This is a genomic window from Streptomyces sp. NPDC093085 (genome assembly GCF_040683935.1).
GTDB lineage: Bacteria > Actinomycetota > Actinomycetes > Streptomycetales > Streptomycetaceae > Streptomyces.
This window is the reverse complement of record NZ_JBFBFB010000001.1, coordinates 631563-689233: the sequence shown is the minus strand read 5'-3', so window position 1 is coordinate 689233 and position 57671 is coordinate 631563. Positions and strand designations below refer to the sequence as shown.

General features: G+C 72.9%; 48 protein-coding genes and 1 pseudogene (2 of these 49 cut by a window edge). 19 read left to right on the top strand and 30 right to left on the bottom strand.

From position 1 onward, the window contains the following. The 12 genes from AB0O07_RS02825 to AB0O07_RS02770 all read left to right on the top strand — a co-directional run. A protein-coding gene (locus AB0O07_RS02825) for a hypothetical protein (protein WP_365625790.1) crosses the window boundary here: on the top strand, positions 1–648 show its 3' portion. 18 nt of this gene lie to the left of the window's left edge; the window shows 648 of its 666 coding nt (coding positions 19–666); the start codon falls outside the window, past its left edge; the stop codon is at positions 646–648. Beyond that, positions 645–1343: a hypothetical protein gene (locus AB0O07_RS02820; protein WP_365625787.1), complete on the top strand. Its 699-nt coding sequence runs from the start codon at positions 645–647 to the stop codon at positions 1341–1343. The genes AB0O07_RS02825 and AB0O07_RS02820 overlap by 4 nt, the downstream gene beginning before the upstream one ends. 6 nt (positions 1344–1349) lie before the next feature. Continuing rightward, complete coding sequence (locus AB0O07_RS02815) at positions 1350–1724, top strand: hypothetical protein (protein WP_365625784.1); 375 nt, start codon at positions 1350–1352, stop codon at positions 1722–1724. Next, positions 1717–2856, top strand: coding sequence for a hypothetical protein (locus AB0O07_RS02810; protein ID WP_365625781.1), 1140 nt, complete (start codon positions 1717–1719; stop codon positions 2854–2856). The genes AB0O07_RS02815 and AB0O07_RS02810 overlap by 8 nt, the downstream gene beginning before the upstream one ends. 62 nt (positions 2857–2918) lie before the next feature. After that, entirely contained in the window at positions 2919–3443 is a 525-nt protein-coding gene (locus tag AB0O07_RS02805) for a phage baseplate assembly protein V (protein WP_365625778.1), read from the top strand. A 134-nt stretch (positions 3444–3577) separates the two neighbouring features. After that, on the top strand, positions 3578–3931 hold the full coding sequence (locus AB0O07_RS02800) for a hypothetical protein (protein WP_365625775.1): 354 nt from the start codon (positions 3578–3580) through the stop codon (positions 3929–3931). After that, a complete protein-coding gene (locus tag AB0O07_RS02795; RefSeq protein ID WP_365625772.1) occupies positions 3928–4311 on the top strand; it encodes a GPW/gp25 family protein in 384 nt (127 codons plus the stop codon). The genes AB0O07_RS02800 and AB0O07_RS02795 overlap by 4 nt, the downstream gene beginning before the upstream one ends. Beyond that, positions 4308–7568 (top strand): putative baseplate assembly protein, encoded by a 3261-nt coding sequence (locus tag AB0O07_RS02790; RefSeq protein WP_365625769.1) that lies wholly within the window; start codon positions 4308–4310, stop codon positions 7566–7568. Before AB0O07_RS02795 ends, AB0O07_RS02790 begins: the two co-directional genes overlap by 4 nt. After that, positions 7565–11578, top strand: coding sequence for a putative baseplate assembly protein (locus tag AB0O07_RS02785; RefSeq protein ID WP_365625766.1), 4014 nt, complete (start codon positions 7565–7567; stop codon positions 11576–11578). The genes AB0O07_RS02790 and AB0O07_RS02785 overlap by 4 nt, the downstream gene beginning before the upstream one ends. Next, a complete protein-coding gene (locus AB0O07_RS02780; protein WP_365625763.1) occupies positions 11575–13881 on the top strand; it encodes a hypothetical protein in 2307 nt (768 codons plus the stop codon). The genes AB0O07_RS02785 and AB0O07_RS02780 overlap by 4 nt, the downstream gene beginning before the upstream one ends. Before the next feature lie 178 nt (positions 13882–14059). After that, a complete protein-coding gene (locus tag AB0O07_RS02775) occupies positions 14060–15754 on the top strand; it encodes a DUF6519 domain-containing protein (protein WP_365625760.1) in 1695 nt (564 codons plus the stop codon). Between the two features lie 70 nt (positions 15755–15824). Next, on the top strand, positions 15825–16703 hold the full coding sequence (locus AB0O07_RS02770) for a peptidoglycan-binding protein (protein ID WP_365625757.1): 879 nt from the start codon (positions 15825–15827) through the stop codon (positions 16701–16703). 69 nt (positions 16704–16772) lie between these two features. On the opposite strand, the gene AB0O07_RS02765 is transcribed toward AB0O07_RS02770, so the two are convergent. Continuing rightward, a complete protein-coding gene (locus AB0O07_RS02765) occupies positions 16773–18194 on the bottom strand; it encodes an NAD(P)/FAD-dependent oxidoreductase (protein WP_365627937.1) in 1422 nt (473 codons plus the stop codon). Positions 18195–18473: 279 nt separating this feature from the next. On the opposite strand from AB0O07_RS02765, the gene AB0O07_RS02760 reads away from it, so the two are divergent. Together AB0O07_RS02760 and AB0O07_RS02755 are read left to right on the top strand one after the other, a co-directional pair. Beyond that, positions 18474–19205 (top strand): TNT domain-containing protein, encoded by a 732-nt coding sequence (locus tag AB0O07_RS02760; RefSeq protein ID WP_365625754.1) that lies wholly within the window; start codon positions 18474–18476, stop codon positions 19203–19205. 10 nt (positions 19206–19215) lie between these two features. Then, on the top strand, positions 19216–19449 hold the full coding sequence (locus AB0O07_RS02755; RefSeq protein WP_365625751.1) for a hypothetical protein: 234 nt from the start codon (positions 19216–19218) through the stop codon (positions 19447–19449). Between the two features lie 52 nt (positions 19450–19501). Here the strand turns inward: AB0O07_RS02755 and AB0O07_RS02750 are convergent, their stop codons facing one another. The 5 genes from AB0O07_RS02750 to AB0O07_RS02730 all read right to left on the bottom strand — a co-directional run bounded on the left by AB0O07_RS02750 (position 19502) and on the right by AB0O07_RS02730 (position 24506). Next, positions 19502–20362: an inositol monophosphatase family protein gene (locus tag AB0O07_RS02750; protein WP_365625748.1), complete on the bottom strand. Its 861-nt coding sequence runs from the start codon at positions 20360–20362 to the stop codon at positions 19502–19504. Between the two features lie 46 nt (positions 20363–20408). Continuing rightward, a complete protein-coding gene (locus AB0O07_RS02745) occupies positions 20409–22220 on the bottom strand; it encodes a gamma-glutamyltransferase (RefSeq protein ID WP_365625745.1) in 1812 nt (603 codons plus the stop codon). Positions 22221–22372: 152 nt separating this feature from the next. Then, positions 22373–23293 carry an SDR family oxidoreductase gene (locus AB0O07_RS02740; RefSeq protein WP_365625742.1) on the bottom strand — a complete coding sequence of 307 codons (921 nt, stop codon included), beginning with the start codon at positions 23291–23293 and terminating at the stop codon, positions 22373–22375. Positions 23294–23356: 63 nt separating this feature from the next. Beyond that, the gene (locus tag AB0O07_RS02735; RefSeq protein ID WP_365625739.1) at positions 23357–23743 is read right to left on the bottom strand and encodes a nuclear transport factor 2 family protein; all 387 of its coding nucleotides are present in this window, start codon (positions 23741–23743) and stop codon (positions 23357–23359) included. A gap of 190 nt (positions 23744–23933) precedes the next feature. Then, entirely contained in the window at positions 23934–24506 is a 573-nt protein-coding gene (locus AB0O07_RS02730) for an NAD(P)H-dependent oxidoreductase (protein WP_365625736.1), read from the bottom strand. 75 nt (positions 24507–24581) lie between these two features. Between AB0O07_RS02730 and AB0O07_RS02725 the strand changes: the two genes are divergently transcribed. Continuing rightward, a complete protein-coding gene (locus tag AB0O07_RS02725) occupies positions 24582–25085 on the top strand; it encodes a MarR family transcriptional regulator (RefSeq protein ID WP_365625733.1) in 504 nt (167 codons plus the stop codon). A 78-nt stretch (positions 25086–25163) separates the two neighbouring features. Here the strand turns inward: AB0O07_RS02725 and AB0O07_RS02720 are convergent, their stop codons facing one another. Further along, the gene (locus AB0O07_RS02720) at positions 25164–25745 is read right to left on the bottom strand and encodes a TetR family transcriptional regulator (RefSeq protein WP_365625730.1); all 582 of its coding nucleotides are present in this window, start codon (positions 25743–25745) and stop codon (positions 25164–25166) included. A 106-nt stretch (positions 25746–25851) separates the two neighbouring features. On the opposite strand from AB0O07_RS02720, the gene AB0O07_RS02715 reads away from it, so the two are divergent. After that, the gene (locus tag AB0O07_RS02715) at positions 25852–27054 is read left to right on the top strand and encodes an MFS transporter (RefSeq protein WP_365625727.1); all 1203 of its coding nucleotides are present in this window, start codon (positions 25852–25854) and stop codon (positions 27052–27054) included. 11 nt (positions 27055–27065) lie between these two features. On the opposite strand, the gene AB0O07_RS02710 is transcribed toward AB0O07_RS02715, so the two are convergent. The 15 genes from AB0O07_RS02710 to AB0O07_RS02640 form a co-directional block, all read right to left on the bottom strand. Further along, positions 27066–28355, bottom strand: coding sequence for an alpha-L-fucosidase (locus AB0O07_RS02710; RefSeq protein WP_365625724.1), 1290 nt, complete (start codon positions 28353–28355; stop codon positions 27066–27068). Between the two features lie 99 nt (positions 28356–28454). Continuing rightward, complete coding sequence (locus AB0O07_RS02705) at positions 28455–29384, bottom strand: carbohydrate ABC transporter permease (RefSeq protein ID WP_365625721.1); 930 nt, start codon at positions 29382–29384, stop codon at positions 28455–28457. Further along, complete coding sequence (locus AB0O07_RS02700) at positions 29377–30360, bottom strand: sugar ABC transporter permease (RefSeq protein WP_365625718.1); 984 nt, start codon at positions 30358–30360, stop codon at positions 29377–29379. Before AB0O07_RS02700 ends, AB0O07_RS02705 begins: the two co-directional genes overlap by 8 nt. A 140-nt stretch (positions 30361–30500) precedes the next feature. After that, a complete protein-coding gene (locus AB0O07_RS02695; RefSeq protein WP_365625715.1) occupies positions 30501–31733 on the bottom strand; it encodes a sugar ABC transporter substrate-binding protein in 1233 nt (410 codons plus the stop codon). An 80-nt stretch (positions 31734–31813) separates the two neighbouring features. Continuing rightward, positions 31814–33208 (bottom strand): enolase C-terminal domain-like protein, encoded by a 1395-nt coding sequence (locus AB0O07_RS02690; protein WP_365625712.1) that lies wholly within the window; start codon positions 33206–33208, stop codon positions 31814–31816. A 377-nt stretch (positions 33209–33585) separates the two neighbouring features. Beyond that, positions 33586–34143, bottom strand: a complete 558-nt coding sequence (locus AB0O07_RS02685; RefSeq protein WP_365625709.1) for an SH3 domain-containing protein — start codon at positions 34141–34143, stop codon at positions 33586–33588. Between the two features lie 126 nt (positions 34144–34269). Beyond that, the gene (locus AB0O07_RS02680; protein WP_365625706.1) at positions 34270–35682 is read right to left on the bottom strand and encodes an FAD-linked oxidase C-terminal domain-containing protein; all 1413 of its coding nucleotides are present in this window, start codon (positions 35680–35682) and stop codon (positions 34270–34272) included. After that, positions 35679–37121 carry an acyl-CoA dehydrogenase family protein gene (locus tag AB0O07_RS02675; RefSeq protein ID WP_365625703.1) on the bottom strand — a complete coding sequence of 481 codons (1443 nt, stop codon included), beginning with the start codon at positions 37119–37121 and terminating at the stop codon, positions 35679–35681. The genes AB0O07_RS02680 and AB0O07_RS02675 overlap by 4 nt, the downstream gene beginning before the upstream one ends. Next, entirely contained in the window at positions 37118–38203 is a 1086-nt protein-coding gene (locus AB0O07_RS02670) for an ABC transporter substrate-binding protein (RefSeq protein ID WP_365625700.1), read from the bottom strand. Before AB0O07_RS02670 ends, AB0O07_RS02675 begins: the two co-directional genes overlap by 4 nt. 239 nt (positions 38204–38442) lie before the next feature. Then, a complete protein-coding gene (locus tag AB0O07_RS02665; RefSeq protein ID WP_365625698.1) occupies positions 38443–39558 on the bottom strand; it encodes an LLM class flavin-dependent oxidoreductase in 1116 nt (371 codons plus the stop codon). Positions 39559–39670: 112 nt separating this feature from the next. Further along, positions 39671–40681 (bottom strand): ABC transporter substrate-binding protein, encoded by a 1011-nt coding sequence (locus tag AB0O07_RS02660; RefSeq protein WP_365625695.1) that lies wholly within the window; start codon positions 40679–40681, stop codon positions 39671–39673. Then, entirely contained in the window at positions 40678–41640 is a 963-nt protein-coding gene (locus AB0O07_RS02655; protein WP_365625692.1) for an ABC transporter ATP-binding protein, read from the bottom strand. The genes AB0O07_RS02660 and AB0O07_RS02655 overlap by 4 nt, the downstream gene beginning before the upstream one ends. 8 nt (positions 41641–41648) lie before the next feature. Beyond that, entirely contained in the window at positions 41649–42617 is a 969-nt protein-coding gene (locus tag AB0O07_RS02650; protein WP_365625689.1) for an ABC transporter permease, read from the bottom strand. 21 nt (positions 42618–42638) lie between these two features. Next, the gene (locus tag AB0O07_RS02645) at positions 42639–43583 is read right to left on the bottom strand and encodes a sulfurtransferase (protein WP_365625686.1); all 945 of its coding nucleotides are present in this window, start codon (positions 43581–43583) and stop codon (positions 42639–42641) included. Between the two features lie 732 nt (positions 43584–44315). Beyond that, on the bottom strand, positions 44316–44450 hold the full coding sequence (locus AB0O07_RS02640; RefSeq protein WP_365625683.1) for a hypothetical protein: 135 nt from the start codon (positions 44448–44450) through the stop codon (positions 44316–44318). 96 nt (positions 44451–44546) lie between these two features. Here AB0O07_RS02640 and AB0O07_RS02635 point away from each other — a divergent pair, with 96 nt between their 5' ends. After that, a complete protein-coding gene (locus AB0O07_RS02635) occupies positions 44547–45416 on the top strand; it encodes a LysR family transcriptional regulator (protein WP_365625680.1) in 870 nt (289 codons plus the stop codon). Between the two features lie 246 nt (positions 45417–45662). On the opposite strand, the pseudogene AB0O07_RS02630 reads toward AB0O07_RS02635, so the two are convergent. From AB0O07_RS02630 to AB0O07_RS02595, 8 genes and pseudogenes are all read right to left on the bottom strand, one after another. Beyond that, positions 45663–46598, bottom strand: a pseudogene (locus tag AB0O07_RS02630) (ABC transporter ATP-binding protein); the annotation flags it as partial. Positions 46599–46603: 5 nt separating this feature from the next. Then, positions 46604–47794 (bottom strand): ABC transporter ATP-binding protein, encoded by a 1191-nt coding sequence (locus AB0O07_RS02625; RefSeq protein WP_365625677.1) that lies wholly within the window; start codon positions 47792–47794, stop codon positions 46604–46606. Then, positions 47791–48651 (bottom strand): ABC transporter permease, encoded by an 861-nt coding sequence (locus AB0O07_RS02620; protein WP_365625674.1) that lies wholly within the window; start codon positions 48649–48651, stop codon positions 47791–47793. Before AB0O07_RS02620 ends, AB0O07_RS02625 begins: the two co-directional genes overlap by 4 nt. Then, positions 48648–49601, bottom strand: a complete 954-nt coding sequence (locus AB0O07_RS02615; RefSeq protein WP_365625671.1) for an ABC transporter permease — start codon at positions 49599–49601, stop codon at positions 48648–48650. Before AB0O07_RS02615 ends, AB0O07_RS02620 begins: the two co-directional genes overlap by 4 nt. Continuing rightward, positions 49598–51217, bottom strand: coding sequence for an ABC transporter substrate-binding protein (locus AB0O07_RS02610; protein ID WP_365625668.1), 1620 nt, complete (start codon positions 51215–51217; stop codon positions 49598–49600). The genes AB0O07_RS02615 and AB0O07_RS02610 overlap by 4 nt, the downstream gene beginning before the upstream one ends. 285 nt (positions 51218–51502) lie before the next feature. Next, on the bottom strand, positions 51503–52843 hold the full coding sequence (locus AB0O07_RS02605; RefSeq protein WP_365625665.1) for a 6-phospho-beta-glucosidase: 1341 nt from the start codon (positions 52841–52843) through the stop codon (positions 51503–51505). 136 nt (positions 52844–52979) lie between these two features. Continuing rightward, positions 52980–54524, bottom strand: coding sequence for an NCS1 family nucleobase:cation symporter-1 (locus AB0O07_RS02600; RefSeq protein ID WP_365625662.1), 1545 nt, complete (start codon positions 54522–54524; stop codon positions 52980–52982). A 144-nt stretch (positions 54525–54668) separates the two neighbouring features. After that, entirely contained in the window at positions 54669–55670 is a 1002-nt protein-coding gene (locus AB0O07_RS02595; RefSeq protein WP_365625659.1) for a TIGR03842 family LLM class F420-dependent oxidoreductase, read from the bottom strand. A gap of 246 nt (positions 55671–55916) precedes the next feature. On the opposite strand from AB0O07_RS02595, the gene AB0O07_RS02590 reads away from it, so the two are divergent. Beyond that, positions 55917–56930, top strand: a complete 1014-nt coding sequence (locus AB0O07_RS02590; protein ID WP_365625656.1) for an alpha/beta fold hydrolase — start codon at positions 55917–55919, stop codon at positions 56928–56930. Between the two features lie 140 nt (positions 56931–57070). After that, a protein-coding gene (locus AB0O07_RS02585; RefSeq protein ID WP_365625653.1) for an alpha/beta hydrolase-fold protein crosses the window boundary here: on the top strand, positions 57071–57671 show its beginning. The gene runs 695 nt beyond the window's last position; the window shows 601 of its 1296 coding nt (coding positions 1–601); it begins with the start codon at positions 57071–57073; its stop codon lies off the right edge, out of view.

Sequence of the window (57671 nt, the reverse complement as noted above, 5' to 3'; positions counted from 1 at the left end):
CGCCTATCCAAGGTCGCCGACGAATTGCGCGAATCACCATACTTCGAAATCATACATGAGGAAGTAGGACCAGGAGGCCCAGACAAAGATCCGACAGGAATCTTTGAACTGATGAAAGAAGAAGGATTTCCGCTCACCGAAAAACTCAAGGAATCATATTTTCCTTACCGATACAGAGCTCTACACTGGCGCGCCACAGACACGAAAATTCCACTCTTCGGCGAATTCAATGTCATGAACATCGACGCCGCCAGCGAAGTCATGATCCCGGTGCAAGATTTCGCCTGGAAAAAGAGCGACGAAGGGCTACTTTCCGGACTCTCCATCCTCGACGACATTTCACGAGGCGGAGGAGGACAACTGGCCACCATGAGGTTCCTCACGGGGGTTCCCAGTCCGGAAATTTGGTTCCTCGACAGATTTCACACCTTCGTCAAACTCGACCTGGACTATCGCAGCTACCTCGACAATCTCATCGTCACGAAAGGCATCACCGGCTGGCAGTACCTCTTCGCCGATGTCTCACTCAGTGCCAGCGAGTACGACTCCACTCTGGAGAGCATAAGGACAATGCTTCAGATCCTTCCAGAGCATTTTCCCAGTTACGACTACGAACCGTTGAAGGGGCGTCTGGAGGCTCGCCTGTGACCCGGTACGCTGATATACCCAAGCCTATTCGCTCCGGGATCGTCATTGTCGATCCCGAGCGCGGCACCCCGCAGCGCATTATCGTGTTGCAGTTCAACCCCGACACCCTGGAGCGTTCCGTCGCGCCTCAGGCTGCCGGGGGGAGTGGGGATTCTGGTGGGGGAGGGAGTGGGAGTGGGGATCGGAATGAAGCTCTGCGGTTGAAGGGGCCGGCCGAGGAGACGTGGAAGTTCACGGCTGAGATCGATGCCACCGATCAATTTGAGGTGGCGGCGCCTGATGGGATTCACCCTCAACTTGCTGTGCTGGAGATGTTGGTGCAGCCCACTACCGCGCAGCTTCGGGCCGCTTCGAAGTTGGCTCAGAACGGGACCATTGAGATCAGTCCGATTGAGACGCCGCTCACTCTTTTTACGTGGGGCAGCAAGCGGGTCATGCCTGTGCGGTTGACCGAGTTGTCGGTCAATGAGTCGGCCTTTGATGTCAATCTCAACCCGATTCGGGCCAGTCTCAGTATCGGGCTCAAGGTGCTGACCGTCAGTGATCTGCCGGCCGGGCATCGGGGGGCCGAGTTGTATCTCGCTCACCTGGCGCAGAAGGAGCGGCTGGCCGCAGCCGCCGCCGGGGGGCAGCTCGGGAGTCTCGGGCTGAGTGGTGGTGTCGGCTTCGGGGCCGGTGCCGGGATGGGGAGGTAGGGCGTCGTGATCGAGCCGTTCGAGAGTGCTCTGGACGCGATACCGGGAGGACATCCTTATCCCCGGGACAGCCGGTATCACGATGCCGCGATGTCGGTGCATGTGCGGGAGGACGGGACCGAGGTCCGGTATGTCGGGCGGCGGTTGTTGCCGGCGATTGATCCGGGGCAGCCGGTGAACTCGGTTCACACGGTGAGCAGCGGTGAGCGGGTCGATCAGCTCGGGCAGCGGTATTTCGGGGATCCGGGCCAGTGGTGGCAGATCGCCGATGCCAATCCGGTGCTCGATCCCCGGGAGCTGACCGCCGAGCCGGGCAGCTCCCTTGAGGTGCCCTTGGCCGGCGGGTTCTCCGCGAGCCCTCCCGGGGGTGGCCGTGGCTGATGAGCCTGTGGGGAATGGGCCAGTGCATCTCACCTTGTACATGGGGCCCCAGCTCACCCGGCCCGTGCCGGCCGAGGTGAGTGAGGCCCTGCTGTCCGCGCAGATCACCACCACCGCGGGGGAACGGAGCGGGTTCCAGATCGCGTTCGATCTGACCAAGACCGGGGTGATCAATCGGCGGTTGCTGCCTGAGGGGTTTTTCGATCCTCGGACCCGGGTCATTCTCAGCGCCGCCGTCAAAGGCGTGGTCACTGTTCTGCTCGACGGGCTGATCGTGCGGCAGGAGGTCGGGGCGAGCAATCAGCCGGGGCAGACCACCCTCACCATCACCGGCGAGGACCTCACCCTGCTGATGGATCTGGAGGAGCGGACCGACCGGTATCCCAATCTCGCGCCTTCCCAGCGGGTCGAGAGAATTCTGGGGAAGTATGCCGATTACGGGATCGACACCCGTATTGTTCGCGAGCAGATTCAGCAGCCGCCTCGCGAGCAGTGGCGCGTCGACTATCAGACCGGGACCGATCTCCAGTATGTGAATGAGCTGGCGAAGGCGAACGGGTTCACGTTCTATCTCGAACCCGGGCCCCGCCCGGGGCGGTCCGTCGCGTTCTGGGGGCCCGAGCAGCGCCTCGGGCAGCGGCAGCACGCGCTCAACGTCAATATGGACAACAACTCCACCGTCGACCAGCTCACCTTCGCGTACGACGGGACCGCTCGCGAGGAGCCGCAGGCGCGCGTCCAGAATCCGCGCACCCGCGACATCACCCTGCTCGGCCAGCCCGACATCAGTCCGCTCCGGCCACCGCTGGGCCGGCGCGCCACGCCCGCGCTCAAACGCAAGACCCTGTCCGGGACCGCCAAGAAGGACCCGGGGCAGGCCGAGGCGGAGGCCCTGGCGCGCGCCGCCACCTCCGCCGACGCCATCTCCGGCTCCGGCTCGCTGGACGTGAACCGGCACGGGTACATCCTGCGCCCGCGCGAGCTGGTCGGGGTGCGGGGCGCCGGGGTGACGTACGACGGCGACTACTACGTCAAGTCCGTCACCCACAACCTCAGGCCCGGCTCGTACCAGCAGAACTTCACGCTCTCCCGCGAGGGGCTCATCGCCCGGTCCACCACTGTCCGTCCCTAGTGCCCTTCCCCGCCACGGGCGAGGAAGAAGAGTTCAGCCGATCAGACCAGGAGCTACTTCGTATGGCGGCACCGAACAACCGCTTCCTCGGCAAGTTCCGGGGCCGGGTCATCGACAACAGGGATCCGCTGCGAATCGGCAGGATCACGGCCCAGGTGCCGGATGTGCTCGGTGACGAGGCGTCCACCTGGGCGCTGCCCTGTCTGCCGTTCACCGGGCGCCAGTCGGGCCAGTACGTCGTGCCGGAGATCGGCGCCGGGGTGTGGATGGAGTTCGAGCAGGGGGACCCCAGTTTCCCCATCTGGTCGGGGAGTTGGTACGGGGATGTCGCGGAGCTGCCGCCGCGTGCCGCCGCCGAACTGCCGGGCTCGCAGCCGGTGGTGATCCAGACACCCGGCAATCACAAGCTGGTGATGTCGGACGTGCCCGGCGGTACCGGGATTCTGCTGGAGGCCCGGGGCGGCGCGTACATCCGGATCGACGAGAAGGGCGTGACCATCGGCAACGGCGCGGGCGCGGTCATCGAGCTGATCGGGGACGAGGTCAGCATCAACGGGGGGCGGCTGATCGTGCCCAAGGGCCCGTGAACTCGGCGGTGGGAGACGGGGTTTGCGAAGCGGGTCACGGAACGGGGCACCGAGCGGTTCATCCAGCAGGTCACCAAAGTGGTTCACGACGTGCCACCACAGCGACTACGAGCACAGTTACGGGGAGAGGGAACGTGTCCGGGAATCTCATCACCACCGGTTCCACGATCAGTTGTCCGCACGGCGGGCGTGTCGCAGCCGTCTCCGGTACGGCCTCGGGGGCGACGGGGGTACGGGTCGACGGGGCCCTCCTGCCCGCACCGGGCGACGCGTTCAGGGTCACGGGCTGCCCGCACACCGTCGGCGGGGTGCCGGATCCCTGTCTCAGTGTGCGGTGGATGCCCGTACGCAGTAAGGGGGTTGTGCTGGTGGACGGGGAGCCGCTGTTGTCGGACGCCACCGCCGCGCTCTGTCTCAACGCCGCGCTCGTGCCGCAGGGGGCGCCCGCCGTGGCCGCGCCGTCGGGGCGGGGGGTGCGGGTCCGATGAGGAACACCACCGTGCGGACCGATATCGCCTTCCCGTTCCGGGTCGACCGCCGGGGGCGTACCGCGCACTCCGGGTACGAAGCGCATGTCCGCGACCTGATCGAGCAGTTGCTCTTCACGAGCCCGGGTGAGCGCGTGATGCGCCCCGACTTCGGCTGCGGCCTGCTCGATCTGGTCTTCACGCCCAACAGCCCCGAACTCGCCTCCGCGCTGGAGCTCTCGGTGCAGGCGTCGTTGCAGCGCTGGCTGGGCGAACTGATCGAGGTGGAGACGCTCGATGTGATCAGCGAGGAGAACGTGGTCCGGGTGTATCTGCGGTACGTGGTGCGCTCCACCGGGAGCCGGCGCGACGAGGTGTTCGAGGGGAGTGGTCCGGCATGAGCGGGCCCGGAGGACCGGTGGAGTGCCGAACGGACGGGCGGCGCGGGCGTGTTCGGGCGGCGCGGCTCGGCGGGGTGGACGCGGTGGAGGTGGGCGACGACGGGGTGACCCTGACCGTCACCTTCCTCGGGAAGGCCCCGCACGGGCTGCGCGCGGGGAATGTACGGATCGACGGCGGCCGGCGGATCACCGGGCTCCGCGCCGTCGGTGTGGCGGTGGAGCGGGAGGACGACCTCGAGCTGGACGACCGGCTGCTCGTCACTCTCGACCGGAGCGGGGACACCTCCCGGTACCGGCTCTCTCTGGTCGAGAGGGACCCGTACGGGCGACCCGGCACCGAGCCGTTCCGCGGTTTCGACCAGCGTTATTTCTGGGGGGATTTCGACTTCCGGGGCGGTCTGCCGACTCCCTTCGACTGTGTGGACGAGGCGTCCGCTGGTCCGCTGGACCACGGGGCCCCGCCTGTCATCGACTACACGGCCCGCGACTACGACACCATCCGCCGGGTGATCCTGGACCGGCTGGCGCTCACCAACCCCGGGTGGGTGGAGCGGAACGCCGCCGACCTCGGTACGACCCTGGTCGAACTCCTCGCCCACAGCGCGGATTTGATCAGTTACCAGCAGGACGCGGTGGCCACCGAGGCATATCTGGACACGGCCCGGCGCCGGGTCTCGGTACGGCGGCATGTGCGGCTCATCGACTATCCGATGCATGACGGGGTCAACGCCCGTGCCTATGTGACGATCGAGGCCCGCCGACAGCTCACCCTGCACCCGGGGACGTTCCGGTTCGCGGCGGTGGATGTACGGCGGCTGGGGCCGCGCGACCGGCCCGAGCTTCCTGCCGTCCTGGACGACGGCGAGTTGGACGCGCTGGACGAGCGGGGGTCGGTGGAGGTCTTCGAGCCCGTGGTCGCCGAGACCGTCCCGGAGGACCCCCACAAGCCCAGCGGTAAAAGGGCGTTGGTGGTACGGCCCGAGCACAACACCATCCGGTTCTGGACGTGGGGCGAGAGCGAGTGTGTGCTGCCCAAGGGCGCCGTCTCCGCGACCCTGCGCGATTCCTGGACCGACGAGAAGCACACGGAGCGCGCGCTGCGGCTGGCCCCCGGCGATCTGCTGCTGTTCGAGGAGGTACGGGGCCCCCGCACCGGCACGCCCGGTGACGCCGACCCGGCGCACCGGCAGGCCGTACGGCTGCTCACCGTGGCGCCCGGCGTGGACCGGCTGGCCGGTCAGCCGGTGCTGGAGGTGACCTGGGCGGCGCGGGACGCGCTCGCCTTCGCCTTCTGCCTCTCCACCCGGGGCGGGCCGCGCTGCGAGCCGGTCGGGGAGGTGAGTGTGGCGCGCGGCAATGTGGTGCTGGTCGACCATGGGCGGACGCTGCCGCACGGCCATGGCGAGGGTGCGAGCGAGACGCTGGTCGTACCGCCGGAGCCCGCGGTCCTCGGCTCCTGCGCCCCCTCCGGCTTCGGCTGCTGGGACGCGGACGCCGGAAACCCGCCCGCCAGGCTCCTCAACTCGCTGCTCGACCAGACCCGTTCGGGGCGTCCGCTCACCCCCCGCCAGGAGCGTGAGGTGTTCGCCGTCGTCGGCGACGAGGCCACCGCGCGGGCCGGTATCGGGGTGGAGCAGGCGGGCCGCAGTCGCGAGAAGGTCGTGCCCGGCACGGCGTACGCGCAGGCCGAGGCGGTGGCCGCGCTGCTGGCCCAGGTCTCCTACCCGGGGATCGCGCCCCGCTTCCGGCCGGTGCTGCGCCACTCCCCCGTCGTCCACTCCGTACCGTTCCCCGACCCCCGCCATGTCTCGGCGGGCCAGGCCGACCGGCTGGCCGCGATCCCGGGCCGGGTACGGGAGCGGCTGGTGGAGCTGTGGCGCGGCGCCCAGGACCGGGGCGGGCTCTCCGACGCCGAAGTCCGCGAACTGACCGTGCTGTTCGGGCTGCGGGTGCTGGAGCGCTTCGAGTTGCGCCGCCATCCGGTGCGCGCGCTGCGGGAGTTGCTGCACCGAAGCCCCCGGCTGCTGGCGGCGAAGGAGCGCCGGATCGGGGTGCTGAGCGCGCGGGCCCGGGCGGGCGCGGTGCTCGCCTCCGCCATCGCCTGGGAGATCGAGCAGAGTTGGGGCCGGGGGTACGCGGCGGGGCTGCGCCCCGACGACCCGGTGCTGTACGGCCCCGCCGCCGCCCTCGTACCGGATCCGCGGGCCGCGCTCCCGGCGGTACGGCTCAGCGACGGCGACACGTTCTGGACGCCCCGGCGGGATCTGCTCGCCAGTGGGCCACGGGACCGGCACTTCGTGGGCGAGCTGGAGGACGACGGGCGGACCGCGCTGCGCTTCGGCGACGGGCGGTACGGCGCGCGGCCCCGGCCGGGGGCCCGGCTGGCGACCCGGTACCGGATCGGCGGCGGCCGGGCGGGCAATGTGGGCGCCGAGGCCATCGGCCATCTGGTGATCTGCCGCGACCCGGATCCGGCTGAGGCGGAGGTCGCGGGGCGGCCGGACGGGGAGAAGGGGAGGCGTCCGGACCGGCCGTGGGACCCGACGGCGGTACGCGCGGTACGTAACCCGCTTCCCGCCGTCGGCGGCACCGACCCCGAACCGGTCGACCAGGTAAGGCAGTTGGCTCCGCTCGATCTGAAGCGGGCCCGGCTGCGCGCGGTCACCGCCGAGGATTACGCGGCGCTGGCGACGGCCCTGCCGGGGGTGCAGCGGGCGGCGGCGGAGATCCGCTGGACCGGGAGTGTGCGCGAGGCGCATGTCGCGGTCGACGCGCTGGGCACCGGTGAGCCCTCCGCCGAACTGCTCGACTCCGTGGCGTACGCCCTGGAGGGGTACCGCAGGATCGGGCACGACCTGGTGGTGGGGCCCGCGCGGAGTGTGCCGCTCGACATCCACCTCGCGGTGTGTGCCGCGCCCGGCTTCCATCACGGGCAGATTCTCGCGGAGTTGTACCGGCTGCTGGGCAACGGACGGCTGCCCGGCGGCGGGCTCGGCTTCTTCCACCCCGACGCGCTCTCCTTCGGCACCCCGGTGCGGCTGAGCCGGCTGGTGGCCGTGGCGGCGGGGGTGCGGGGCGTGGAGAGCGTCCGGGTGAAGCGGCTGCGCCGGCTGTTCCAGGGGGATCTCGTCGACGACAACGCACTGGAGGACGGCGTGCTGCGGCTCGGACCGCTGGAGATCGCACGGTGCGATCACGACCCGGACCGGCCGGAGAACGGCCGGCTGACGATCGACCTCGGCGGAGGTGCCCGATGACCGGCTACCCGGGCACAACACCCGGCCACGGAAACCGGGGAGCCAAGATCGGCGGCTCCCCCGGCACTCCCGGCACTCCCGGCACTCCCGGCACTCCCGACTGCGGCTGCGGCTGCGGCGGCCACGACGAGCGGTACGCGCCGCCCGCGCTCTACAACCCGCCAGGCCGCACCGCGCTCGACTACCGTGTCGGGACGTACGGTTCGTTCCTCGCCGCCATGCTCGACCGGCTCGCCTCGCCCGCCTATCCGGCGCTGCGCGGGCTGACCGTCCGTACCCCGGACGACCCGGCGATCGGGTTGGTGGACGCCTCGGCGGTCGTCGGCGACCTGCTGACGTTCCACTCCGAGCGCGCGGCCGACGAGGGGTATCTGCGGACGGCGAACGAGCACCGTTCGCTGGCGCTGCTGGGGCGGCTGGTCGGGCACCGGCCCCGGCCAGGGATCGCCGCCGACACCCACCTCGCGTACACCCTGGACCGCGATCCGCGGGCCGAGGATCTGCCGGTGCTGATCCCCCGGGGCTCGCGCGCCAACAGTGTGCCGGCCGGTGCGGACGAGGAGTCGCAGGCCTTCGAGACCAGCGCGGATCTCACCGCCCGCGCAACCTGGAACGAACTCGCGGTGCGCCGCCGCCGGCCGGCCCTGCTCACCCCCGACGACCTGGCCCGGCGCTCCGAGATCCAGTTCGCGGGGACGGACCTCTCGCTCCGGACCGGTGACCCACTGCTGTTCGTCTTCGGTACGGACGGCACGGGCCAGGAGGCGGGCGGCGAGCGGCTGTTGCTGCCGGTGGCACGGGTACGGGTCGACCGCGAGGACGGGGTGACGGCCATCGGGCTGCCGCAGTCGCCGCCCCCGTCGCTCACCGAACTGGTGACGGTCCTCCGCACCTGGATCACCGAGGACGACCGGGAGACGGAGGAGGGCGACCCAACCCCGGAGAACCCCAATCCGCGCCCCGTATCCCTGTTCATCTCGGTCTTCGACGAGCAGGTGCTGGCGCCGCTGCGGGCGGACCTGGGCGGGATCACCACCCCGGGACAGTTGGTACTGCGCCTCGCCGAGCCTCGTGAACGGCTGGTCGAGGCGGTCGCGTTGGCCGCCGCGTACGAGGATGTCGCCGCCTGGTTCGAGCAGTTGGCTGCGGTTATCGGAGAACTCCGTGCCCGCGCCGCCGATTTGGAGACCTCCCAGCCCGACCCCGAGCCGGATCCGGGGGACGGCTCCGGTACGCCGGCGCGCATCGCCCCGTACCGTACCGGCAGCGGCACCGGCCGTACCGGCCGCACCGGAGCGCACCGCGCCCCGGGCGCCACCGCCCACTCCGCGCTCAGCGCGCTCGGTGCCGTACTCCCCGCGCTCCGCGTCAGGGCCGCCGCGCCGCCGCCGTCCGTACGGCCCTTCGCGCCCGGCTCCGACCTGGGCGCCCGGCTGCTGGCCGCGCTCGATCCCCGCGTACGGGACGGTCTGTACGCGGCCTGGCGGAACGCGACGGCCACCGGTGCGACCGCCGCCGGTGCGACGAAGGCCACCGGTCCGGGTGCCGCCGGGGCCGCTTCCCTGGCCGCGCCCGCGTCTCCCCTCCTGCGGGAGGTGCGGGCGCTGCGGGTGACGGCGGCGCCCTTCGGGGCCACCGCGCCGCTCCAGCCCGTACAGGACGAGCGGGGCCGAGTTGTCCGGCTGACGGACTGGCCGCTCTCCGGCTCCGAACTCACCACCGTGCGGGTCGTGTTCGACACGGCGGGCAAGGTGCCGGTACGGGCCGAGTTCCTGCACGCGGCGCACGGCTCCTCGGTGCAGACCTCCAAGGACCTGCCCGCCGACACCTCGTTCGGCCTCGGCCCCGGCCAGGTCGTGCTGACCACCGCCCCTGCCCCGCGCACGGCGGACGGCGAAGAACCGGGTTCCCCCCGCGCCGTACCCGAAGACCCGGGTGTGCGCGTGCAGTTGCTGTCCGGTCTCCCCGAACGGACCATCTCGGTCGGGCTCCCCGGGGACGACGGGCGGGTGACGGTCACGGTGGACAACGGCGGTCCGATGCGGTGGGACCTGGCGCCCGGCGAGCGGCACCAGACCGGCCACGGAGAGTACGAGGTGACCGTGCGGTACACGGTCGCCGGGGAGCCGCCGACTGTCGAGATCGGCCTCGCGAGCGTCCCCGAGCAGCCCCGCCGCCATGTCCTGGCGCTCGACTCGGTGCAGGACTCCGTCACCGTGGGGAGTTGGGTCGCCGTGGAGCGGCCCCGCAAGGGCGCCCCGACGCCGGACGGGATCCCCGGCGACCGGACGCTCGCCTCGGTACGGACCCGGGTGACCGCCGTCCGTACCGCCGTCCACACCGACTTCGGAATCACCGGGCGCGGCACCGAACTGACCCTCGCCGACCCGTGGCTCGACGCGCACGACGTGCTGCTCTCCACGATCCGGGACACCGTCGTGCACGCGGGCGGCGAGGCACTGCGCCTCGCCGACGAGCCGCTCGCCGACGACGTGGCCGGCAACGAACTCGAACTGGACGCCCTCTACGACGGGTTGAGTCCGGGTCGCCATCTCGTCGTCTCCGGGGAGCGCACCGACATTCCGGGCACGACCGGGGTGCCGGGCACCGAACCGGCGGTGATCGCCGCCGTGGAGCAGCGCCTCGACCCGCTGCTCCCCGGCGACCAGGTCCGTACGACGCTCACCCTCACCGCCGAACTGGCCTGCCGCTACCGGCGGTCCACGGTGCGTGTCCAGGGCAATGTGGTCCCGGCGACGCGCGGCGAGAGCCGGGACGAACCCCTCGGGAACGGCGACGCGGACCAGGTCAACCAGACGTTCGCCCTCTGGCAGTCGCCGCTGACCTGGCTCGCCGCCGACAACGCGCTGGGGGCCGCCCCGACCCTGGAGATCCGGGTCGACGGATTGCGCTGGCACGCCGTGGAGAGCCTGGCCGGGCACGGGCCCACGGACCGGGTCTATGTGCTGGGCACGGACACGGCCGGGCATCCGACGGTGACCTTCGGCGACGGGGTGTACGGGGCGCGGCTGCCCAGCGGCCACGAGAACGTACGGGCCCGCTACCGCTTCGGCACCGGCCGGGCCGCCAACCTGCCGGCGCACCGGATCACCCAGGCGATCACCCGGCCGCTGGGCGTCACCGCGGTGACGAATCCGCTACCCGCGACGGGCGGCGCGGACGGCGACGGGCCCGGTCTGACCCGGCGTACCGTGCCGCTCGCGGTCTCGGCGCTCGACCGGCTCGTCTCCCTCAAGGACTACGAGGACTTCGCACGCTCCCGGGCGGGGATCGGCCGGGCATCGGCCCGCGAACTCTTCGACGGGCGGCGGCGGGTGGTGCATCTGACCGTCGCCGGGACCGATGACATCGCGATCGCCGAGGGCTCCGATGTGCTGCGCGCGCTGCGCTCCTCGCTCGCCCGGTACGGCGACGCGCGGCTGCCGGTCCGGGTCGATGTGCGCGAGCTGGTGCTGCTGCTGATCGCTGCCCGGGTGAAGGTGGCCCACGACCACACCTGGAGTGTGGTCGAGCCCCGGCTGCGCCAGGCGCTGCTGTACGGATTCGGCAGCGGGCGAAGGGAGTTGGGCGCGCCCGTCCATCTCTCCGACGTGCTGGCCACCGCCCACCGGGTGCCCGGGGTGGAGTACGTGGACGTGGACGTCCTCACCGGTGTCCCGGCCTCGCTCACCGCCGACGGCTGGGCGGAGCTGGCGGCGGAGGCGGCGGAGGCGGCCCGGCCGCGCGACACGGTGCCGGCCCGGGTGGCCACGTACGAGGTGGACACCTACCGGGTGACCGCGCCGGAGGGCGAGACGCTCACCTCGGTCGCGGCGCGCCACGGGCTCGCGCTGGCGGAGCTGCTGCGGCTGAACCCGGACATCACCGACACCCGGCGGCTGGCGGAGGGGCGGGTGGTGACCGTCTTCCGCGGCATCAGGCCGGCTCAACTCGCCGTGCTCACACCGGAGGTCACGGACACACTGATTCTGACGGAGGTCACCGGATGAGTTTCCCGAGCAGGCAGCCGGACGGGCTCGCGGAGCTGCTCCCGCAGTGGCACCGGCTGCGCGACGCCGAGGAGGGCGAGCCGCTGCGGGCGCTCCTCGCGGTGATCGCCGAACAACTCGACCTGGTACGCGACGGGGTGGCGCAGGGGTACGACGACTGGTTCGTGGAGACCGCGGCGCCATGGGTGCTGCCGTACCTCGGCGACCTGGTCGGCTACACCCCGCTGCCCGGGTACGAGCGGGTCCGGGCGCGCGGGCTCGGCGCCCCGGGCCACGGCGGGGCCGGGGAGGACGACGCCCTGGCGCGCGGACGGCTCGCGGAGGCGCTGGCGCCACGGCGGGATGTCGCCGCCACGGTCGCCAACCGGCGCCGCAAGGGCACCCTCGCCCTGCTGGAAGAGTTGGCCCAGGGCGTGGCGGGGTGGCCGTCGCGGGCCGTGGAACTCTCCCGGCTGGTCGCCCACCACCAGCCGGTGAGGCTGTACGGCGCGGGCACCGAGGCGGCCAACGCCCGTCGCCTGGAACGCGGTCGGCTCGCCGACCTCCGCCAGGGGGCCGAACTCGATCTGGCGGGCGGCCCGTTCGGGACGGTGGCGCGCTCCGTCGACGTGCGGCGGGCCGGTTCGGCGCGCCGGGCGGGCGGCAACTCACCGGCCGGGGTCGGCCTGTTCGTCTGGCGGCTGAAGCCGCAGCGGGTGACCGGGTCGCCCGCGTACTGCATCGACCGGGCCCGCAACCTCTACACGTTCTCGATTCTCGGCAATGACACCCCGCTGGTGACCGAGCCGGTGCCGGAGCCCTCCCCCACGCATATCGCGACGGCGGACAACGTACCCGCGTACATCACGCGGCGGCAGCTCGCCGACCGGCTCGTGGACTACTACGGGCCGGGGAAGAGCTTCACGATCCTGCGCGACGGCCGGCCGGACCCGGTGCCGCTCTCCGATCTGGTCGTGGCGGACCTGTCGCAGTGGCGGTACCGTCCGGCGCGCGGGCAGGTGGCCGTCGACCCGGAGCTGGGCCGGATCGCGTTCGGGGCGCGCTCGGCGCCGCGTCAGGGCGTCTGGGTCGGCTATCACACCGCGTTCTCCGACGACATGGGCGGCGGGGAGTATCCGCGCGACCGCGAGACGCCGGTCGGGGCGACGGTCTACCAGGTGGGCCCCGGGCGGCCGTTCGAGCGGATCATGGACGCGTACGGGGCGTGGCGGGCGGACCGGCGGGCGGGGCGCTGCGGCCCCGACGGTGTCATCGAGATCACCCACAGTGGCGCGTACCAGGAGCAGTTGGACTTCGAGCTGGAGCCGGGCGACCGGCTGGAGGTACGGGCGGCGGAGGGCACGCGGCCGGTGATCCGGCTGCTGGACTGGTACAGCAACCGGCCGGACGCGCTCAACATCCGGGCCACGGAGGGGCGCGAGGACGACGGCGGCACGAAGGGCGCGGACGAGCCCCGGGGCGAGGGCGAGGACCAGGGCGGGGACGCCGCGAAGATCGAAGGCGAGGCGGAGACCGGCGGCGAGCGGCCGGGCCCATGCCGGCCCGCGCCCCGTATCGTGCTGGACGGGCTGCTGATCACCGGGCGCGGGCTCCATGTCTCCGGGCCGCTCGGCGCGCTCGTGCTCCGCCACTGCACGCTCGTGCCCGGCTGGTCGCTGGAGTCGCACTGCGCGCCGCACTCCCCCGAGGAGCCGAGCCTGGTCCTGGACCGCACCACCGCGTGTGTGGCGATCGAGCGGAGCGTCCTGGGCACGATCGAGGTGGTCGGCGACGAGGTACGGCACGATCCGCTGCCGCTGCACATCCGCGACAGCGTGCTCGACGCCACCGGGCGCGACCGGGCGGCCGTCTCCGCGCCGGAGTGCCGCCATGCCCATGCCGTCCTGCACATCCAGCGCACCACGGTGATCGGCGAGATCCACGCGCACGCGGTGGAGCGGGCCGAGAACAGCATCTTCACCGGGGTGGTACGGGTGGCCCGGCGCGGCGTGGGCTGTGTGCGGTTCTCGTATCTGCCGCCCGGCTCGCGCACCCCCCGGCGCCACCGCTGCCAGCCGGATCTGGTGGGCCGGGAGAACGCCGGGCGGGTCCGCCCGCTGTTCACCGGTGAGCGGTACGGGACACCCGCGTACGCGCAGCTCGCGGCCGGGTGCCCGGAGGAGATCGCGCGGGGCGCCGAGGACGGCTCCGAGATGGGCGCCTTCCACGGTCTGTACCAGCCGCAGCGCCTGGACAGCCTGCGGGCCAGGCTCGCCGAGTACACCCCGGCGGGCACGGACGCGGGGATCGTTCTCGTGACCTGACGCCTCCATGACCTGGCACCACCGTGACCTGGCACCTCCCTGACCTGACGCCTTCGTGGCCGCGCTTCGCGGTGGCCCGGCAAGGCACCCGCGCCCTGACGCACCGTGTCGGCCACCCATCGACCCGCCGCCCATCGCCCCATATGCCCGACCGAACTTCCGAGGGGGACCCCTTCCCATGCACGCAGACATCTCCCGCGACACCTTCCGGCCCGAGGCGCGCTACTCGGCCGTCGTCGCCCAGCAGGGCCGTGTCCAGCTCGACGCGGACGCCAATGAGCAGGCCGCGATCGAGCGCCACCGGGCCCGTACGGTCGCCGCCGATCTGATCGGGGCCCATGGCGGGCCGCGCGACGCCGCCGGCTTCCGGGTGGACTTCAAGGCGGGCAGCCGGGAGCTGGACGACCTGACGATCGGGGGCGGCCGTTACTACGTGGACGGCATCCTGCTGGACGCCACCCGGCCGGCGCCGGGTGACGCGGTCCCGGACGACGACACGGCCTCGTCCGCCGCCGAGGCCGGGGGCGACGGCGGCCAGGCCGGCTCCGGGGCCGGATCCGGAGCCGGGGCGTCCGCCGCCGCGGAGCCGCCGGCCCCGGCCGGCTGGACGTACTGGGAGCAGCCGGACGCCTTCCGCGATCCGGAGCGCCCCGGCGACCGGCTGCCCACCCAGTTCCCCTATCTGGCCTATCTGACGGTGGGCGAGCGCTCGGTCACGGCGGCCGAGGACCCGCTGCTGCGCGAGGTGGCGCTCGGTGCGGCGATGCCCGACACGGCGGCCCGGCTGAAGGTGGTCTGGCAGGTGCTGCCGCTGCCCGGCGGCTCGCTGGAACTGGACGACGCCGACGGGGCGCCGGAGGCCCAGGTCCGCGCCGCGTTCGCCCGCTGGGTCACGGCGCAGACGCCGACGGCGCGGATGGCGGCGCGCAGCCGGCGCCCGGACCAGGCCGGCGAGGAGCCCTGCCTGGTGAAGCCGGACGCCCGCTACCGGGGCCCGGAGAACCAGCTCTACCGGGTGGAGGTCCACGAGGGCGGCACGGCGAAGGAGGCCACGTTCAAGTGGTCCAGGGAGAACGGCTCCGTGACCTTCGCGGTGGACGGACTCGACGGTACGTGGGTGGAGCTGGCCTCCCTGGGCAGCGACGACAAGCTCGACCTGAACGTGGGCGACCTGGTCGAGTTCACCGACACCGGGGCGATCGGCCGGGGCGAGCCGCTGCCGCTGCTGCGGGTGGAGGAGGTCGACCTGCCGGAGCGGCGCGTACGGCTCTCCGGCGAGCCCGAGCGCCATGTGGGGCGCCGCCCCGAACTCCACCCGTTCCTGCGCCGCTGGGACCACCGGCCCGCCCAGCACCGTCCGGGGAGCGCCGGTACGGGCGGGGCGCTGCGGATCGAGGAGGGCGGCTGGCTGCCTCTGGAGGACGGCGTCCACGTCTACTTCGAGCCGGGCCGCACCTACCGTTCGGGGGATTACTGGACCGTGCCCGCGCGGACCGCCACGGGCGACGTCGAGTGGCCCACGGACGCGGCGCGCCGTCCGCTGCTGCGCTCCCCGCACGGGATCGCGACGCACTACGCACCGCTGGCGTGGGTGGCGGGCGAGGGTTCGGTGACCGATCTGCGGATGGTCTTCGGCCCGCTGTCGGGGCCCGTCCCGGCGGCGAGCGCGGCCGAACTGGCCGCGGAACGCGCCGCGGAGGAGGAGAGCCTCGCCGCCGAGCGGGCGGCGGCGGCCGAAGCGGAGTCGGCGGCAGCGGAAGCGGAAGGGGCGGGAGAGGCCGAGGCGGAGCACTCCGCCGTCGGGGAGCCCGGGGCGGCGGAGTCCGAGCCGCCCGCCCCGACCCGCAGGGGCCGCCGGACGGCCGGGAACTGAACCCGGGCGCGCTCCGCCCCGTACCCCACTCACCAGAGCGAACAGCACCCCCTGAAGGAGACGCACCACCATGGCCACCCCACTGACCGCAGCGAAACTCCTCTCGGCCCTCCGTGCCGAAGGGCTGACCGTCGTCGAACACCGGAGCTGGCGTACGCACAACCGGAATCACAAGGGCGCCTGGGGGCCGTTGCACGGGGTGATGATCCACCACACCGTCACCTCCGGCACCGACAGCTCCGTCGAACTCTGCTACAACGGCCACTCCACCCTGCCGGGTCCGCTCTGCCACGGGGTGATCGCCAAGGACGGCACGGTCTATCTGGTCGGCAACGGGCGGGCCAACCACGCGGGGCTCGGCGACGCCGATGTGCTGCGCGCGGTGATCAACGAGACGGCGCTGCCCCCGGACAACCAGGCCAACACCGATGGCAACCGCCACTTCTACGGCTTCGAGTGCGTCAACCTGGGGGACGGCAAGGACCCGTGGCCGGCCGCCCAGCTCGACGCGATCGAGCGGGCCGCGGCGGCGATCTGCCGGGCGCACGGCTGGAACCAGCGGTCGGTGATCGGCCACAAGGAGTGGCAGCCGGGGAAGATCGACCCGCGCGGCTTCACGATGGACGCGATGCGGAGCCGGATCGCCAAGCGGCTCGGCTCGGCGCCGACGACGCCGCCCCCGCCGGCGAAGCCCCCGGTGACGTACGAGCCGTTCCCCGGCTCGGCGTTCTTCGCCGTCGGGCGGCGGAGCGCGGTCGTCACGGCGATGGGCAAGCGGCTGGTCGCGGAGGGATGCGGCACGTACAAGGTGGGGCCAGGGCCGGAGTGGTCGGGGGCCGACCAGGCCTCGTACGCCGCCTGGCAGCGGAAGCTGGGGTACACGGGCAAGGACGCCGACGGCATCCCCGGCCGGACGAGCTGGGACCGGCTCAAGGTCCCCCGCTCCTGACCCCCGGGACCGGGTGACCCCGTATCCGTACCCGTACCCCTGCCTCTCCCGCTGCCCGTACCCGCGCGCTCAGCCGCCCTGGGCGCGCAGCCGCCGCCACACCGCCTTCGCCGCGTTGTGCCCGGACATGCCGTGCACACCGGGGCCCGGCGGGGTGGCGGAGGAGCAGAGGAAGACCGCCGGGTGCGGGGTGGTGTACGGGGAGAGGGTGATCCGGGGGCGGAGCACGAGCTGGAGCCCGGCGGCGGCGCCGCACGCGATGTCGCCGCCCACGTAGTTGGCGTTACGGGCGGCCAGCTCGGGCGGGCCCGCCGTGGCGCGGGCCAGGACGCGGTCCCGGAAGCCGGGCGCGAACCGTTCGATCTGGCGCTCGACGGCCTCCGTGAGGTCGCCTTCCCAGCCGTTGGGGACATGTCCGTACGCCCAGAAGGTGTGTCTGCCCTCGGGCGCGCGCGAGGGGTCGATCAGGGAGGGCTGGGCGGTGATCAGGAACGGGGTCTCCGGGGCCTCCCCGCCGGAGGCCTGGCGCAGCGCGCGCCCGATCTCCCCGCTGGTGGGGCCGATCTGGACGGTGCCGGCGCGGCGCGGCGCCTCGGCGGTCCAGGGGACGGGCCCGTCCAGCGCGTAGTCGATCTTGAAGGTGCTGGCGCCGTACCGGTATCCGTCGTAGAACCGGCCGAGTCCGGCGATTCTGGCGAGGGCGGTCGGGGAGGTGTCGAAGACATACGCGCGGGCGGGCGGGAGGTCGTCGAGCCGCTTCACCTCGTACCCCGTGTGGACCGTGCCGCCCAGGTCGGTGAGGTACGCGGCGAGCGCGTCGGAGATCGACTGGGAGCCGCCGCGCGGTATGGGCCAGCCGCCCGCGTGCGCGGCGAGGGCGAAGATCAGGCCGACGGCGCCGGTCGCGACCCCGTTGAGCGGGGCGATCACATGGGCGACGAGCCCGGCGAAGAGGGCCTTGGCGCGCTCGTCGCGGAAGCGGCGGGCCAGCCAGGTCGAGGGCGGGAGTCCGGCGAGGCCGAAGCGGGCGAGGGTGACGGGGTCGCGGGGCAGCGCGGTGAGCGGCAGCGCCATGAAATCCCGGGCCAGGGAGTCCCATTTGCCGATGTACGGCGCCACGAGCCGCCGGTACGCCCCGGCGTCGCGGGGGCCGAAGGAGGCGGCCGTCTCGGCGACGGAGTGCGCGAGCACCGCGGCCGTGCCGTCGTCGAAGGGGTGGGCCATGGGCAACTCGGGGTGCAGCCACTCCAGTCCGTACCGGGCCAGCGGCATGGTCTTGAAGACGGGCGAGCCGATCCCGAGCGGGTGGACGGCGGAGCAGGGGTCGTGGCGGAATCCGGGGAGCGTCAGCTCCTCCGTCCTGGCCCCGCCGCCCACGGTGTCCCTGGCCTCGAACACGGCGACCGAGAAACCGCGCCTGGCCAGCTCGACGGCGGCGGTCAGCCCGTTGGGTCCCGCTCCCACGACGACGGTATCGAGCATGGACGTCACCTCGGACTCCTTCATCAGCCGATGGCAAGGGGATCCAGGATATTCCCGGGCTCTGACAGCCCGTCGGCGGGTGGTCCTGGCGCGGCGGGTTCTTCCGGAGCCGGAGCCTCAACTTCCGTACAGCGTCACCCGAAAGAGGAAATTACTTATCGCGCGCGTCCGACTACTCTTGGTGACGAAGCCGGGGGCGGGCGGATGCCGGTCCGGGCTTCCGGGCCTTCAGGGGCCTTAGAGGCTCCAGAGGCTTCGAAGATTTTCGGATATGAAGGGATTCTCTCCATGAACCGTATGCGTACCGCGCTCGCGGGGGTCGGTGTCGCCGCCGCGCTGATCATGGCGCCGGCCGCCGCGAGCGCGGCTCCCCAGCAGGATATGAAGGGGTCGGTGAAGGCCGCCGTCCCGCTCCCGGTGACGGACGCCGTCGCCAACACGCTTCCGGGCGCGCTCGCTCCGGCGCCGTGCACCGGGGCGTTCCTCGATGACGCGCGGCTGGGGCCGCGGTATCTGCCGGGCGCCTCGCAGAAGCCGGTGGGCCCGCTGCTGGTGGGGTGGGAGCGGACGGGGAAGCTGTCGCCACCGGACTTCCTGAAGAAGTACTGGGAGGGGCCCGCCGATTCGGGGAGCTGGAAGTACCCGCCCCATGACGGGTTCGCCGTGGTCAACGGGAAGGTCGACAAGAAGGCCACCGTGCTGAAGAAGGACCAGAAGCTGGACCGGTTCGGCGGTGAGGGCGGCCGTTATCTCGCCCCGGTGGGCGACCCGTACGCCAAGCGCGCGCTGCCGCCGCAGAATCTCAACACCCGGGACGCCGCCGTGCCCTGTGACTACCGGGTCTACCGGGTCCTCAAGCCGTTCACCGTCTGGCAGGGCGGCATCGCCCCCTGGTTCGAGCAGCCGGGCGGCGGGCAGCAGATCCAGCTCGACGCGGCCCTCCTCGACCCGGGCCCGGGCGAATATCTCAATGTGACCTGGCTGCTCAAGCACGAGTACCTGGACCACGCGAGCGCGTAACGTCGTTTCCATGGACCGCCACGCATTGCGGGCCGCGCTCGGCGCGGCAGGGGTACCCGACGACTACTACCGTATCGAGGGGGTCCATGAACCGGCCCCCACGCCCGTCGACTTTCTCTTCGTCCGGAGGACCGGCGACGGCGCGTGGGAGACCGGCGCGTACGAACGCGGGAAGAGGGAGACCATCGCCCGCCACCCGAGCGAGGCGGCGGCGTGCGAGCATCTGCTGCGGCTGCTCACCTGAGCCGTGACACCGGCTGAGACGCCACCGCTGGGGACACGGCGGAGGGGCGGGCTCATCCCCCGGCGAGGAGGCGTTCCCGGATCCGCTGTGCCGTGGCGCCGTCCCTGGCGGCGGTGAAGGGGAGCGCGTTGTCGCCCGTGATGCGGTACGGGTCGCCGGTCAGGGTCATGTGGGCGCCGCCCGCCTCGGTCACCAGGAGGAGGCCGGCCGCGTGGTCCCAGGCCAGCTCCCAGGTGAAGGCGACCGCGTCGAGGGTGCCGCGCGCCACGGCCAGGTACTCCAGGCCGGCCGCGCCGCAGGGGCGGGGGTCGATGGAGTCCGTGCGGAGGCCGAGCAGGGCGCGCTTCTGGTCGGGGGTGGTGTAGTCGGGGTGGGAGGTGGCGACGTGGAGGGTCGCGTCGGGGGTGGGGGATCCGGCGTGGAGGGGGGTTCCGTCGAGGACGGCGCCCCGGCCGCGTACCGCGATGGCCATCTCGTCCAGGGCGGGGGCGAAGGTCCAGGAGGCCAGCAGCTCGCCGCCCTGGGCGAGGGCGACCAGGGTGCCGAAGCCGTCCTCGCCCCGGATGAACTGGCGGGTGCCGTCGACGGGGTCCACGATCCAGACGGGGGCCTCGCCGTGGAGTGCCTCGTACCGCGCGGGGTCCGCGTGGACGGCCTCCTCGCCGACCACGGCGGAGCCGGGCAGCAGCGCGGTGAGCGCGGCGGTGAGATGCTCCTCGGCGCGGCGGTCCGCGATGGTCACGAGGTCGTGCGGGGCGCTCTTCTCGGATATCTCGTGGTCCGCGAGGCGGCGGTGGCGGGGCATGATCTCGGCCGCCGCGGCCTTCCGCACCGCCTCCTCCACGGCGGAGACATGGACGGTCCTGGCCGTCCCGCGGAGAGAAACCGTTCCGTACACCGACTCGTCGCTCATGGGCCCAGCCAATCACGGACCGCGGACGGCCGGCGCCCGGGGCCGGTCAGCGGCCCACCGCGTACCCCTGCATGCCCCGAGGATTGGCGGCGGCGGAGAGGATTCCGGTCGCCGGGTCGCGGGCGACGGCGCAGAGCCGCCCCTCCGACCAGGCGTCCCCGACGGTGACGTCATGGCCTCGGCGGCGCAGCTCGGCGACGGTCCCGGGGTCCATACGGGCCTCGACGGTGACACTGCCGGGGCGCATGGCGCGGGGGTGGAAGGAGCCGGGGAAGCTGTCGTTGTGCCAGTTCGGGGCGTCGATGGCGCCCTGGAGGTCGAGGCCGCCCCGGACCGGGGCGCGGAGGGCGAGGGCGAGGAAGAAATGGAGCTGCCACTGGTCCTGCTGGTCCCCGCCGGGGGTGCCGAAGGCCACGACGGGGGTGGAGTCGCGGAGGGCGAGGGAGGGGGTGAGGGTGGTGCGGGGGCGGCGTCCCGGGGTGAGGGTGTTCGGCAGGCCGGGATCGAGCCAGGCCATCTGGAGGCGGGTGCCGAGGGGGAAGCCGAGTTCGGGGACGACCGGGTTGGACTGGAGCCAGCCGCCGCTGGGGGTGGCGGCGATCATATTGCCCCAGCGGTCGACGATGTCGAGGTGGCAGGTGTCGCCCCGGGTGGCGCCGTCGGTGGCGACGGTGGGTTCGCCGCTGCCGGGTGCGGGGCGGCCGGTCCCGGTCGGCGGGGTGCCGGAGGCGACGGCGCGGGCGTGGGCGCTGAGCCGGGGGGTGCGGCCGTCCGGGGAGCCGGGGCGCAGCTCGTACGAGGCGCGCTCGCCGATCAGGGCGCGGCGTTCGGTGTTGTACGGCTCGGAGAGCAGCGTGTCCAGGGGGACGGGGGCGGCGTCGCCGTACCAGGCCTCCCGGTCGGCCATGGCGAGCTTGCACCCCTCGATCAGGAGGTGGACATAGTCGGCGGAGCCGTAGCGGGGCAGGTCGGCGCCGTGGGCGGGCAGCAGGGCGAGCTGCTGGAGGAAGGCGGGGCCCTGGCTCCAGCCGCCCGCCTTGCAGAGGGTCCAGCCGTTCCACTCGTAGGTGACGGGGGCCTCGTAGGTGGCGGAGTATTCGGCGAGGTCGGCGGCGGTCAGGGTGGCGCTGTGGTGGGCACCGCTGGTGTCCAGGGTGGGCCGGGCGGCCTGGGCGAGAAGTGCCTCGGCGATGAATCCGGTGCGCCAGACGGCGCGGGCGGCCTCGATCTCGGCGGTACGGTCGCCGCCCCCGGCCGCCTGGGCCTCGGCTATGAGGCGGCGCCAGGTGGCGGCGAGGGCGGGGTTGCGGAAGAGCTCGCCGGGGGCGGGGGACTTTCCGCCGGGGAGGTAGAGATCGGCGGAGCTGGTCCACTCGGTGGTGAAGAGTTCGCGGACGCTCTCGACGGTCTCGCCGACGCGTTCGACGGGGGCGTGGCCGTCCTCGGCGTACCCGATGGCGTATCGCAGCACCTGGGCGAGGGACTTGGTGCCGTGGTCGCGCAGGAGCACCATCCAGGCGTCGAAGGCGCCGGGCACGGCGGCGGCGAGCGGTCCGGTGCCGGGGACGAGGTCGAGCCCGAGGGAGCGGTAGTGGTCGGGGGTGGCGCCCCGGGGCGCGGGCCCCTGGCCGCAGAGGACCCGTACCTCGCCGCCGGCCGGGGCGAGGATGATCGGCACCTCTCCGGCGGGGCCGTTGAGATGCGGTTCGACGACATGGAGGACGAACCCGGCGGCGACGGCCGCGTCGTAGGCGTTGCCGCCGTCCTCCAGGACCGCCATCGCCGACTGGGAGGCGAGCCAGTGGGTGGAGGACACCATGCCGAAGGTGCCCTGGAGGGTGGGACGGGTGGTGAACATTCGGCCTCGCACCTCGCTGTCGACAGGGAGCGGCCCGAGCGGTGGGCGCTCGGGCCGGGTCCGGGGGAGAATCCGGGAAGCTTGTGCCAAGATCTGCTTCTCCCACTCCCCCGGAAGGCCGCCGGGAAACACGCGGGGCGGGCCGGGGCTGCTCACGGACGGCGGGGAGCGCTCAGTTCGGCGGTGAGCCGGGCGATGGCGTCCTCGGCGGTGGGGGCGGGTCCGAAGAGCTGTGTCTGCCGTGTGGTGTCGGCGACGTAACCGCCGCCGTCGAACCAGCGGAACATCGCGGCCATGTCCTTGACCATGGGTACGAAGGGCCCGACCACGGCGCCCGCGACCCGGGTGAGCGCGGACGGGACCCCCCGCACCTTGATCGCCTTCCCGGCCCGGGTCCCCATGATGTCGCCCACCTCGCCGATGCCGAGCGGCCGGTCCCAGCCGATGTCGACGCGCTCCGCGTCCTTGACGTCGGCGTCGACGGCGGCCGCCAGATAGACCGCGAGGTCGGAGGTGAGGACGAACGTCAGGGGAACGGTCTTCTTGCCCATCCACAGGAGGCGTCCCTTGTCGAGGGGGTTGCCGGTCATGGAGGCGATCTGGTCGAGGAAGGCTCCGGGGCGCAGGGCGACGAACGGGACGCCGAGTTGTTCGAGTCTGTCCTCGGCCAGTTTCTTGTGCCAGAAGTGCGGTACATCGGGGGTCTGGTCGCTGGTGAGGATGCTGGTGAGGACGAACCGCCGTATGCCGGAGCGGTGGGCCGCATCGGCGAGGTTGGTGTTACCGGTGGTGTCGATGTCGCGGGCCTTCTTGTCGCCGCGGGTGTAGCCGGCGGCGGTGGTCACGACGGCGTCGGCCCCGTCCATGGCGGTGGTGAGCGAGTCGGGGTCGAGCATGTCGCCGCGAGCGATCTCGACGCCCTTCCGCTGGAGTCCGCTCGCATCGCTCGAAGGGCGGACGAGCGCACGGACGTTCTTGCCGCGTCGGAGCAGTTCGTCGACGACCTGGCCGCCGAGCGCGCCGGTCGCGCCGACGACGAGAACCGGTCGTGTTGTGGAGTGGGGGGTATTCATGGATGGCTCATTTCTCGTCGGGTCGCTGGTGGTGGGTCCGGGGTGGCATCGGGCCGGCCGTCGTCAGGAAGTGCTGCGGGGGTCACCCGCGCGCAGGAGCTTGGCGAGGTCGAAGGTGACGCGGACGGCGGTGATCCGGCCGTCTTCGACGTGGAGCCAACTGGCCACGGGGAAGGGCTCCGTGCCCGCACGGGGGTGCAGGTCGAACCAGGTCATCACGTCCGCGCCGTCGACCCAGCGCTTGTGGAAGACGAGCGTGCCGGTGAGGGCGAAGATCCGGCCCAGGGATTCCTGGTACCGCTCGGCGCCTTCGATCAGGCCCAGGGGTCCGTGGACCCGGATGTCGGGCGCGAACACGTCGGCCAGGTCGGCCGGGCGGTCGGCCTGCCAGGCACCGAAATAGGCGTCGGCCGCCGCTGTGGGATCGCTGCTGTCCGGGGTGGCGTTCATGGGGTGCCCGTCTGTGATCTGAAGGAAGGACCGGAAAGGGGAAGGGAAGGGGGAAAGGAGGGAAGGGGAAGGGGAAGGGGCGGGGGCCGTCTCCGGGGTGCCGGGGGTGCCGACGGCGGCACCCCCTTTCCCCTTGGGAAGCGGCGGGGGCGGAACGGCTGGTCCGGTACCGGACCGGTACGAAGGGCGTTCAGGCCGTGACGCGTTCGGCGCGCAGCGGCGCCAGTGCCTCGCTCCACGCGATGACCTGGTCGAGCAGGTCGGTGAGGACGGGGAGGTTGTAGTCGCCCGGCTTGAAGGTCCGGTAGTTCTCGAACTCGGTGGCGAAGGGCAGGACGACCTGCGCGCGTACGTCGGCCATCTTCAGCTCGCCGGCCATCACCCGCAGGTGTTCCACGGCGCGGACCCCACCGTGGGGACCGTAGGAGATGAAGCCGATGGCCTTGTTGTTCCACTCGGCGAACAGGTAGTCGATCGCGTTCTTCAGGACCCCGGTGGTGCTGTGGTTGTACTCGGGGGTCACCACGACGAAACCGTCGAACGAGGCGATCTTCTCCGCCCAGCGCCGGGTGTGTTCGTGCTGGTACTGGCCGAACGACGGCGGCATCGCCTCGTCCAGGTGCGGCAGCGGGAAGTCCCGCAGGTCCACCAGTTCGAACTCGGCGTCCGTTCGCTTCGAGGCCAGCTCCAGCGCCCAGTGCGCCACGGGCTCACCGTTCCGGTTCGGACGGGTGCTGCCCAGGATGATGCCGATGCGCGTCATGATCACTCCTTGCGAATGGTTCGGTGAGTAGATAGTACACACCATGCACTGTCCCCGCGCTGTACCATGACTCCCATGCCTGCCTCTCCGTCCACGGCCCCCGAAAGCAGCGCGGCCGCCGTCGGCCCCGCCGCGACAGCGGAGGCGGACGCCATAGCTCTGGTCCGGCTCTCCCATGTGATCCGGGACACCTTCACGCGGGTCGCCGAGCGTCACGACCTGACGCCGGTCCAGGCGCGCATGCTCTGCGTCCTGGCCGAGCGGCCGTACGGCATGGCGGAACTGGCCCGCCTCTTCGGCGTGGGAAAGGCGAATCTGACCGGGCTCGTCGACCGGGCGGCCCAACGCCGCCTCGTCGAGCGTTCACTCGTCCCCGGCGACCGTCGCGCCGTCCAGGTGGTCCTCACCGAGGACGGACGTCAGTCGGCCCTCGCCTTCCACACGGCCGTGACCGAGGAACTCGCCGGGCTGCTCTCCCCGTTGACCCCCCAGGCCCGGGCCGACCTCCGCAGGAGCGCCGCCGCCGTCGCCGAGGCGGCGGGCCCGCCCGGCACCCGGCCGGGCCACCCGGCCTGCTGAGCCCGACCGGCCGCTGCCCTTCTTCGACCGGCCATCACCCTTCCCCGACGGGCCGGCGGGCGGAGCGGCGCCGTCAGCTCAGGGGGTGTCGCCGGAGAGGTTCGGGGCGGCGCTGACGATCGCGTGCACGGTCTCGGCGACGAGGCGCCGGTCCAGCGGCGCGCCGTCGAAGGCGCGGTGCATGGGCCACCCCTCGATCAGGGCGTCGAGCGCGCGGGCCACCCCCGGCGTGAAGCAGAGGGCGAGGCTGTCCCGGCTGCGTTCGAGCCAGGTGCGGGCCGTGACGGACACCGCCTCGTTGTGGTTGGCGTAGGCGTACATCTCGAAGATGAGCGTCATGTCACGCTCCGTGGCGTAGGCCGGCCCGCAGATCAGCTCGACGACGGCCGCCTCCGCCTCGGCGGCCGATCCGGCGCCGCGCACGGTCTGCCGGTAGAGCGCGGACATGGTGTCGGCGAGGCGCGCGAACGCCTGCGCGAGCAGGTCGTCGATGCCGTCGAAGTAGTACGTCAGCGAGCCGAGCGGAACCTCCGCCTGCGCCGCGATCCTGCGGTGGGAGGTTCGGTGCACCCCGCTCTCGGCGATGACGTCGAGGGCGGCATCGAGGATGCGCTCCTTGCGCCCGGGGTCGTTGGGGATCTCGCGCCGTGTGCCGCTCACGCCCCCAATGTGCCATGAGACACCCAGCGGGAAGTGTGTACATACGTACACGCTAGTGCGTACGCTAGTACACACTCTGCTCGCATGTGTTGGGGAGCCACCGTCGATGACCACCGAACTCGCTCTGCGCCGTACCGCCGTGTTCACCTTGTTCCTCCTGCCCGGCCTGACCATCTCCTCCTGGGTGTCGCGCACCCCGGACGTACGCGATCTGGTCGGCGCCTCCACGGCGCAGATGGGCCTCATCCTGTTCGGGCTCGCCGCCGGGTCGATGGCCGGCATCCTCTGCTCGGGCCCGCTGGTGGCCCGCTGGGGTGCCCGGCCCGTCATCGTGGCCGGGACGGCGGCGGTGGCGGCCGCCGCCGCGGTCATCGGCATCGGAGCCGGTACGGGCTCGGGCCTCGGGGTGGCCCTGGGCCTGGGTCTCTTCGGTCTCGGGATGGGCGGCGGCGAGGTGGCCCTCAATGTCGAGGGCGCGGAGGTGGAACGGCTGCTCGGCCGCTCCACGATGCCGGCCATGCACGGCTTCTTCAGCCTCGGTACGGTCATCGGCGCCGTCGCCGGCATGGGCCTGACGGCGGTGCGGTTCCCGGTTCTCGTCCATCTCGCCACCGTCGCCGCCGTGGTCCTGGCCGGGCTGTTGCTCGTGATCCGCCATGTCCCCCCGGGCGTGGGGCGACGGCCGGCCGCCGAGGACCACGGGCCGAGCGCGGACCGTACGCCGGTGTGGAAGGACTCGAAGCTGCTGCTCATCGGCTGCGTCATCCTCGCCCTCGCCATGGCGGAGGGGACGGCCAACGACTGGCTCCCGCTGGTCATGGTGGACGGCCACGGCTTCGACCCCGCCCTGGGCTCGGCCGTGTACGCCGCGTTCGCCGCCGCGATGACGGTCGGCCGCTTCGTCGGCGGGCGGGCCGTCGACCGCTTCGGGCGGGCCGCCGCGCTCTGCGGAAGCGCCCTTGTCGGGGCGGCGGGACTGGCCCTGGTGATCTTCGTCGACCATCAGGCCGTCGCCGCCGGCGCGGCGGTCCTCTGGGGCCTGGGTGCGTCGCTCGGGTTCCCCGTCGCGCTCTCCGCCGCGGGCGATTCCGGTGACGACTCCGCCGCGCGCGTTTCCCTCGCCGCCACCGTCGGCTATGTCGCGTTCCTCGTGGGCCCGCCCTCCCTCGGTTACCTCGGCGAGCACTTCGGGCTGCGCCAGGCGCTGCTCCTCGTCCTCGTCCTGGTGGTGGCCGCCGCCTTCGCGACACCTGCCGCGCGGCACCCCGGACCGGCCGTCCTGCCCAGGCCCGGGGTGCCGCGTACCTGACGGGTATCCGGTCAGGCGTCTTCCGTCAGGAAGAGTTCGACGACGGGGACGGCGACATCGGGGCGGATGATGGGAAGGGTGATGGTCAGGGTGCCGGCGGGCTGGCCGCCGAGCCCGGTGGTGAGGGCCTTCACCTTGGGGTCGATCTCGCGGAAGGGGATCTCCGAGGCGTCGTTGAGGAGTTGCGCGTAGGCGACCTTGCCACCGAGCCCGGGCAGGTGGAGGTGTTCGAAGGGCCAGGCGAAGAGGTGCAGGTAGAGCCGGTTGCCGCGCTGGGTGTAGCGGGTGTCGGCGGGGGCCCGGAAGGCGGAGGGGCCGGCGCCGCGTACCGAGCGCTCGTGGCGGCGCATCCACTCGCCGATGCCCTCCAGGGCGCCGACGGCGGCGGCGTCGAGTTCGCCGCGCCCGGTGGGGCCGACGTTGAGCAGCATGTTGCCGTTGTTGGAGACGCCGTCCACGAGCATCCGGACGAGCAGGTCGGTGCTCTTGATGTTGATGTTGTCGCGGTCGTATCCCCAGCTCCCGTTGAGGGTCTGGCACGCCTCCCACACCACGGGGACGCCGTCGACCTCCATCGGGCGGTCGGGTTGGTACTGCTCGGGCGTGACGAGGTCGCCGGGGATGTCGAGCCGGTCGTTGACGACGATCTCCGGCTGGAGGCGGCGGGTGAGGGCGAGGAGTTCCTCGGAGCCCCAGTCCTCGGCGCCCTTGCCGTTCCACACATCGGTGTGGTGGTCGTCGTGCTTGTAGGAGAAGTCGTAGAAGAGGTAGTCGATCTGGCCGTACTCGGTGAGCAACTCCTCGACCTGGCCATGGAGATAGGCCCGGTACCGCGCCATGTCCCGGCCCTCGTTGAGCCGTTCGATCTCCTCGGGGCCGTCGTCGCGGCGCGGGTGGTAGCCGTCGATGACGAAGTCGGGGTGGTGCCAGTCGATGAGCGAGTGGTAGAAGCCGACGCGCAGCCCCTCGGCGCGTACGGCGTCCACGAACTCCCGGACGAGGTCCTTGCGGATGGGGGTGTTCATGGACGTGTAGTCGGTGAGCTTGGAGTCCCAGAGGCAGAAGCCGTCGTGGTGCTTGGTGGTGAGGACCATGTACCGCATACCGGCCTTCTTGGCGGCCCGCGCCCACTCGGCGGGGTCGAAGAGGTCCGGCTCGAAGTGGTCGAAGTACGTGTCGTACTTGGCCTCGGTGATCCGTTCGCGGTTCTTCACCCACTCATGGCGTGCGGGCAGGGCGTAGAGGCCCCAGTGGATGAACATGCCGAAGCGGTCCTCGGTGAACCAGGCGGGGACGGTCATGGCGGGGTTCCTTCCGTACGTACGGATGTGGGCGTGCCGGGGTGAGCAGGAGAAGGGGGACGGGAGAAGGCGGGGCAGGGCAGGAGGGGGCGGGCGCGGTCAGCGGCCGCCCAGGCCGCTGGTGACGATGCCCCGGATCAGGTGTTTCTGGAGGAGGACGAGGATGATCACGGTGGGCAGCATGGAGACCACCGAGGCGGCCATGACGAGGTTCCACTGGCTGCCCTGCTGGCCGAAGAAGGCCTGGAGGCCGAGCGGAATGGTGGCGTGGGCGTCGATGTCGTTGACGACGACGAGCGGCCAGAGAAAGGAGTTCCAGTAGCTGATGAAGGTGAAGACGGCCAGCACCGCGAGGGTCGGCCGGGCGAGCGGCAGCATCACACTGAGGAAGGTGCGGACGGTGCCGGCCCCGTCGACACGGGCGGCGTCGTCGAGTTCCTGCGGGACGGTCAGGAAGAACTGCCGGACGAGGAAGGCGCCGAGCGCGGTAAATGCCCACGGCAGGATCAGCGCCTGGAAGGTGTCGACCCAGCCGACGCCCTGCATCATCACGTACATGGGGATGACGAGGACGTCCTGCGGGATCATCAGCGTCACCAGGAAGAGCAGGAACGCGAGGTTCCGGCCGCGCCAGCGGAGCCGTGAGAAGGCGTAGCCGCTGAGCGCGGCGACGACGAGGTTGACGGCGGTGCCGAGCGTGGCGACCAGGACGCCGTTGACGATGAAGCGGCCGAACGGCAGATAGGTGAAGACGTCCACGTAGTTCTGCCACTGGAGGGCGGAGCCCCAGAGGGTGGGCGGGGTGGTGAAGGTCTGGTCGTCGGGCTTGAGGCTGGTCGCCACCATGTAGATGAGCGGCGCCATGAAGACCAGGGCGATCAGGCAGAGGATCACATACCCGGTGGCCCGCCGGGCCCGTCCGGCCGCCCCCACTCCGCCCGCCGCGATTCCGCCCGCCGCGATTCCGCCGGCCGCGTTCCCGCCGGCCGCGTTCCCGCCGGCCGCGATCGTCCGCGTACCGCTACCCATAGTGCACCCACCGCTTCTGGCCGAGGAACTGGACCGCCGTGATGCCGAGGATGATGACGAAGAGCACCCACGCGCCCGCCGACGCCAGTCCGAGCTGCTGGTTCTGGAAACCGGTGGTGTAGATGTACTGGACGAGGGTCTCGGTGGAGGTGCCGGGGCCGCCCTTCGTGAGCAGGAAGGGCTGGGCGAACACCTGGAAGGAGGTGATGAGCGTCATCATCGTCGCGAAGAACACCGACGGCGAGATGGCCGGGAACTTGATGCGCCAGAACGTCTGCCACGGGCCCGCGCCGTCGAGTTGCGCGGCCTCGATCAGGTTCTCCGGCACCGCGTCGAGCGCCGCCGAGAAGATCAGCATGTTGTAGCCGAAGCCCTGCCAGACGCTCATCGCGACGATGGCGAGCATCGCCCAGTTCTCGTCCACCAGGAAGTTGGGCGCGTGGGTCCCGACCGTCGACTGGAGGGTGGCGTCGATCAGCCCGTCGGGCTGGTAGAGCATCCGCCAGACGACGACGTTGGCGACGATCGGGGTCACCGTCGGGATGAAGAACAGCACCCGGAAGATCTGCCGGTGCCGGATCCTCGGGGTCAGCCAGGCCGCCAGGCCGAGCGAGACCACCAGATTGAGCGGCACGTACAGCACCACGAAGCCGACCGTGTTGAGGATGACCGTCCGGAAGACCGGATCCCCGAACAACCGGCTGTAGTTGTCGAGCCCAATCCAGGAACGGTCCCCGAGCAGGGGCCAGTTCATGAAGCTCACCACGAGGGAGGCGAGGATCGGGACGACCGTGAAGACCGCGAGGCCGATGGAGTGGGGCGCCGCGAACGCCGCGCCCCACCACGAGCGCCGCCCCGCGGGCTCCGGTTCGCCGCGCCCGGCACGCCCGTCGCGTCCACCGCGCCGGCCGGACTTCTTCGGCGAACCGGTGCCGGGCGCCCTGCCGGCCACGACCGCGCCTGGGCCGCCGGCCACGCCAACGGCCCCTGCCGCGCCCTCGGTCCGGAGCGTGCCGCCCGCACCCGAAGTGCCCCGGGCGTCCGCCATCTCCCTCACCACCCGACTCTCTCCGTCCTCGTCACCGGGAGGGACCGGTGACGGGCTCACCACGCTCGTCACCGGGCGAGCTGGCCCGCGATGGACTTCATCGTCCGCGCGCCCGACGACTGGCCGTTGACCGCCTGGATTCCGTACTGGACCAGCAGTTGCTGGAGCTGGTCGCTCTGCTTGTTGCCCGGCAGCGGGGTCGAGTCCTTCTGCGCCACGGCGAAGACGGACTCGGCGTCGTCGATGCCCGCGTTGTCGAACCAGGCCTTCTGGGCCGCCGTACGCCCCGGGAAGGCACGGCCCTGCTGGGCGAGCGAGGTCAGGACCTTCTCGCTGGTCATCGTCTCGATGGCGTGGTACGCCTGCTCGGGGTACGCGCACTGCTTCGAGATGCCGAAGCCGGAGCCGGCGGAGAAGGTGGAGGGCCCGGAGCCGCTCTTCGGCATGGTGGTCACACCGACCGGGAACTTCGCCTTCGCCTTCTGGTCGAGCAGCGACCAGGGGCCGTCGATGTACATGCCGACGTCCTGGCTGACGAACGCGTTGTTGTCGGCCGTGGGTTCCGAACTCGCCTGGGTCGCCTCGCCCTTCTTCACCAGTGAGGAGACCCAGTCGATCCCTTCCGCGAACTTCGCGTTCCCGGGGTCGAGCCGGCCGTCGGCGGTGACGATCCGGCCGCCGTTGTAGCCGAGGATCATCGACTCCAGGTTGAGGTCCTCGACGGTCGTCCCGAACATCGTCTTGCCGGCTGCCTTGAACTTGGCGGCGGCGGCCTCGAATTCGGCGACCGTCCACCCCGGCTTCGGCGTCTGCGCGCCGACCTTCTCGAAGAGGTCCTTGTTGTAGAACATCAGCATCGGGCCGGTGTCGTACGGCAGGGCGTAGAGCTTCCCGTCGACCTTCATGCCGTCGAGCGCGGTGGTGTCGAACTCGTCCAGCTTGGTGCCGGCCTTCTTGGCGTACTCGTCGATCGGCCGCAGCACATCGGTGTAGTTGGCCGCCCGGAGGCTCTGTACGGTGACGATGCAGGGCGCGCTGCCCGTGCCGAGCTGGGTACGGAGCTTGGTCCAGTAGTCGTTGAACGGCGAGCCCTGGACGGTGACTTCGGCGCCGCCGTTCTCGCCGACCGAGTCGGCGACCTTCTGCCAGGCCGCCTTGTCGGCGGAACCGGAGATCCACATCGACCAGACGAGCTTGTCCTTCGACTGACTCGACGCGCCCGTGCTGGACGAACATCCCGTCATCGCGAGCACCAGCGCGGCGCCCACCGCCGTGGCGCTCACACAGAGCCGTTGTTTCATCGCGACATCCACTTCGTTGTGTATGGGTGCTGGGTGGTGGGGGTGGTGGGTTCGCTGAGGGGGGTGTTGCCGAGGGGGTGTTACGGCGTGGGTACGGCGCCGACGCGGCCGGGGGTCTCCTCGGCGCGGCCGTCGGGGGTGCCCTCCGGTTGGGCGTCGGTCTCCGCATCGGCCTCGGCCTCGGCCCATACCGGGCCGCCGGGGTAGGCGTACGCGGTCAGGGAGGTGGCGAGCATCTCGGCGCCCGCGCCCGGGGCCGACGGCGGCCAGTACCGCCCGTCGTGGACGTCGACCGGGGTGACGAAGTGTTCGTGCAGGTGGTCGACGTATTCGAGGTACCGGCCCTGGTCCGTGCCCGACACGGCGATCCGGTCGAACATCGAGAGGTGCTGGACGGCCTCGCAGAGCCCGACGCCGCCCGCGTGCGGGCAGACCCGTACCCCGTGTTTCGCGGCGAGGAGGAGGATGGCGATGTTCTCGTTCACGCCCGCGACCCGGGTCGCGTCGATCTGGAGGACCGAGACCGCGCCCGCCTGGATGAGTTGTTTGGCGACGACCCGGTTGGGCATGTGTTCGCCGGTCGCGACCGGGACCGGGGCGATCCTGCGGGCGATCTCGGCGTGCCCGAGGACATCGTCCGGGCTGGTGGGCTCCTCGACCCAGGCGAGGCCGAAGGGGGTGAGCCGCTCGATCCACGCCACGGCCTCGTCCACGTCCCACCGCTGGTTGGCGTCGACCGCGATCGCGATGCCGGCGCCGACGGTCTCCCGGGCGAGGCGCAGCCGTCGGACGTCCTCCTCCAGGTCCCCGCCGACCTTCAGCTTGATCTGGGTGAAGCCGTCCGCGACCGCCTCGCGGCAGCGGGCGATCAGCCGCTCGTCGTCGTAGCCGAGCCAGCCGGGTGTCGTCGTGTACGCCGGGAATCCGTGGTCCAGCAGAGCCTGGCGGCGCTCGGCGCGCCCCGGTTCGGCCGCGCGGAGCAGTTCGAGCGCCTCGTCGCGGGTGAGCGCGTCGGAGAGGTAGCGGAAGTCGACCAGGTCGGCGATCTCCTCGGGGGTGAGCCCGGCGAGCAGCTCCCAGAGCGGCAGCCCGGCGCGCTTGGCGCGGAGGTCCCAGAGGGCGTTGACGACGGCGCCGATCGCCATGTGCATCACGCCCTTCTCGGGCCCGAGCCAGCGGAACTGCGAGTCGTGGACGAGGGAGCGCCACGTACCGCCCAGGTCGGCGCAGAGCGCCTCGGCGTCCTGGCCGACCAGTCCGGCGCTGAGCGCGTCGACGGCGGCGGCCTGGACCTCGTTGCCCCGGCCGATGGTGAAGACGAAACCCGCGCCGACATGGCCGTCGTCCGCGTCGGTGGTGATCTCGACATAGGCGGCCGAGTAGTCGGGGGACGGGTTCATGGCGTCCGAGCCGTGCCGCTCCCGTGAGGTGGGAAACCGGACATCCCGGGTGGACACACTCGTAATCCGGCTCACGGCTGCTCCTTCGTACTGTTCCGTGCTGCCTCGGCGTGGTGCGCTGGGGTGAACATGGTGCGTGTGGGGCGCCCGAGGCGTTCCGCGCATCAAAACATCGGAGGTATCGGGTGTCAAGAGATCCGTACGCACCCCAGAAAGGCTTTATTGAGGCGTGAATCGGGGCAGAGTTAGGATGAATCACCGAGCGTGTCCGGCCCTTCAGACAAGCCCGGCACACGCCCCGTACGGCCTCGCCCGGGCTCCGTACCGGCCCCGGACAGACTTCAGGCCGCCGTCCGGGATCCGGGGATCCTGGGACGGCGGCCTGAGGGCGACCGGTGCGCCGAGAGCCGGCGACGGGGGCCGGCGGGTCAGCGGGTCAGCGGGTCAGCGGGTCAGCGGCAGTACGGGACCGGCGCGAGGTTGTGGACGTAGCGGGCCGCGACATAGCCGGGGCGCCCGTCGCCGAGGCGGTACCAGAGGCTGTTGCCGTCGACGTCCTCGCCGACGACCTTGCAGGAGAGCGGGATGATCGCGCCCGGCTGGACGGACCCCAGATAGGTGGAGTGCGCGGTGGGCCGCTGCCGTACGGCGAGCGGGAGCCGGGAGACGACCCGCCCGGTGGGCTCGGCGGCCGGAGCGGCCTGGGGAGCCGCGGGTGCCTGTCCGGGCGCCCCGGGGGCCACCGGGGCGGCGGGAGTCGCGGGCGCCTGCCCTGAAGCCGCCTCGGGGGCTGCCCCGGGAGCCGTCTCGGGGGCGGTGGCCGTGGGCTTCCCCAGGGCGCCCGGCTGCCCCTGCTCGTGCTCCTGCGCGCCCTCGGCCGCGGCCGGCGGGACCGGCGGCGGGGCGGCGGCGCTCGCGACGGCGGCCGTGGCCGTCAGAGCGGCGGTACCGGTGAGCGCGAGGACCGCGAGCGCGACGGCGGCCCGGGTCCTGATACGAAGTGCGGACATCGTCATCCTCTTTCCCTTTTGGGCGTTACCTCCTTATGGCATGCCGGGCGGCGCGCAGGCCAGCGCGAAACGGATTCCTCACCCGGATAGGTAGTCGGGCGATGGAGTCGACTATCGGTCTCATCTTCATATCGCCTTACCGGGGTTGAGGATTCCGTGCGGGTCGAACGCCTCCTTCAGCCGGTGGTGCAGCGCCACGCTCTCCGGCCCCAGCTCCGCCGCGAGCCACCGGCGCTTGAGCGTGCCGACACCGTGTTCCCCGGTGAGGGTGCCGCCCAGGCGGAGCGCGGTGGCGAAGATGTCGGAGGCGGCGGCCCAGGCCGCTTCGGGGACCTCGGGCAGCGCCGGGTCGATGACCAGGATCGGGTGGAGGTTGCCGTCGGCGGCATGGGCGAGGGTGTGGACGGGTACGGCGTGGCGGGCCGCGATCGTCTCGATCTCCCGGACCGCCTCGGCGAGCCGGGAACGCGGCACCGCGATGTCCTCGATGAGGGGGCGGCCGAGGCGTTCCAGGGAAGGCAGCGCGAGCCGGCGCGCGGCGAACAGCTCGCGCGCCTCCTCCGGGTCGGCGGTCACCTCGACGGACGTCGCGCGCCCGCGCAGCACCTCGGCGGCGCGCGCCGCCTCGGCCGCCGCGCCCGCCCCGTCGCACTGTACGAGGAGCAGGGCGGCGCCCCTGCCGCGCAGGCCGGTTCCGTGCGCGTCGTCGATGGCGGCGAGGACGGGCCCGTCGAGCAGTTCGGCCAGGGCGGGTTCGATCCGGGCGGCGGTGAGCGCGGTCGCCCCGGCGGCGGCCTCGGCGAAGGTGGCGAAGTACGCGGCGAGCGTGGCGGTGGCGACCGGGATCGGCCGGAGCCGCACGGTCGCCGCTGTGATCACGCCGAGGGTGCCCTCGGAGCCGGTGAGCAGGGCGGTCAGGTCGTATCCGGTGACGCCCTTGACCGTACGGCGGCCGGTACGGAGCGGGGTGCCGTCGGCGAGGACGGCGTCGAGGCCGAGGACGCTGTCGCGGGTGACCCCGTACTTGGCGCAGCGGAGTCCGCCCGCGTTGGTGGCGATGTTGCCGCCGATGGTGGAGAGCGCGGCGCTGGCCGGGTCGGGCGCGTACCGCAGCCCGTGCTCGGCGGCGGCCCGGTCGAGCTCGGCGGTGATCACCCCGGGCTCCACCACGGCGAGCTGGTCGTCCGGGGAGAGTTCGGTGATCCGGTTCATCCGCCCCAGGTCGAGCACGAGCGACCCCTCGGCCGCCGCTGCCCCGCCGGAGAGCCCGGTGCCCGCGCCCCGGGGCACGACCGGGACGCGCAGGGCGTGGGCGTGCCGGAGGGTGGTCCGTACGTCGTCGGCGTGTACGGCGTGCACCACGGCCATGGGCTGCCCGTCGGGCCGCGCGCCGGACCGGTCGGTGGCGTACGCGGCGGTGGCGGCCGGGTCGGTGGTGAGCCGGTCGGGCGCCAGGTCCCGGGCGAGCAGCCCGAGCAGCGTGGCGCCGGCGGTGGCCCGCGCGGTGGGCTGGTGGGTCGGCTGGTGGGTGAGGGTCACGTGGGCTCCTCGGTGGGCTGCGGGGATGTCCTGTCGGGCGGCGGGACGACGGACGAGGCGGACGGCGACGCGACGGGCGGCGGGGCGGCAGGGGACAGCGGGGCGACGGGCGGCGGGGCGGGCGGCCGGCCGGGGGCGTCCTCCGCCCACTCCTCCAGTGCGGCGGCCCCGATGGCCAGCAGCGCGGTGTCCTCCTGGGGCGCGTGGACCGGGGCGCACTGGATGTCCCGGAAGTGGCGTTCCAGGGGGTTGTCCCGGCTGAGGCCCGGGTTGCCCAGGAGGCGGAGTGCGCTCCGTACGGCGGTGGTGGCGTGCCGGGTGGCGAGGATCCGGGCGCCCAGCGCCTGTTCGGGGGTGTACGTGGGGTCGGCGCGGTCGACGCGCCGGGCGCCGCCGAGGACGAGCTGTTCCGCGCTGTCCAACAGGAGCTGGATCTCCCCGGCGGCCTGCCGGAACCGCTCCGTACGGGCGACGGGGTGGCCGAGGTTGGCCGGGATCCGTTCGTGGGCGAACCGGGTGAAGTACCGCTGGGCGGCCCGCCCGACGCCGAGGTAGAGGGCGGCGAGCGGGAGGTGGAGCGGGGCGCCCGCCCGGTTGTCCTGGGCCGCGGCGGGGCCGTGCGGCGCGGCGCCGACCAGGTGGTCCGCCGGGATCTCCACATCGTGGAAGGCGATGTCGTGGCTGCCGCTGGCGCGCAGGCCCAGATGGTCCCAGCGCCGGGTGATCTCGATGCCGGGGGCGTCGCCGGGGACGGCGAACGTACCGACGCGCGGCTCGGGTTCGTCGGTGGCCGCCCACACCAGATACCAGGTGAGCCCTTCCGCCCCGGTGACGAAACGCTTGGCGCCGCTGAGCGCCCAGCCCCGCGCGGTACGGCGCGCGGTGGTCGCCGGGAGCCCGCCCCTGGCCGGGGAGCCGAGTTCGGGCTCGACCCGGGCGTTGTTGAGGAGTACGGGTTCCACCGCGGCCCTGGCCAGCACCTCCCCGTACAGCCGCTCGGGCCAGTGCGGGCGGCGGGCCTGCAGGGTGTGGACGTTGAGGGTCATGAGGGTGATCAGGGCGGTGGCCGGGTCGCCTTCGCCGAGCGCGGCGAGGATCCGGGCCGTGTCCGCGACGCCGAGCCCGGGCCCGCCGTGCCGCCCCGCGACGGTTGCGGTGAGCAGGCCCGCCTCGTACACGGCCCGGATCCCGGACGCGGGGAACGCGCCGGTACGGTCGTACTCCCCCGCGGTGGCGGCGAGCCGGCGGGTGACCTGCGGGAGGCCGTCGAGGTCGGGGGCCGGGAGGGCCGCGAGAGCCGGGAGGGCCGGAAGCGCCGGGAGGGCCTCAACGGCCTGGCGCGGGGCCGGGGACGGGGCCGGGGCAGGAGTCGGGGGCGGGGCAGGAGTCGGGGGCGGGGCAGGAGCCGGGGGCAGGGCAGGAGCCGGGGGCAGGGTCATGACGTGGGGGTCTCCGTGGCGGGGGCGGTGGCGGCGGGGGCGGAGGAGGGGGCGGACGCCCCGGACGACCCGAGGGCCCGGGTGAGGTCCGCGTCGAGCGCGTCGGACCAGAAGGTGCCGACATCGAGCCGGGCGGGGAGCGCGCCGAGCTGGTGGAAGGCGTCGGCGACCCGCTGCCCGGAGGCGAGCGCGGCCTCGCCGGTCGTCTCGATCCTGGTCGGCCGCTGGCGCTCGCCGTCCTCGAACTGGCTCAGCGCGAGACGCACGGGCTGGTGGGTGTGGGCCGCGAACACCTTGGCGTACTCCCGCTGGTGGCCGTCGCGCAGATAGGCCCAGGCCCGGTCGATCCGGGCGAGCAGGTCGGCGGTGGCGGCGCGGGCCGCCGGGTCGGCGAGCGTACGGTCCGACGCCTCCCAGTTGAAGTTTCCGGAGAGGATGTCCGCGCCGGAGCCGATGGTGGTGGCGCCCTGGGTGTGCGCGGTGATGATCGCATTGCCGTACGAGGCGAGGGCGTCCACGGAGCCGCCGGACAGCGCGGCGATCCCGGCGTCGGGGAGGAGCGGCACCGCCGTGATGTCGCTCCAGCGCAGCCCGGCCCGCTTCAGCAGCTCGTACAGGAAGTACTGGGCGGTGGTGTTCTTGACGTAGCCGACCTTCTTGCCCTTGAGCTGGCCGATGGTCGTGACCGCCGAGCCCTTGGGCGCGACGACCTCCTGGAGCAGGGTGTTGCCCTTCTGCACGGCGACGACCTTGAAGTTGGCCTTGCCGTCGGCCGCGGCGAAGACGGGCGGGATCTCGCTCGACTGGGCGACATCGAGCGCGCCCGCCCGCATGGCCTGGAGTTGCAGGTCACCGCCTTGGAACACGCTCCACTTCACCGTGTACGGGGTGTCGTCGAGCCCCGCGAGCTCCAGTACGGCCCGATGGCGCGCCCAGCCGGTGTCGCCCACGGCGAGGGTGACGGAGGAGAGCCCGCCCGCGCCTCCGGACTCCCCCGCGCTCTTGTCCTCCGCGCCCGCACCGCCCCCGCACGCGGTGAGCAGCAGCGCGGAGGCGAGCAGCCACCCGAGCACGGCGGACACCCTCCGGTCCTTCCCCGGGAAGGACCACCCCCGCGCGGGCGCCGGGGCGGGCACCGGGGCCGAGTCCCACGAGAGGCGGCGGCTACGGAAGCGGGCACGGAGGCCGGGACGGGAACGGGGATAGGGACGGGTACGGGTACGGGTACGGAAACGGGGACGGGGACGGGGCATGGCGGGCAGTCCTTGTCGGGCGTGCGGCGGGGCGCGGGAGGGGGAGGGGGAGGGGGAGATGGCCGGGGTCAGGCCGCCGTGGCGGCGCGGGCGTCGCGGGCGGCGAGTTCCTGGCGTACCAGCGGAAGGACGTACCGCGCGTAGTCGATCGCGTCGTTGAGCGGGTCCCAGCCCCGGATGGAGAGCAGCTCGCACCCGATGTCGACATAGTCGAGCAGCGCGGCGGCGACCGTCTCGGGCGAGCCGACGAGCGCGGTCGAGCTGCCCGCCGCGTTGGTCGCGGTGGCCAGCGGAGTCCACAGCGCGCGGTCGTGGAGATCGCCCCGGGCCGCGATGTCCAGCAGCCGCTGCGAACCGACGTTGGCGGGGCGGCCGGCGCCGGGCGCCGGGTAGTGGTTGGCGTGCTGGTTGCGGGCCCGCTCGGCCGCGCCCTCCTTCGCCTGCCCCAGGATCCGGTGCGCCTTCTCCCAGGCCAGTTCGTCGGTGGGCGCGATGATCGGCCGGAACGACACCCAGATCCGGGGCCGGGCCCGCCCCGCCGCGTCCGCCACCGCGTTGACGGCGGCGATCTGCTCGGCGGTCTCCTTCAACGGCTCGCCCCAGAGGCCGAAGATGTCCCCCTGCTGGCCGCCGACCCGGTAGGCGTCGGCCGAGGAGCCGCCGACCGAGATCGGGATGGTGCCGTGGTACGGCGCCACGTCGGAGACGAAGTCATCGAACCGGTAGTACGCGCCCTCGTGCGAGACGGGCCCCTCGGCGAACCACACCTTGCGCAGGATCTGGATGTACTCGTCCGACCGCTCGTACCGCTCGCTCTTGCTCAAGTAGTCACCTTCGCGGCGCTGTTCCTGATCGCTGCCGCCGGAAATGATGTGGACGGAGAGCCGTCCCCCGCTGATCCGGTCGAGCGTGGCGAAGGCGCGGGCCGCGTGGGTCGGGAAGATGACACCGGGGCGGTGGGCGAGCATCGGCTTGAGCCGCTCGGTGTGGTTGGCCACGAACTGCGCGAGCTGGAGCGCGTCGGCGGACGAGGAGTGGTAGGCGACGAGCGTGTAGTCGAAGCCCCCGTCGTCCAGGGCGCGGGCGTACCGGCGGGTGAAGTCGGGGTCGATGCCCCGGCCGAAGGTGGAGGTGCCGTCGAAGGTGGGGTTGGGGTGGACGGCGCTGATGAACTCGACCGGCATGGCGGGGCCTCCTGGTTACGGGATGGCGGGGAAGGGAGTTACGGAGAGCGGGAGTTGGGAGGGGGAGTCAGGGAGGGGGAGTTGGGGAGTTGGTGGGGTACGGAGGCGCCCGTTATTTGACGGACAGAGTGGTGTCGACGGAGTCGGCGACCTTGACGTTCGGGTCCAGGACCTTGATGCCGTGCATGGTGTCCGCGACCATCTGCACCGCCCGGGTCACCTCGGGGGTGATCGGGACGACTTCGCCGTAGCTCTGGCTCACGATGGTCTTCGCGACCTCCGCGGAAGCGCCGTTGTTCTCGCGGATCGCCGCGGCGTACGCGTCCGGATGGGTCCTGGCCCACTCCAGCGCGGTGCCGAGCCGCTGGACCGCGTCCGCGAGGGCGGGCCGCTTGGTCCGGTCGGCGAGCGCCTTGTCGGTGGCCCCGATGAACCCGTACCCGCTGACCCGCCCGTCCGCGCCGTTGACGATCTCCCGGCCGCCCTGCTGGGTGGCGACCGCCTTGTACACCCCGAAGATCGCCCAGACGTCGATCTTCCCGGCGCCGAACGCGGCCTGCGCGTCGGTCGGCAGCAGGTACTTGACCTTCACGTCGGAGTACGAGAGCCCCGCCTCCCGCAGGGCGTTGGCGAGCAGGTACTCGGAGATGCTGCCCTTGGCCGAGGAGACCACGACGGTGCGCCCCTTGAGGTCCGCCACCGTCTTCACCGGCGAGTTCTTCCCGGCGACGAGCCCGACGGCCGTACCGTCGTTGCGCAGCGCGGCCACCGCCTTGATCGGCACTCCCCCGCTGAGCGCCTGGAGGGTGGGGAGATCGGCGGCGTACGTGGTGTCCGCAGCGCCCGCCTGCGCCGCCTGGAAGAGCGGCGCGGCGCCCTCGAACTCCGCCCATTTCACCTGGTACGGGGCGCCCTTGAAGGCCCCCGAGGCGTTCGCGATCGTCTGGAGGTTCTTGGCCTGGTCGCCGAGGGTGAGGGTGACGTCGGAGGCGTTGGCCGCGGTCCCGGCGGCGCCGCCGCCGTCCGAGGCGCCACAGCCGGTCGCGAGGAGCGCGAGGGCGGAGAGCGCCAGCGCGGCGGCGAGGGCGGTACGGCCCGGGGCGCGGAGAAGGCGTGGGGTCATGGCGGGGTTCCTTCGAAGGTCTTCGGGCCCTGGCCCGGGGACGAGGACGGGGACGTGGACGTGGACGGGGACGCGGGCGGGGATGTGGACGGGGGCGGGGACGGGGTGGGGGCGGATTCCGGATCCGGGGTGGCGGAGGCGTCCCTTACGCCCAGCCAGGCCAGCAACTGGCCGCGCAGCGCGACGAATTCGGGGGAACCGAGGCTCCGGGGGCGCGGCAGGCCGACGGTCACCTCATGGGCGATGCCGCCGTCGGCCATCACCAGGACCCGGTCGGCCAGCAGCAGCGACTCCTCCACGTCATGGGTGACGAGGAGGATCGCGCAGCCATGGCGCTGCCACAACTCCCCCACCAGCCGCTGCGCCGTGGCCCGGGTCAGCGCGTCCAGCGCCCCGAACGGCTCGTCCAGCAGCAGGAGTTCGGGGTCGCGGACGAGCGCCCTGGCGAGCGAGACGCGCTGGGCCTCGCCGCCCGACAGGGTCTTGGGCCAGACCCCGGCGCGCCGCTCGATGCCGACCTCCGCGAGATGGCGGGCGGCGAGCGCCCGGTCCGGCTTGCCGGGCAGGCCGAGTACGACATTCCGCCACACCTTCAGCCAGGGCATCAGCCGGGGCGACTGGAAGGCGGCGGCCCGGCGGCTCGGTACGGTGACCTCGCCGCTGATCTCGTCGTCCAGCCCGGCCAGGATGCGCAGCAGGGTGGACTTGCCGCAGCCGCTCGCCCCGAGCAGCGCCACGAACTCGCCCTGCCGGATGGTGAGATCGAGCCCGTCGATCACCGTCCTGCCGTCGAAGACCCGGGTCAGCCCCCGGATCTCCGCGCCGGCTCCCCGGTCGGCACCGTCGCCGATATCGGTACGAGTGCCCGCACCGGCACCCGTACCGGCGTCCGTGCCCGTGCCCGTGTCCGTGCTCGTGCCCGTGTCCGTGCTCGTACTCGTGCTCGTGTCCGTGGTCATCGTGTGTCTCACACCCCGTCGCCGTCGAAGGAAGCCCGCCAGGTCAGCAGCCGCCGGGAGAGCAGCCGGACGATGAAGTCGCAGATCAGGCCCAGGACCGCGTAGACGGCGAGGCAGAGCACGATCACATCGGTGCGGAAGTACTGCTGGGCGTTGCTCATCAGATAGCCGATGCCGTTGCCCGCGTTGACCTGCTCGGCGAAGACCAGCGCCAGCCATGCCGTGGAGAGCGCGTACCGCAGTCCGATCAGAGCGCCGGGGAGCGCGGACGGCAGGATCACGTACCGGATCAGGCCGAGCCTGCCGAGGCCCAGCATCCGTGCGGCCTCGATGAGTTGGGAGTCGGCGGAGCGGATACCGCCGTAGATGTTGAAGTAGAGGGGGTACGTGACGCCGAGCGCCACCAGGGCGATCTTCGGGGTCTCCTCGATGCCGAACCAGACGATGAACAACGGGATCAGCCCCACCCACGGGATGGCCCGGAACATCCCCATCGAGGAGTCGATGACGTCCTCGCCGAGCCGGAAGAGTCCGGCGGCGAGGGCGAGGGAGAGCGCGATCACGGCGCCGATCACGAAGCCGGTGGCGGCGCGTCTGCCGGACGCGGCGATGGCGCTGGGGAGTTCACCGTTGGCGGTGAGTTCCCAGGCCTGGCGTACGACGTCGACCGGGGAGGCGAGGACGTTGACCGGCAGGACACCGGTCGCGCTCGCCACGTACCAGAGCAGCAGCACCCCGACGGGGCCGCTGGCGCGCCGGGCCCACCGGGGGGCGCGTACCGTGCGCCGGGCCTGTTGGGCGGGGCGGACGGTGAGGCGGGACGACCGTGCAGGGCCTGCCGCCGCCGTACGGGCCCGCGCCTCCGGCTCCGTACCGTCCGGTGCCGTGCCGTCGGGGGCCGTACGTTCCGCTGCCGGGTCGGCGGGGGAGGGCGGGTACGGGGACGAGGAGGAGGCGGGCAACTCCTGTACGGACATGGGGTTCCTCTCGGTCATCGGTCAGCCCGGCTGCCGGCCGGTGGCGGCGGGGCGGGCGGGGTCGGCGGACCAGGCGGACCAGGAGCCGGGGAAGAGCGCGGCCTCGGTGCCGGCGAGGGCGAGTGCGGCGATCTGGTGGGCGGCCGTGACACCGGAGCCGCAGTAGACCGCGACGGGTCCGCCCCCGCCCGTACGCGCCAGGCCACCGGACTCGTCCGTACCCCCGTCCCCGTCTCCGCCCCCGTCCGTCGTGCCGATGCCGAGGGCGGCGAAGCGGGCGCGGAGGGCGGCCGGGGGCAGGAAGGTGCCGTCGGCGGCCAGGTTCTCGCCGGTGGGGGCCGAGCGGGCGCCCGGGATATGGCCGGCGCGCGGGTCGACCGGCTCGCTCTCGCCCCGGTAGCGCTCGGCGGCGCGGGCGTCGAGCAGGGTGCCGGTACGGGCCAGTTCGGCGGCCTCGCCGGCGTCGACGGTGGGCAGGTGGCCGGCGCCGAGGGTGATGTCGCCGGGGGCCGGCACCACTTCCCCGTCCTCCAGCGGGAGCCCGGCGGCGCGCCAGGCTCCGAGGGCGCCGTCGAGCAGGGTGACATCGGCCACCCCGGCCCAGCGCAGCAGCCACCAGGCGCGGGCGGCGGCGGTGTTGCCGTTGTCGTCGTGGACGACGACCGGGCGCCCCGCGGTGAGCCCCCAGCGGCGGGCCGCCGCCTGGAGGACGGCGAGGCCGGGCAGTGGATGCCGGCCGCCGTGCGGGGTGGCGGGGGCGGCGAGTTCGGTCTCCAGGTCGGCGTAGACGGCGCCGGGGATATGGGCGGCTCGGTAGTGCGTACGGCCGTGCGGGTCGCCGAGGGCCCACCGCACGTCGAGCACGACCGGCGGGGCGGCCGAGCCGAGCAGCGCCGCGAGTTCGGTGACCGTGGTCAGCACGCGGGGGCCGGTGAGCGGGGGCGGGGTGGTGGCATGGACGGGCATAGGGGCGCCTCCGACGGGGGTGATGGGGGCGGTGGGACCGGCAGGGCGGTCTCGGACGGGTGCGAGGGGGTGTGCGGGTGCCCGGCGGGCGTACGACGGCGGACGCGCGGGGCGGGGAGACGGTCGGGGCGGGGAGACGGTCGGGGTGGTGGACTGAGCAGGGGTACGGGACAGGGCTGCGGTACGGCGCGATACGGCGCCCCGGGCGGGGCGCGTTCCGGGGCTCCGGGCCCGCACCCCCGGTCCGCGCCCCGGATCGCCGGTCCCGGCCCCGCGTTCGGAGCGGCGGAACGGGATCGGCGAGGAAGAGACGAGGGGAAGGGGCGAGGGGGAAGGGGCGAGGGGGAAAGGGGCCGGAAGGGCCGGGAAGGATCGGCGGGCGCTCAGGAACCGGGCCCGGGATCCGGCCGGAGGACGGTCCGCCGGGGCGGCCGGTCCGCCGGCGGACCCGCGACCTGACCGGCCTCGGCCGGACTGCTCCCGACCGGACTGCTCCCGCCCGGACTGCTCCCCTGCCGGACCGGCCCCGGCCGGCCGCCGCCCGACCGTCGGGCGGGACGCCAGTGGCCGACGACGACCGGCGATCAGTCGACAACCACCAGCGGACAACCACCAGCGGACAACCGTCAGGAGACAACCGTCAGGGGACAGCGGTCAGGGGGCAGCGGTCGGCGGGCAGCGGTCCGCCGGTGACCGCCGCCGGTCCCGCGCGATCAGGAGTGTCCTAGGTGTTCAGCGACAGCGAGCGCTGTTGACGAGGCCGAAATCGACCACGCGGCGTTGCGTCAGCGACGTGCCCTGGGCGGTGGGCCGCCCGGCTTCGGTGGGGTCCGGCTCGACGGCCGCCCCGTGCACGGTTCGCAACATGGACCCAGCATGGCGGACGCGCACCGCGCCCGTCCAACAACAATTCGCACTCATCATCGATCACGTTCTCTGATCGATCGGTGTTAGCGTGCGGACATGGCACCCGTTCTGGACATCACGGCGCTGCGCAGCCTGGTCGCGGTCGCGGACCGCGGCGGATTCCACCGTGCCGCCGAGGCGCTCGCCCTGAGCCAGTCGGCGGTGAGCCAGCATGTCCGGCGGCTGGAGAAGACGCTGGGCCGCCCGGTGGTCGAACGCGCGGGCCGGGGCGCCCGGTTCACCGCCGAGGGGACGCGTCTGCTGGAGCAGGCCCGCCGTATCCTCGCCGTACACGACGAGGCGGTCCGTGCCCTGCTCGGGGATGCCGGGGACTCGGTCGTCATCGGCTCCACCGAGCACGCCGCCGACCAGATCCTGCCGCTGCTGACCGCCGCCGTACGCGAGGCGCGGCCCGAGTGCCGGGTGCGGTTCCGGATCGACCGCTCGGCGCGGCTGGTGGAGGCCGTGGAGCGGGGCACGGTGGACCTCGCTGTGTATGTCACAGAGGCCGGCGGCACCGAGGGCACCCCGGTCGGCGGACTCCCGCTGAGCTGGTACGCGGCGCCCGGCTGGGCCCCGCCGGAGGCGCCGGCCCCGCTGCCGCTGGTGGCCGTGGAGGACCCGTGCGCGCTCCGCCGCCGGGCGCTCGGCGTGCTCGCGGAGCGCGCCATTCCGACCACCGTCGTCTGCGACGCGGGGTATCTCGCCGGGGTGCTGGACGCCGCCCGCGCCGGGCTCGGCGCCGCGCTGCTGGCCTCGGTGGGCCCGGGGCCCGAGGGGCTGACCGAGCGCCATGACCTGCCGCCGGTCCCGGCGATCCGGATGAGCGCGCACGCCCGGCGGGGCGCCGACCCCGCGATGGTGGCGGGCGCGGTCGCGGCGGTCAGCGCGCTGCTGGCGAAGGGCTCAGCCGCCGCCGCGCGGTGAGGCGACCCCGGTGCGCGGGGCCCCGGTGCGCGGGGTCCGCCCCCCGGTCCCGGGCCCCGCCCCTGCCCGTGCGCCGGCCGCGGCGTCCGGTGCGGTGCCGTCGTCCGCGACCAGATGGCAGGAGACCTGCCGGGTCACCGGAGCCCCCGCCCTCCCCGGTCCCTCCGGCCTCTCACCTGGCCCTGCCTCCGGCCCGGCTCCCCCCGGCCCGGCTCCCTCCGCCCCGTACCGCGCCGTCGGGTACGGCACCGTGCGCGGCTCCGGGCGTTCGGTGCGGCAGCGGTCCACCGCGACCGGGCAGCGGGGGTGGAACCGGCAGCCCGGCGGCGGGGCGAGCGGGCTCGGCAGTTCGCCGCTGAGGACGATGCGCTCCCGGGAGCGCTGGACCACCGGGTCGGGCACCGGGGCGGCGGAGAGCAGCGCCTGGGTGTACGGATGGGCGGGGGCCGCGAACAGGGCGGCGGCCGGGGCGAGTTCGACGATCTCCCCGAGGTACATCACGGCGATCCGGTCGGCCAGGAACTCCACGGCGGCGAGGTCGTGCGTGATGAAGAGACACCCGAAGCCCCGGTCCCGCTGGAGGTCGGCGAGGAGGTTGAGGACGGACGCCTGGACGGAGACGTCCAGCGCCGAGGTGGGCTCGTCGGCGATCAGCAGATCCGGGTCGACGGCGAGCGCCCGGGCGAGTGAGACGCGCTGGCGCTGGCCGCCGGAGAGTTCATGGGGACGCCGGTCGATGTGCTCGGGCCGCAGCCCCACCTGGGCGAGGAGCGCGGCGGCCCGGGTGCGGGCCCGCTCGCCCCGGGCGATCCCGTGCAGCCGCAGGGGCTCGGCGACGATCCGGCCGACGGTCATCCGGGGGTCCAGGGAGGACGACGGGTCCTGGAAGACCAGATGGAACGCACGGCGCAGGGGGCGGAGCGCGCGGCGCGAAAGGCGGGTGATGTCGGTGCCGTTGACCCGTACGGTGCCGGAGGTCGGTTCGTCCAGCCGTACGGCGCACCGCCCGACCGTGGACTTCCCGCTCCCCGACTCCCCCACCAGGCCCAGCACTTCGCCCCGGGCGACGGTCAGGGTGACCCCGTCGACGGCGCGGACCGTACCGCCGCCGGTGGTGAAGTGCCGGGTGAGGGAGTCGAGTTCGAGGACGGGCGACGGTTCGGGGACGTCCGGGACATGGATGGTCGTCACTGCTGCTCCTCCTCGGCGACGGACGGTTCCGGAACCGGCGGTACGGTGCCGGGCGCGCCGGTGACCGGCGCCTCCCCGTCCGGCGGTACGGTGCCGGGCGTACCCCCGACCGGGTGCCAGCACGCGACACGGTGCGGCCCCGGCACCACACCCCCCGTATCACCGGCCCCCTTACCACCGGCCGCCGTACCATCGCCCCCCGGGCCGCCGCCCACCCCCGCCAGCGCGGGCCGCTCCCCCGTGCACCGGGCGTCGGCACGGGCGCAGCGCGGGGCGAAGGTGCAGGCGTCCGGCCGGCCGTCGAGGCTGGGGACGAGCCCCGGGATCTCCGTCAGCCGCCGTGGCCCCGCCCCGGGACCGCCCTCCCCCGGGCGGGGCACCGCGCCCAGCAGGCCCGCGGTGTACGGGTGGTGGGGGGCCGCGAACAGGGCGTGGACCGGGGCCTGTTCGACGGCGCGGCCCGCGTACATCACCAGCACCCGGTCCGCGGTGTCCGCGACGACGCCGAGGTCGTGGGTGATGAGGACGATCGCCGTGCCGAGCCGTTCCCGCAGCGAGTGCAGGACCTCCAGGATGCCCGCCTGGACGGTGACGTCCAGCGCGGTGGTGGGTTCGTCCGCGATCAGCACCCCGGGGTCGCAGGCGACGGCCACGGCGATCATCACGCGCTGCCGCATGCCGCCGCTGAGCTGGTGCGGGTACTCCTCGACGCGGCGGTCGGGGGCCGGGATACCGACCAGGGCGAGGAGTTCGACGGCCCGCGTCCGGGCCTGACGGCGGCTCAACCCCTGGTGTCTGCGGAGGACTTCGCCGATCTGCCGGCCGACGGTGAGGACCGGGTTGAGGGAGGTCATCGGCTCCTGGAAGATCATGGCGATGTCCTTGCCGCGTACCTTCCGCAGCTCCTTGTCGGGCGCGCCGGCGAGTTCCCGGCCGCCGAGCCGGATCGAGCCGGTCACCGTCGCGGTCGGCGGCAGCAGCCCCATCGCGGCCATGGAGGTGACGGACTTGCCGCACCCCGACTCCCCCACCACCGCGAGGACTTCACCGGGGGCGAGGTCGAACGAGAGGGCGTCGACGGCGTGCACTGTGCGCCCGCCGGTGCGGAACGAGACGGACAGGTCGCGGAGGCTCAGCACCGGCTGCGCCGTGGCGGCCCCGGCCGGGGCCGTGCGGGATTCGCTCATCGGGTGGCTCCCCTGGGGTCGAGGACATCGCGGAGTCCGTCGCCGAGCAGGTTGAAGGCGAGGGTCGCGGCCACGATCGCCAGGCCGGGGAAGACCGCCAGCCAGGGCGCCGGGGCGAGGAAGGACTGGGCGCCGGAGAGCATCACCCCGAGGGAGGGTTCGGGCGGCTGGACGCCCAGGCCCAGGAAGCTGAGCAGCGCCTCGCCGATGATGGCGGTGGGGATGCCCACGGTCGCCTGGACGATGAGGGCGGAGGAGGCGTTGGGCAGGACATGGCGGCCGAGGACGGTGCCGGCGCCGCCGCCGCTCGCCACCGCGGCGGCCACGTAGTCGGTGTGTTTCAGCCGCAGGGTCTCGGCGCGGCTGATCCGGATGACGGCGGGGATCTGGGCGATGCCGACGGCGACGGTCGCGTTGGTCAGCGAGGGGCCGAGGACGGCGGCGAGGCCGACCGCGAGCACCAGGAAGGGGAAGGCCAGCATCGTGTCGGTGAGCCGGGAGACGGCGCTGTCGGCGATACGGCCGTAATATCCGGCGAGCAGGCCGAGCGGTACGCCGACCAGGAAGGCGAACGCCACGGCGACCAGGCCGACCTGGAGCGAGGCGCGGGCCCCGTACATCATGCGGGAGAGCTGGTCGCGTCCGAGGTCGTCGGTGCCGAGCCAGTGCCCGGCGCCCGGCGGGGCCAGCGCGTCGGTGAAGTCGGGGCGCGCCGGGTCGTACGGGGCGATCAGCGGGGCCAGCACCCCGGCCAGCACGAAGACGGCCGCGACGACGGCGCCGGTGAGGGCGAGCCGGTTGGCGCGGAGCGCCCGTGCCCGGGGGCCGTCGAGTGCCGTGCGGAGGGAGGTGGTCACCGGGCGCCTCCGAGCCTGATACGGGGGTCGATCACCGAATAGACCGTGTCGACCAGCAGGTTGATGAGGATGTACGCGGTGGAGGTGCACAACACCACGGCCTGGAGCGTCGCGTAGTCGCGGGTGAAGACGGCGTCGATGGTGAGCTTGCCGAACCCCGGCAGGACGAAGATCTGTTCGGTGACGACGGCGCCGGAGATGAGATGGCCGAGCTGGAGCCCGAGCACCGTGACCACCGTCACCAGGGAGTTGCGCAGGGCGTGGCCGCCGATGACCTGACGCCGGGTCAGCCCCTTGGCGCGCGCGGTGCGGACGTAGTCGGCGGAGAGCGCGTCGAGCAGGGCGGCCCGGGTCTGGCGCATGACCACGGCCGCGAGCCCGGAGCCCAGGACGACCGAGGGCAGCACCATACGGCGGAGGTTGTCGAGCGGGTCGGTGGTGAAGGGGACATAGCCGGAGGCGGAGAAGACCGGGACGGCGACCGCGAAGAGGAGGACCAGCACGATGCCGAGCCAGAAGGTGGGCACCGAAAGCCCCAGCAGGGCGACGGCGTTGGCCAGCCACTCCTCGGGCCTGCCGCGCCGGACGGCGGCGACGACGCCCGCGCCGATTCCGACGACGACGGCGAAGAGCAGGGAGAGCGCGGCCAGTTCGAGGGTGACGGGCAGTGCCCCGGCGATGGCGTCGGCCACCGGGAGTCCGGTACGGGAGGAGGTGCCGAGGTCGCCGGAGAGCGCGTGGGTGATGTAACGCCAGTACTGCACGGCCAGGTTGTCGTCGAGCCCGTAACTCTCCCGGACGGCGGCCAGCACCTCCGGGGTGCGCTCCTCGCCCGCGAGGGCGAGCGCGGGGTCGCCGGGGAGGGCCCGGACGCCCGCGAAGACGACGACGCTGACCAGGAAGAGGGTGATCAGGGCGTGGCGCAGCCGGGTGAGCAGATGGCGGGTCACCGGACGTATCCGGCGGTCGTGACGCGGACCAGTCCGTCGCCGTAGATCCGTACCCCGGCGACGTCCTTGGTCGCGACGGCGTAGTTCTTCTGCCGGTAGACATAGACGAGGGCGTGCCGGTCGTTGACGCGCCGCGTCAACTCGCCGTATATCCTGGCTCGTTCATCGAGATCGCGCTCCGACCGCCCCTGGGCGATCAGCGCGTCGATCGCCGGGTCGGAGAGTCCGTACGCGTTCATCGAGCCCTGGGTGCCGAGGATGGCGGCGATGTTGCCGTCCGGGTCGAGCCGCCCGGACCAGCCGATGAGAAAGGCGTCGTAATCACCGGCGTCGGTCTCCTCCAGCAGGGTGGCGAACTCGGTGGGGCGCAGGGTGATCTCGAAGCCCGCCTCCTTCGCCATGGCCTGGATCACCTGGCCCAGGCGGCTGGACTCCGGGGTGGTGGAGACCTTCAGCTCCAGGCGTACCGGGGTCGGGACGCCGGCCTCGGCGAGCAGCCGCCGGGCCGCCGCGGCGTCCCGTTTCGGGCACTCCTCGGGCGGGGGTCCGGGGGCGATGGCGGAGCCGGGCGAGACGGGGCCGCAGGCCGGCTCGTACATCCCCTGGAAGACGACCTTGTTGATCAGCTCGCGGTCCAGGGCGAGTTCGAAGGCGGCGCGGACCCGGACGTCGCGGGCGACCGGGGTGTCGATCCGGCCCGGCTTCTCGCCGGTCCCGTGCACATTGCCGACGTTGAGGCCGATGCCCTGGTAGCCGAGGGAGGGCGAGTTGAAGATCTGGAGCTTCGGTTCGGTGAGGGCGCCGCGTACGTCCACCGGGGGCATCTGGTCGCCGATCTGGACATCGCCGGAGCGCAGATTGGCGAGGCGTACCGCGCCGTCGGGGATGGGCTTGTAGATCACGCGGTCGAGGCTGACCCGGTCGGCGGCGTAGTAGCGGGGGTCCTTGCGGAGCACGATCCGGTCGCCGCCGACGCGTTCCTCGAAGCGGAAAGGGCCGACGCAGGAAGGGTGGTTGGTGAAGTCCTTGCCGTATGTCCGCAGCGCGGCCGGGGACATGACCATGCCGGACCGGTCGGCGAGGACGGCGGTGAGGGGGACGTACGGCCGGCTGAGGGTCAGCCGTACGGTGTCGTCGGCGGTGGCGTCGATCCGTTCCACGGGGGCGAGTTCGGTGGCGCGGGCGGAGCCCGGCAGGTCGCGGTGGCGGAGCAGGGAGCCGACGACGGCACGGGCGTCGAGCCGGGTGCCGTCGCTGAACCGGGCGTCGCGGCGGACCCGTACGGTGACGGTGCGGCCGTCGGCGGAGACGGTGGGCGGCGCGGTGGCGAGCTGCGGCACGATCCGGCCGTGCGCGTCGATGTCGTACAGCTTCTCGCACATGCCCGCGAAGACGGTGCGGCCGACGAGGGTCTGCGACAGGCTGGGGTCGAGCCGGTCGGGGTCCGACTGGAGGGCGACGGTGAGGGTGCCGCCCTGGCGTACCGGCCGCTCGTCGGTCATCCGGACCCCGCCGACCTCGGTGGCGGCGGACTGGAGCGACGCGCAGCCGGAGAGCGGCAGGGCGAGCAGCAGGGTCAGGGCGACGGCGGCGGGTCCTGGGAACGTTCGGCGCACGAGGTTCTGCCTCCTGCCGAGAGCCGATCAGGAGCTGACCGGGAGCCGATCAAGGAATACCGCAGACCGTATTTCGCATACACGGGCGCGACAAGAGGAACTTCCGTGCTCCGGCCGGGAATTCGATGAAGATCGGGTAACCCGGCACGGCAATTCGGACGCCCGCCCCTATACGGCCCGCACGGCCCGGCTGATACGGCCCGGCCGGTACGGCCTGCCTCGTACGGCCGCCTCGTACGGCCTGCCTCGTACGGCCTCCGCCGCGTACGGGCGCCCGTGTCACCGTCAGCCGAGGTAGGCGAGCCCGGGGTGTTCGGCGCGGTACGCGTCCAGCAGCCGGTGGGCCACCGTGACCGAGTCGACCAGCGGGTGGAGCGCGAAGGCCGCGACGGCGTGGGCGCGCGAGCCGCTCTCGGCGGCGGCCAGCACCTCGCGTTCGACCGCCTTGACCGCGCAGACCAGACCGGTGGCGTGGTACGGCAGCGGATCGACGGCGACGGGGTGCGCGCCGTTGCCGTCCACGAGGCAGGGCACCTCGATCACGGCGTCGGCGTCGAGCGCGGCGAGGGTGGTGCGGTTGCGGACATTGAGGATGAGCGTGGCGCGCTCGTCGCGGGCGACGGCCCGCATCAGCGCGAGCGCGACCCGCTCGTACCCGCCGCTCTCCAGGTCCTCGTCCTGCCGCTCCCCTGCCCCGGCGGCCTCACGGTTCTCCGCCATGTACGTCGCCTCGCGCTCGGCACGGGTACGGTCCCAGGCGGCCAGCGCGGGGGCGTCGGGGCGGGTCAGCTCGGCGTAGAAGCCGGCCTGCTGGTCGCGGAGGAAGGCGCCGCGGGTCAGCTCGGCCTGCTGGTAGGCGAGGACGGCCTCGCGGTTGAAGTAGTAGTAGTGCAGGTACTCGTTGGGGATCGCGCCGAGCGAGCGGAGCCAGTCGGCGCCGAAGAGCCTGCCCTCCTCGAAGGAGCCGAGGGTGGCGGGGTCGGCGAGCAGCCGGGGCAGCTCGTCGCGGCCGTCGACCCGGAGCCCGCGCAGCCAGCCGAGGTGGTTGAGGCCGACGTAGTCGATCCAGGCCCGTCCTGGGTCGGCGCCGAGCACCCGGGCGACCCGGCGGCCGAGCCCCACCGGCGAGTCGCAGATGCCGATGACACGGTCGCCGAGGTGGGCCGCCATGGCCTCGGTGACCAGGCCCGCCGGGTTGGTGAAGTTGATGACCCAGGCGTCCGGGGCGAGCCGCGCCACCCGCCGGGCGATGTCGACGGCGACGGGGACGGTGCGCAGCCCGTACGCGATACCGCCCGCGCCGACCGTCTCCTGCCCGAGGACGCCCTCGGCGAGCGCGACCCGTTCGTCGGCGGCGCGCCCTGCCAGCCCGCCGACCCGGATCGCGGAGAAGACGAAGTCGGCGCCGCGCAGCGCCTCGTCGAGGTCGGTGGTGGCGGTGACGGCGGGCGCGTCGGGGATCCCCTCGGCCTGTTCGGCGAGGACCCGGGCGATGGCGCCGAGCCGCCCGGCGTCCAGGTCGTGGAGGGTGACGTGGGTGACCCGGCCCTCCGCGTGGTCGCCGAGGAGGGCGCCGTACACCAGAGGGACCCGGAACCCGCCGCCGCCGAGAATCGTCAGCCTCACACCCACACCACTTTCGCCTGCCGGTTTCGCCCACCGGCCCCCGTCGAACACGTCGTGACCATGGTTCCACGGTCGGCCGGCCGGCCGGTGCCGGTGGTGGTACGCGCGCCCCGCACGCGTACCACCGCGTGGCGCCTCAGCTCCCGTCGCCGGTGCGGACGCTCCGCGCGCCCGCCGTGGTGAGCAGCAGATACACCAGCAGCGAGGCCGCGAGCCCCACCGCCCAGCCGTAGTCGGCGAGCGGCTTGAGCACGGGGATCAGCCCGTCCTCGGGGAACGGCCCTGTTCCCGGCGCGGAGTGGGAGCCGCCCACGGCCAGCACGCCGCCGACGGCGAAGGCGAGGACGGCGCGCGGGTTCCAGCCGTTCCGGTACCAGTACGGTCCGCCGGGCCGGTAGAGCCCGGCGAGGTCGAGGACCGTACGGCGGACGATCCAGTAGTCGGCGATCAGGATGCCGGCGACCGTACCGAGCAGCCCGCCGACCAGCCCCAGCCAGGTGAAGATGTACAGCTCGGGGGTGGCGGTGAGTTTCCACGGCATGATGACCACACCGACGACGCCGGTGATCAGCGCGCCCGTACGGAAGTCGACGAGTTTCGGGGCGAGGTTGGCGAGGTCGTACGCCGGGGAGACGACGTTGGCGGCGATGTTCACCGAGATGGTCGCGACCAGTACGGTCACCAGGGCGAAGAGCAGCCCGAAGACGTTGTCCGTCTTCGCCGCGAGTTCGACCGGGTCCCAGACGGCCGCGCCGTACACCGCCTGGGAGCCGGAGGTGACGAAGACCGAGAGCAGCGCGAAGAGCGTCATCGTGGTGGGCAGTCCGAGCGCCTGGCCCCGGATCTGGGCGCGCTGGCCCGCGCCGAAGCGGGTGAAGTCGGGGATGTTCAGCGACAGGGTGGACCAGAAGGCGATCATCCCCATCAGCGCGGGGAAGAAGACCGGCCAGAACGCGGCGCCCCAGCCCAGTCGGGACGGCTGGTCCAGCAGCGGGCCGAGGCCGCCCGCCTTGACGGTGATCCAGACCAGCAGCGCCAGGGCCCCGACGATCACGAACGGCGCCGCCCAGTTCTCGAACCGCCGCAAGGTGTCCATTCCCCGGTGGATGATGGCGAGTTCGAGCGCCCAGAAGAGCAGAAAGCAGAGCCAGAGCGTCCAGGGCTGGCCGCCGATCCGGGAGGCGTCGGCCCAGCCGCCGAATACCTTGCCGAGCAGGACGAAGATGCCCTGGCCGCCGATCCAGGTCTGGATCCCGAACCACGCACAGGCCACGGCCGCCCGGATCATCGCGGGCAGGTTGGCGCCGCGCAGCCCGAACGAGGCACGGGCCAGCACCGGGAAGGGGATGCCGTACTTCGGCCCCGCGTGCCCGGTCAGCATCATCGGCAGGAGCACGATCACATTGGCGAGCGCGATCGTCAGGACCGCCTGCTTCCAGTCCATCCCCAGCGTGACCAGGCCGGAGGCGAGCAGCCAGGACGGGATGTTGTGCGCCATGCCTATCCAGAGCGCGGCGAAGTTGTAGGTGGTCCACCGCCGCCGCGCCACCGGCACGGGCAGCAGATCGGCGTTGACGAAGCGGGGGTCCTCGGGCACCGCGCCGGGCGGCAGCTCGACGCGGCCCGGGGAGCCGGTGTCCGGTCCTGGCGCTGAGGGGGCGGGCGGTACGGTCGCGGTCATGGCAACGGAACCCTTCGTACGCGAACGGATGTCGGGGGACGTCGAACGAGGCCGTGCGGTGCGGGGTGCGTCGTGCGATGGTGCGGGCCGCGCCGGTGCGGGGTGCGGGCGCGGGCCGGGCCGCGAGGGCGGGGTCGCTCCTGGTCAGTCCGTGAGCGCCGGGATGATCTCGGCGCCGTACGCGTCGATCGTCGCCTCCTTCGCGTCGTGCATGTCGTAGACGGCGAACTGGTCGACGCCGAGCGCGCGCAGCGCCTTCAGCTTCTCGATGTGGGCCTCCGCCGGGCCGAGGAGGCAGAAGCGGTCCACGATGTCGTCGGGCACGAAGTCGGCCGACGGGTTGCCGGTCCGCCCGTGGTGGCTGTAGTCGTACCCCTGGCGCTGTTCGATGTACGCGGTCAGCGCCTCCGGTACGAGGCCGGAGTGGGCCCCGTACCGCGCCACCAGGTCGGCGACGTGGTTGCCGACCATGCCGCCGAACCACCGGCACTGCTCCCGCGCGTGCGCGAGGTCGTCGCCCACATAGGCGGGCGCGGCGACACAGATGGTGATCGCGTCGGGGTCGCGGCCCGCGTCGGCGGCCGCCGTGCGGACGGCCTTGACCATCCATTCGGTGAGGAACGGGTCGGCGAGCTGGAGGATGAAGCCGTCGGCGCTCCGTCCGGCGAGGGCGAGCGCCTTGGGCCCGTACGCCGCCATCCACACCGGCAGCTTGCCGTCGCGCACCCACGGCAGTTTCAGCACCGTGCCGTCGACGGTGGCCTCGCGCCCCTCGGCGAGGTCGCGGATGACGCCGATCGCCTCGCCGAGGGTGGCGAGGGTGGTGGGCCGGCGCCCCGCGACGCGGAGGGCGGAGTCGCCCCGGCCGATGCCGCAGACGGTGCGGTTGCCGTACATCTCGTTGAGGGTGGCGAAGGTGGAGGCGGTCACCTCCCAGGACCGGGTGGACGGGTTGGTGACCATCGGGCCCACGGTGAGGGCGGTGGTGTGGTCCAGGATGCGGCTGTGGATGACGTACGGCTCCTGCCAGAGCACGGCCGAGTCGAAGGTCCAGCCGTACCGGAAGCCGTTGCGCTCCGCGCGCCGCATGAGGTCGACGACGGCGGAGGCGGGCGGGTCGGTCTGGAGGACGAGTCCGAAGTCCATCGCAGTCGCTCCTTGGGTGGTCCGAGAGAGGGTGGTCCGAGGGGGGTTCGGAGAGGGGGGCCGGAGAGGGTGTTCGGAGAGGGGTGTTCGGAGAGGGGGGGCGGAGAGGGGGTCGAAGAGGAAGGCGGAGTGGTCCGGCGGGGGCCAGGGCAGGGCGGGCGAGCCGGAAGATCCTCGGATCCTTCCACACGGTCCGTGTCGAACCCTGTACAACGAGGCTACGAACACGCGACCGGAGGAGGCTCCATGAAGGGCGATCAGCCCGGGCAGGACATCTGGCGGATACCGCTGCCGGACCCGGCGGGCCCTGCGGCCCCGGCCGGCGCGGCGGGACCGGCGGGCGCGGCGGGACCGGCGGGCGCGGCGGGCGCCGCTCCCGTGCCGGAGCTGGTGGCGCGGGTCACCATGCCCGCCGGGACGCCGCGCGCGGCCGTGGTGATCTGGCCCGCGCTGGGTGTCGTCGCCTCGTACTACGACCGGTTCCGGGCGGAGCTGGCGGCGCTCGGGATCGCCGCCCTCACCGTCGACCTGCGCGGACAGGGCGAGAGCGGGCCCGAGCCGGGGCGCGGCGCACGGTACGGGTACGACGAACTGGCCCGGCGGGACTGGCCGGCCGTGCTCACCGTGGCCCGGGAGCGGTTCGGGCCCGGGGTGCCGCTCTACCCGCTGGGGCACTCCATCGGCGGACAGGTCGGGGTGATGTACGCGGCCAGGGAGCCGGCGGCGGTCGACGGACTGCTGCTGGTCGCTGCGGGCTCGGTGGACTTCCGGGGATTCCCGGGGCGGGCCCGGTTCCGTATCCTCGCCTCCACCCAGTTCATCGCCCTGGTCTCCACCCTGTGGGGGTACTGGCCAGGTCACCGGCTCGGCTTCGGGGGCCGGCAGCCGGGGCCGCTGATGCGCGACTGGGCCCGGATCGCGCGCACCGGCCGCTTCGCGCCCGCCGGATCCGGCTTCGACTACGAGGGGCGCTTCGGCGAGGTGAAGGTGCCGGTCCTGGCGGTCTCGGTGGCCGGGGACGAGCTGGCGCCCGAGGGCGCGGTCGACCGGCTCTGCGCGAAGCTCCCCTCGGCCGCCGTCCAGCGCTGGCACTGGCACCCGGCCGAGGGCGAACGCGGCGACCATGTCCGGTGGGCCCGCCACGGCGCGCGGATCGCGGAGCGGATCTCCGCCTGGGTGACGGAGCGGAACCCGGAGCGGGACCCGGGCCCGGACCCGGATCCGTCGGCTCATACGCCCGGTCATGAATCGGGTCATTGAAGGGTAAAGACCTTTTCGCGAAGGTAAGGAAATACCCACGTCTTTGCCCCGTTCGTGTTCTCTGAGGAACGGACAGGTGTCGGTGGCCTTCCTGCTGGGTGAAGGAGACCGTACGGGCGAGGAAACCGAGGACGGGTGCCATGGGGCTGACCAGCGAGACGACCGTCTACGTGGCGGCGGGTGCGGCCGTGGTCTGTGTGGCGCTGCTGGTGCGGCTCTGGCCACGGCTGGCCGGGCCCGGGGTCTGGCAGGTGCTGGGGCGGCTGGGGGCGATCGGGGTCGCGCAGCTCACGATCCTGGCCGCGTGCGCGTGCGCGCTGAACTCCTCGTACCAGTTCTTCGGCTCGTGGGACGAGTTGCTGGGCAGGACCGACACGGCGGACGTCGGCGTGACGGGGCCCGGCCTCGCCGCCGGAGGCGGCACCGGGGGGACGGAGGCGGTCGGCGCCGCCGCGCCGGGGGCGCTGGTCCAGCCGGCGGGTGACGAACAGTTGCGGCGGGTCAGCGGGCTGCCCGCCGGGCCCCCGGCGGTGACCGGTCGGGTGGAGTCGGTGAAGATCGTCGGCCGCAGGACGGGCGTGGTCGACCCGGCGTTCGTCTATCTGCCGCCGCAGTACTTCCAGAAGGCGTACGGCAGGCAGCGCTTCCCGGTGGTCGTCGCGCTCAGCGGCTACCCGGGCTCCATCTTCAACCTGGCGCAGTATCTGCGGGTGCCGCAGACCGCGGCGCGGCTCCAGCGGG

Excerpts from the sequence above, each read along its gene's own strand:
- AB0O07_RS02710 (WP_365625724.1), bottom strand. The coding sequence starts at position 28,355 with ATGACCGTCCCCGCCTGGTTCACCGAGGACCGCTTCGGCATGTTCATC.
- AB0O07_RS02780 (WP_365625763.1), top strand. The coding sequence starts at position 11,575 with ATGAGTTTCCCGAGCAGGCAGCCGGACGGGCTCGCGGAGCTGCTCCCG.
- AB0O07_RS02625 (WP_365625677.1), bottom strand. The coding sequence starts at position 47,794 with ATGAGCGAATCCCGCACGGCCCCGGCCGGGGCCGCCACGGCGCAGCCG.
- AB0O07_RS02590 (WP_365625656.1), top strand. The coding sequence starts at position 55,917 with ATGAAGGGCGATCAGCCCGGGCAGGACATCTGGCGGATACCGCTGCCG.
- AB0O07_RS02735 (WP_365625739.1), bottom strand. The coding sequence starts at position 23,743 with ATGAACGCCACCCCGGACAGCAGCGATCCCACAGCGGCGGCCGACGCC.
- AB0O07_RS02795 (WP_365625772.1), top strand. The coding sequence starts at position 3,928 with ATGAGGAACACCACCGTGCGGACCGATATCGCCTTCCCGTTCCGGGTC.
- AB0O07_RS02730 (WP_365625736.1), bottom strand. The coding sequence starts at position 24,506 with ATGACGCGCATCGGCATCATCCTGGGCAGCACCCGTCCGAACCGGAAC.
- AB0O07_RS02775 (WP_365625760.1), top strand. The coding sequence starts at position 14,060 with ATGCACGCAGACATCTCCCGCGACACCTTCCGGCCCGAGGCGCGCTAC.
- AB0O07_RS02695 (WP_365625715.1), bottom strand. The coding sequence starts at position 31,733 with ATGAAACAACGGCTCTGTGTGAGCGCCACGGCGGTGGGCGCCGCGCTG.
- AB0O07_RS02705 (WP_365625721.1), bottom strand. The coding sequence starts at position 29,384 with ATGGGTAGCGGTACGCGGACGATCGCGGCCGGCGGGAACGCGGCCGGC.
- AB0O07_RS02685 (WP_365625709.1), bottom strand. The coding sequence starts at position 34,143 with ATGTCCGCACTTCGTATCAGGACCCGGGCCGCCGTCGCGCTCGCGGTC.
- AB0O07_RS02660 (WP_365625695.1), bottom strand. The coding sequence starts at position 40,681 with ATGACCCCACGCCTTCTCCGCGCCCCGGGCCGTACCGCCCTCGCCGCC.
- AB0O07_RS02805 (WP_365625778.1), top strand. The coding sequence starts at position 2,919 with ATGGCGGCACCGAACAACCGCTTCCTCGGCAAGTTCCGGGGCCGGGTC.
- AB0O07_RS02750 (WP_365625748.1), bottom strand. The coding sequence starts at position 20,362 with ATGAGCGACGAGTCGGTGTACGGAACGGTTTCTCTCCGCGGGACGGCC.
- AB0O07_RS02785 (WP_365625766.1), top strand. The coding sequence starts at position 7,565 with ATGACCGGCTACCCGGGCACAACACCCGGCCACGGAAACCGGGGAGCC.
- AB0O07_RS02645 (WP_365625686.1), bottom strand. The coding sequence starts at position 43,583 with ATGCCCGTCCATGCCACCACCCCGCCCCCGCTCACCGGCCCCCGCGTG.
- AB0O07_RS02650 (WP_365625689.1), bottom strand. The coding sequence starts at position 42,617 with ATGTCCGTACAGGAGTTGCCCGCCTCCTCCTCGTCCCCGTACCCGCCC.
- AB0O07_RS02715 (WP_365625727.1), top strand. The coding sequence starts at position 25,852 with ATGACCACCGAACTCGCTCTGCGCCGTACCGCCGTGTTCACCTTGTTC.
- AB0O07_RS02675 (WP_365625703.1), bottom strand. The coding sequence starts at position 37,121 with ATGACCCTGCCCCCGGCTCCTGCCCTGCCCCCGGCTCCTGCCCCGCCC.
- AB0O07_RS02790 (WP_365625769.1), top strand. The coding sequence starts at position 4,308 with ATGAGCGGGCCCGGAGGACCGGTGGAGTGCCGAACGGACGGGCGGCGC.
- AB0O07_RS02640 (WP_365625683.1), bottom strand. The coding sequence starts at position 44,450 with ATGTTGCGAACCGTGCACGGGGCGGCCGTCGAGCCGGACCCCACCGAA.
- AB0O07_RS02725 (WP_365625733.1), top strand. The coding sequence starts at position 24,582 with ATGCCTGCCTCTCCGTCCACGGCCCCCGAAAGCAGCGCGGCCGCCGTC.
- AB0O07_RS02740 (WP_365625742.1), bottom strand. The coding sequence starts at position 23,293 with ATGAATACCCCCCACTCCACAACACGACCGGTTCTCGTCGTCGGCGCG.
- AB0O07_RS02755 (WP_365625751.1), top strand. The coding sequence starts at position 19,216 with ATGGACCGCCACGCATTGCGGGCCGCGCTCGGCGCGGCAGGGGTACCC.
- AB0O07_RS02745 (WP_365625745.1), bottom strand. The coding sequence starts at position 22,220 with ATGTTCACCACCCGTCCCACCCTCCAGGGCACCTTCGGCATGGTGTCC.
- AB0O07_RS02665 (WP_365625698.1), bottom strand. The coding sequence starts at position 39,558 with ATGCCGGTCGAGTTCATCAGCGCCGTCCACCCCAACCCCACCTTCGAC.
- AB0O07_RS02595 (WP_365625659.1), bottom strand. The coding sequence starts at position 55,670 with ATGGACTTCGGACTCGTCCTCCAGACCGACCCGCCCGCCTCCGCCGTC.
- AB0O07_RS02655 (WP_365625692.1), bottom strand. The coding sequence starts at position 41,640 with ATGACCACGGACACGAGCACGAGTACGAGCACGGACACGGGCACGAGC.
- AB0O07_RS02770 (WP_365625757.1), top strand. The coding sequence starts at position 15,825 with ATGGCCACCCCACTGACCGCAGCGAAACTCCTCTCGGCCCTCCGTGCC.
- AB0O07_RS02635 (WP_365625680.1), top strand. The coding sequence starts at position 44,547 with ATGGCACCCGTTCTGGACATCACGGCGCTGCGCAGCCTGGTCGCGGTC.
- AB0O07_RS02760 (WP_365625754.1), top strand. The coding sequence starts at position 18,474 with ATGAACCGTATGCGTACCGCGCTCGCGGGGGTCGGTGTCGCCGCCGCG.
- AB0O07_RS02600 (WP_365625662.1), bottom strand. The coding sequence starts at position 54,524 with ATGACCGCGACCGTACCGCCCGCCCCCTCAGCGCCAGGACCGGACACC.